Source organism: Methylophaga muralis (genome assembly GCF_001720165.1).
GTDB classification, from domain to species: Bacteria; Pseudomonadota; Gammaproteobacteria; order Nitrosococcales; family Methylophagaceae; genus Methylophaga; species Methylophaga muralis.
Genome location: NZ_MCRI01000001.1, coordinates 173,015 through 230,685, shown reverse-complemented (window position 1 = coordinate 230,685; position 57,671 = coordinate 173,015). Strand labels below are relative to the sequence as shown.

54 protein-coding genes and 1 pseudogene (2 of these 55 running past the window's edge) are annotated in these 57,671 nt (G+C 45.3%); 41 read left to right on the top strand and 14 right to left on the bottom strand.

Features of this window, described 5'->3' with window-relative positions; genetic code table 11:
• A protein-coding gene (gene lgt / locus A9E74_RS01105; RefSeq protein WP_069294827.1) for a prolipoprotein diacylglyceryl transferase crosses the window boundary here: on the top strand, positions 1-123 show its 3' portion. 672 nt of this gene lie to the left of the window's left edge; only the last 123 of its 795 coding nucleotides appear in the window; its start codon lies off the left edge, out of view; it ends in the stop codon at positions 121-123.
• Here lgt and A9E74_RS01100 read toward each other — a convergent pair.
• On the bottom strand, positions 95-454 hold the full coding sequence (locus A9E74_RS01100; protein WP_069294826.1) for a diacylglycerol kinase: 360 nt from the start codon (positions 452-454) through the stop codon (positions 95-97). The genes lgt and A9E74_RS01100 overlap by 29 nt on opposite strands.
• Positions 455-608: 154 nt before the next feature.
• On the opposite strand from A9E74_RS01100, the gene mnmG reads away from it, so the two are divergent.
• From mnmG to A9E74_RS01010, 17 genes are all read left to right on the top strand, one after another.
• Positions 609-2,492, top strand: a complete 1,884-nt coding sequence (gene mnmG / locus A9E74_RS01095) for a tRNA uridine-5-carboxymethylaminomethyl(34) synthesis enzyme MnmG (RefSeq protein WP_069294825.1) — start codon at positions 609-611, stop codon at positions 2,490-2,492.
• Positions 2,492-3,118: a 16S rRNA (guanine(527)-N(7))-methyltransferase RsmG gene (gene rsmG / locus A9E74_RS01090; protein ID WP_069294824.1), complete on the top strand. Its 627-nt coding sequence runs from the start codon at positions 2,492-2,494 to the stop codon at positions 3,116-3,118. Before mnmG ends, rsmG begins: the two co-directional genes overlap by 1 nt.
• A 5-nt stretch (positions 3,119-3,123) precedes the next feature.
• Positions 3,124-3,906: a ParA family protein gene (locus tag A9E74_RS01085; RefSeq protein WP_069294823.1), complete on the top strand. Its 783-nt coding sequence runs from the start codon at positions 3,124-3,126 to the stop codon at positions 3,904-3,906.
• An 18-nt stretch (positions 3,907-3,924) separates the two neighbouring features.
• On the top strand, positions 3,925-4,788 hold the full coding sequence (locus tag A9E74_RS01080) for a ParB/RepB/Spo0J family partition protein (protein ID WP_069294822.1): 864 nt from the start codon (positions 3,925-3,927) through the stop codon (positions 4,786-4,788).
• Between the two features lie 245 nt (positions 4,789-5,033).
• Positions 5,034-6,887 (top strand): methyl-accepting chemotaxis protein, encoded by a 1,854-nt coding sequence (locus tag A9E74_RS14860; RefSeq protein ID WP_069294821.1) that lies wholly within the window; start codon positions 5,034-5,036, stop codon positions 6,885-6,887.
• Positions 6,888-7,148: 261 nt separating this feature from the next.
• On the top strand, positions 7,149-7,523 hold the full coding sequence (locus A9E74_RS01070; protein ID WP_069294820.1) for an ATP synthase subunit I: 375 nt from the start codon (positions 7,149-7,151) through the stop codon (positions 7,521-7,523).
• 8 nt (positions 7,524-7,531) lie between these two features.
• Positions 7,532-8,431, top strand: a complete 900-nt coding sequence (atpB, locus tag A9E74_RS01065) for a F0F1 ATP synthase subunit A (RefSeq protein ID WP_069294819.1) — start codon at positions 7,532-7,534, stop codon at positions 8,429-8,431.
• Positions 8,432-8,490: 59 nt separating this feature from the next.
• Entirely contained in the window at positions 8,491-8,724 is a 234-nt protein-coding gene (atpE, locus tag A9E74_RS01060; RefSeq protein ID WP_069294818.1) for a F0F1 ATP synthase subunit C, read from the top strand.
• Between the two features lie 52 nt (positions 8,725-8,776).
• Positions 8,777-9,247: a F0F1 ATP synthase subunit B gene (locus A9E74_RS01055; RefSeq protein ID WP_069294817.1), complete on the top strand. Its 471-nt coding sequence runs from the start codon at positions 8,777-8,779 to the stop codon at positions 9,245-9,247.
• Between the two features lie 12 nt (positions 9,248-9,259).
• Positions 9,260-9,790, top strand: a complete 531-nt coding sequence (locus tag A9E74_RS01050) for a F0F1 ATP synthase subunit delta (RefSeq protein WP_069294816.1) — start codon at positions 9,260-9,262, stop codon at positions 9,788-9,790.
• 24 nt (positions 9,791-9,814) lie between these two features.
• Complete coding sequence (gene atpA, locus A9E74_RS01045) at positions 9,815-11,356, top strand: F0F1 ATP synthase subunit alpha (protein WP_069294815.1); 1,542 nt, start codon at positions 9,815-9,817, stop codon at positions 11,354-11,356.
• A 14-nt stretch (positions 11,357-11,370) separates the two neighbouring features.
• The gene (gene atpG / locus A9E74_RS01040; protein ID WP_069294814.1) at positions 11,371-12,237 is read left to right on the top strand and encodes a F0F1 ATP synthase subunit gamma; all 867 of its coding nucleotides are present in this window, start codon (positions 11,371-11,373) and stop codon (positions 12,235-12,237) included.
• A 50-nt stretch (positions 12,238-12,287) separates the two neighbouring features.
• Complete coding sequence (atpD, locus tag A9E74_RS01035; RefSeq protein WP_069294813.1) at positions 12,288-13,664, top strand: F0F1 ATP synthase subunit beta; 1,377 nt, start codon at positions 12,288-12,290, stop codon at positions 13,662-13,664.
• An 18-nt stretch (positions 13,665-13,682) separates the two neighbouring features.
• Positions 13,683-14,105, top strand: a complete 423-nt coding sequence (locus A9E74_RS01030; protein WP_069294812.1) for a F0F1 ATP synthase subunit epsilon — start codon at positions 13,683-13,685, stop codon at positions 14,103-14,105.
• A gap of 95 nt (positions 14,106-14,200) precedes the next feature.
• The gene (gene glmU / locus A9E74_RS01025; protein WP_069294811.1) at positions 14,201-15,565 is read left to right on the top strand and encodes a bifunctional UDP-N-acetylglucosamine diphosphorylase/glucosamine-1-phosphate N-acetyltransferase GlmU; all 1,365 of its coding nucleotides are present in this window, start codon (positions 14,201-14,203) and stop codon (positions 15,563-15,565) included.
• An 18-nt stretch (positions 15,566-15,583) separates the two neighbouring features.
• Positions 15,584-16,288: an HNH endonuclease gene (locus A9E74_RS01020; RefSeq protein WP_069294810.1), complete on the top strand. Its 705-nt coding sequence runs from the start codon at positions 15,584-15,586 to the stop codon at positions 16,286-16,288.
• A gap of 1,231 nt (positions 16,289-17,519) precedes the next feature.
• Positions 17,520-17,996, top strand: coding sequence for a cupin domain-containing protein (locus tag A9E74_RS01010; protein WP_069294808.1), 477 nt, complete (start codon positions 17,520-17,522; stop codon positions 17,994-17,996).
• A 130-nt stretch (positions 17,997-18,126) separates the two neighbouring features.
• Here the strand turns inward: A9E74_RS01010 and bfr are convergent, their stop codons facing one another.
• On the bottom strand, positions 18,127-18,606 hold the full coding sequence (gene bfr / locus A9E74_RS01005; protein ID WP_069294807.1) for a bacterioferritin: 480 nt from the start codon (positions 18,604-18,606) through the stop codon (positions 18,127-18,129).
• Between the two features lie 320 nt (positions 18,607-18,926).
• On the opposite strand from bfr, the gene A9E74_RS01000 reads away from it, so the two are divergent.
• The 5 genes from A9E74_RS01000 to A9E74_RS00980 all read left to right on the top strand — a co-directional run bounded on the left by A9E74_RS01000 (position 18,927) and on the right by A9E74_RS00980 (position 24,072).
• A complete protein-coding gene (locus A9E74_RS01000) occupies positions 18,927-21,035 on the top strand; it encodes a TonB-dependent siderophore receptor (protein WP_069294806.1) in 2,109 nt (702 codons plus the stop codon).
• A 32-nt stretch (positions 21,036-21,067) separates the two neighbouring features.
• The gene (locus A9E74_RS00995; protein WP_069294805.1) at positions 21,068-21,361 is read left to right on the top strand and encodes a hypothetical protein; all 294 of its coding nucleotides are present in this window, start codon (positions 21,068-21,070) and stop codon (positions 21,359-21,361) included.
• 339 nt (positions 21,362-21,700) lie between these two features.
• The gene (locus A9E74_RS00990; RefSeq protein ID WP_069294804.1) at positions 21,701-22,861 is read left to right on the top strand and encodes a Na/Pi symporter; all 1,161 of its coding nucleotides are present in this window, start codon (positions 21,701-21,703) and stop codon (positions 22,859-22,861) included.
• A gap of 29 nt (positions 22,862-22,890) precedes the next feature.
• Positions 22,891-23,112 (top strand): hypothetical protein, encoded by a 222-nt coding sequence (locus A9E74_RS00985; RefSeq protein ID WP_069294803.1) that lies wholly within the window; start codon positions 22,891-22,893, stop codon positions 23,110-23,112.
• A gap of 24 nt (positions 23,113-23,136) precedes the next feature.
• Positions 23,137-24,072 (top strand): PstS family phosphate ABC transporter substrate-binding protein, encoded by a 936-nt coding sequence (locus tag A9E74_RS00980; RefSeq protein WP_136553848.1) that lies wholly within the window; start codon positions 23,137-23,139, stop codon positions 24,070-24,072.
• A 13-nt stretch (positions 24,073-24,085) separates the two neighbouring features.
• On the opposite strand, the gene A9E74_RS00975 is transcribed toward A9E74_RS00980, so the two are convergent.
• A complete protein-coding gene (locus A9E74_RS00975) occupies positions 24,086-24,661 on the bottom strand; it encodes a TetR/AcrR family transcriptional regulator (protein WP_069294802.1) in 576 nt (191 codons plus the stop codon).
• Positions 24,662-24,764: 103 nt separating this feature from the next.
• Here A9E74_RS00975 and A9E74_RS00970 point away from each other — a divergent pair, with 103 nt between their 5' ends.
• On the top strand, positions 24,765-25,241 hold the full coding sequence (locus A9E74_RS00970; RefSeq protein WP_069294801.1) for a nuclear transport factor 2 family protein: 477 nt from the start codon (positions 24,765-24,767) through the stop codon (positions 25,239-25,241).
• A 50-nt stretch (positions 25,242-25,291) separates the two neighbouring features.
• On the opposite strand, the gene A9E74_RS00965 is transcribed toward A9E74_RS00970, so the two are convergent.
• Together A9E74_RS00965 and A9E74_RS00960 are read right to left on the bottom strand one after the other, a co-directional pair.
• Complete coding sequence (locus A9E74_RS00965; RefSeq protein ID WP_069294800.1) at positions 25,292-26,680, bottom strand: DegQ family serine endoprotease; 1,389 nt, start codon at positions 26,678-26,680, stop codon at positions 25,292-25,294.
• A gap of 19 nt (positions 26,681-26,699) precedes the next feature.
• Positions 26,700-27,590, bottom strand: a complete 891-nt coding sequence (locus A9E74_RS00960) for a DnaJ C-terminal domain-containing protein (RefSeq protein WP_069294799.1) — start codon at positions 27,588-27,590, stop codon at positions 26,700-26,702.
• Positions 27,591-27,744: 154 nt separating this feature from the next.
• Here A9E74_RS00960 and A9E74_RS00955 point away from each other — a divergent pair, with 154 nt between their 5' ends.
• On the top strand, positions 27,745-29,805 hold the full coding sequence (locus tag A9E74_RS00955; RefSeq protein ID WP_069294798.1) for a TonB-dependent receptor: 2,061 nt from the start codon (positions 27,745-27,747) through the stop codon (positions 29,803-29,805).
• 77 nt (positions 29,806-29,882) lie between these two features.
• On the opposite strand, the gene A9E74_RS00950 is transcribed toward A9E74_RS00955, so the two are convergent.
• Entirely contained in the window at positions 29,883-31,367 is a 1,485-nt protein-coding gene (locus A9E74_RS00950; RefSeq protein WP_069294797.1) for a RimK family protein, read from the bottom strand.
• Between the two features lie 167 nt (positions 31,368-31,534).
• Here A9E74_RS00950 and A9E74_RS00945 point away from each other — a divergent pair, with 167 nt between their 5' ends.
• The 7 genes from A9E74_RS00945 (at position 31,535) to A9E74_RS00915 (ending at position 38,901) form a co-directional block, all read left to right on the top strand.
• A complete protein-coding gene (locus tag A9E74_RS00945; protein ID WP_069294796.1) occupies positions 31,535-32,605 on the top strand; it encodes a DUF2817 domain-containing protein in 1,071 nt (356 codons plus the stop codon).
• On the top strand, positions 32,589-33,719 hold the full coding sequence (locus A9E74_RS00940; protein WP_084002796.1) for a GNAT family N-acetyltransferase/peptidase C39 family protein: 1,131 nt from the start codon (positions 32,589-32,591) through the stop codon (positions 33,717-33,719). The genes A9E74_RS00945 and A9E74_RS00940 overlap by 17 nt, the downstream gene beginning before the upstream one ends.
• A gap of 51 nt (positions 33,720-33,770) precedes the next feature.
• Entirely contained in the window at positions 33,771-34,226 is a 456-nt protein-coding gene (locus tag A9E74_RS00935) for a tellurite resistance TerB family protein (RefSeq protein ID WP_069294795.1), read from the top strand.
• A gap of 188 nt (positions 34,227-34,414) precedes the next feature.
• Entirely contained in the window at positions 34,415-34,918 is a 504-nt protein-coding gene (locus tag A9E74_RS00930; RefSeq protein WP_245651991.1) for a sigma-70 family RNA polymerase sigma factor, read from the top strand.
• Positions 34,915-35,889 (top strand): FecR domain-containing protein, encoded by a 975-nt coding sequence (locus A9E74_RS00925; RefSeq protein ID WP_069294793.1) that lies wholly within the window; start codon positions 34,915-34,917, stop codon positions 35,887-35,889. The genes A9E74_RS00930 and A9E74_RS00925 overlap by 4 nt, the downstream gene beginning before the upstream one ends.
• A gap of 81 nt (positions 35,890-35,970) precedes the next feature.
• Positions 35,971-38,433 (top strand): TonB-dependent siderophore receptor, encoded by a 2,463-nt coding sequence (locus A9E74_RS00920; protein WP_069294792.1) that lies wholly within the window; start codon positions 35,971-35,973, stop codon positions 38,431-38,433.
• A 171-nt stretch (positions 38,434-38,604) separates the two neighbouring features.
• Complete coding sequence (locus A9E74_RS00915; protein ID WP_069294791.1) at positions 38,605-38,901, top strand: Rho termination factor N-terminal domain-containing protein; 297 nt, start codon at positions 38,605-38,607, stop codon at positions 38,899-38,901.
• A gap of 40 nt (positions 38,902-38,941) precedes the next feature.
• Here the strand turns inward: A9E74_RS00915 and A9E74_RS00910 are convergent, their stop codons facing one another.
• The 4 genes from A9E74_RS00910 to A9E74_RS00895 all read right to left on the bottom strand — a co-directional run bounded on the left by A9E74_RS00910 (position 38,942) and on the right by A9E74_RS00895 (position 46,829).
• Positions 38,942-40,117 (bottom strand): DUF748 domain-containing protein, encoded by a 1,176-nt coding sequence (locus A9E74_RS00910; protein WP_069294790.1) that lies wholly within the window; start codon positions 40,115-40,117, stop codon positions 38,942-38,944.
• Between the two features lie 112 nt (positions 40,118-40,229).
• Positions 40,230-42,302: a catalase gene (locus tag A9E74_RS00905; RefSeq protein ID WP_069294789.1), complete on the bottom strand. Its 2,073-nt coding sequence runs from the start codon at positions 42,300-42,302 to the stop codon at positions 40,230-40,232.
• Positions 42,303-42,580: 278 nt separating this feature from the next.
• Entirely contained in the window at positions 42,581-45,046 is a 2,466-nt protein-coding gene (locus A9E74_RS00900) for an acetamidase/formamidase family protein (protein WP_069294788.1), read from the bottom strand.
• 325 nt (positions 45,047-45,371) lie between these two features.
• Entirely contained in the window at positions 45,372-46,829 is a 1,458-nt protein-coding gene (locus A9E74_RS00895) for an acetamidase/formamidase family protein (protein ID WP_069294787.1), read from the bottom strand.
• 431 nt (positions 46,830-47,260) lie between these two features.
• Between A9E74_RS00895 and A9E74_RS00890 the strand changes: the two genes are divergently transcribed.
• From A9E74_RS00890 to A9E74_RS00875, 4 genes are read left to right on the top strand one after another with little or no spacing between them, the layout of a single operon-like run.
• A complete protein-coding gene (locus A9E74_RS00890) occupies positions 47,261-47,542 on the top strand; it encodes a DUF3649 domain-containing protein (protein WP_069294786.1) in 282 nt (93 codons plus the stop codon).
• On the top strand, positions 47,539-49,182 hold the full coding sequence (locus tag A9E74_RS00885; RefSeq protein WP_069294785.1) for a PepSY-associated TM helix domain-containing protein: 1,644 nt from the start codon (positions 47,539-47,541) through the stop codon (positions 49,180-49,182). Before A9E74_RS00890 ends, A9E74_RS00885 begins: the two co-directional genes overlap by 4 nt.
• Positions 49,182-49,532 (top strand): DUF3325 domain-containing protein, encoded by a 351-nt coding sequence (locus A9E74_RS00880; protein ID WP_069294784.1) that lies wholly within the window; start codon positions 49,182-49,184, stop codon positions 49,530-49,532. The genes A9E74_RS00885 and A9E74_RS00880 overlap by 1 nt, the downstream gene beginning before the upstream one ends.
• Before the next feature lie 27 nt (positions 49,533-49,559).
• Entirely contained in the window at positions 49,560-49,775 is a 216-nt protein-coding gene (locus A9E74_RS00875) for a hypothetical protein (protein WP_069294783.1), read from the top strand.
• On the opposite strand, the gene A9E74_RS14470 is transcribed toward A9E74_RS00875, so the two are convergent.
• The 3 genes and pseudogenes from A9E74_RS14470 to argH form a co-directional block, all read right to left on the bottom strand.
• Complete coding sequence (locus tag A9E74_RS14470) at positions 49,772-50,266, bottom strand: DUF2914 domain-containing protein (protein ID WP_245652002.1); 495 nt, start codon at positions 50,264-50,266, stop codon at positions 49,772-49,774. The two genes, A9E74_RS00875 and A9E74_RS14470, sit on opposite strands and share 4 nt — an antisense overlap.
• A gap of 114 nt (positions 50,267-50,380) precedes the next feature.
• Positions 50,381-51,096 (bottom strand): annotated as a pseudogene (locus A9E74_RS14465) (DUF5924 family protein); the annotation flags it as partial.
• 143 nt (positions 51,097-51,239) lie between these two features.
• Positions 51,240-52,622 carry an argininosuccinate lyase gene (gene argH, locus A9E74_RS00860; RefSeq protein ID WP_069294780.1) on the bottom strand — a complete coding sequence of 461 codons (1,383 nt, stop codon included), beginning with the start codon at positions 52,620-52,622 and terminating at the stop codon, positions 51,240-51,242.
• Between the two features lie 118 nt (positions 52,623-52,740).
• Between argH and hemC the strand changes: the two genes are divergently transcribed.
• From hemC to A9E74_RS14605, 5 genes are read left to right on the top strand one after another with little or no spacing between them, the layout of a single operon-like run.
• Positions 52,741-53,673, top strand: coding sequence for a hydroxymethylbilane synthase (gene hemC / locus A9E74_RS00855; RefSeq protein ID WP_069294779.1), 933 nt, complete (start codon positions 52,741-52,743; stop codon positions 53,671-53,673).
• Entirely contained in the window at positions 53,660-54,427 is a 768-nt protein-coding gene (locus A9E74_RS00850; protein ID WP_069294778.1) for a uroporphyrinogen-III synthase, read from the top strand. The genes hemC and A9E74_RS00850 overlap by 14 nt, the downstream gene beginning before the upstream one ends.
• Entirely contained in the window at positions 54,417-55,451 is a 1,035-nt protein-coding gene (locus A9E74_RS00845) for a uroporphyrinogen-III C-methyltransferase (protein ID WP_069294777.1), read from the top strand. The genes A9E74_RS00850 and A9E74_RS00845 overlap by 11 nt, the downstream gene beginning before the upstream one ends.
• On the top strand, positions 55,448-56,443 hold the full coding sequence (locus tag A9E74_RS00840; RefSeq protein WP_245651990.1) for a heme biosynthesis HemY N-terminal domain-containing protein: 996 nt from the start codon (positions 55,448-55,450) through the stop codon (positions 56,441-56,443). Before A9E74_RS00845 ends, A9E74_RS00840 begins: the two co-directional genes overlap by 4 nt.
• A 2-nt stretch (positions 56,444-56,445) precedes the next feature.
• On the top strand, positions 56,446-56,649 hold the full coding sequence (locus tag A9E74_RS14605; protein ID WP_245651989.1) for a hypothetical protein: 204 nt from the start codon (positions 56,446-56,448) through the stop codon (positions 56,647-56,649).
• Between the two features lie 57 nt (positions 56,650-56,706).
• Here A9E74_RS14605 and dnaN read toward each other — a convergent pair whose 3' ends face one another.
• Positions 56,707-57,671, bottom strand: partial view of a DNA polymerase III subunit beta gene (gene dnaN, locus A9E74_RS00835; RefSeq protein ID WP_069294776.1) — the 3' portion only. Its footprint extends 139 nt past the window's final position; the window shows 965 of its 1,104 coding nt (coding positions 140-1,104); its start codon lies beyond the right edge, outside the window — the gene reads right to left on this strand; the stop codon is at positions 56,707-56,709.

The following is a 57,671-nucleotide window of genomic DNA, read 5'->3' as shown; positions in this document are numbered from 1 at the left end:
TATCTGGCGTTTGATTGGTTCACAATGGGGCAGCTACTCTGCGTCCCGATGATTATTGCAGGTGCAGCTATGATCTTCTGGGCCTACCAAAGCGCTAATCCAACAAAATCATCAACCAGGTAGCGGCACTGAGTAATAAGGTTAATAACACCGCAAGCGATCCATAATCCTTGGCTCGGCCAGACAGTTTGTGAACATCGGTGCTCACTCTATCGACCACACACTCAATGGCCGAGTTAAGTGCTTCAACAATTAACACAGCGACCAGAGAGGCTATCATCAACAACCTTTCAGCTGGTGTGACATCAAGGAAAAAGCTGACTACGCCCAGTAATAACAGCAGAATAAATTCCTGGCGGAATGCTGATTCATAGCGAATTCCGGCATACAGTCCCTGTAATGAATAAACCAAAGCAAACATTAAGCGTTTGATGCCGGTGTTTTTTTCAATCATCGTTACACTGTCCAGTGAGTTTGTTAAAAATGCATAGCCAGATTGCACGGGTTTTTAGCGAAATCTGACCATAAATGATTGAAATATTAGGCAAAGATTATGACTGCCATGTTAAAATCCTCAGTCTTTTTATATGTTTTGTCGTGGGTGAGTTATGCAGTATCAGGATCAATATGACGTTATAGTCGTTGGCGGCGGCCATGCCGGTACCGAAGCTGCATTAGCAGCGGCTCGTCAGGGTGTAAAAACGCTATTGCTCACACAAAACATCGAAACCCTCGGTCAAATGAGCTGTAACCCGGCAATTGGTGGTATCGGTAAAGGCCATCTGGTTAAAGAGATTGATGCCCTTGGCGGCATCATGGCAAAAGCAGCCGATCGTGCCGGTATCCAATTCAGAATTCTTAATGCCAGCAAAGGCCCAGCGGTTAGAGCGACTCGTGCTCAGGCTGATCGTATTCGTTATAGAGCAGCTATCCGTGCCGTACTTGAATCCCAACCAAATCTTTATTTATTCCAACAAGCCGTAGACGATCTGATTGTTGAAAATAATCGTGTTGCCGGTGTGGTTACGCAATCAGGTTTACGATTTGGTGCCAAAACGGTTGTACTTACCGTCGGCACTTTCCTTGGCGGGGTAATTCATATTGGTTTACAGCGTCACCAAGGTGGTCGTGCTGGCGACCCTGCTTCTGTTGCCTTGGCAGAACGTCTTAGAGCATTACCGTTCCGTGTTGATCGATTAAAAACCGGCACCCCACCGCGTATTGCGACCAGCAGTATCGATTTTTCACAGTTGGCTGAACAACCAGGTGATACGCCCACGCCGGTATTTTCATTTCTCGGCAAGCGTGAACATCACCCGCAACAGATTTCCTGCTATATCACCCATACCAACGATAAAACCCATGAAGTGATCCGCAATAATCTGGATCGTTCACCGATGTACAGTGGCGAAATCGAAGGTATTGGTCCACGTTATTGCCCTTCCATTGAAGACAAAGTGGTGCGGTTTGCTGATCGTAATTCACATCAGATCTTTCTTGAGCCTGAAGGATTGGACTGTAACGAAGTCTATCCCAACGGTATTTCCACTAGCCTGCCGTTTGATGTGCAATATGAAATTGTTCGATCAATGAAAGGTCTGGAAAATGCCCATATCACTCGTCCGGGCTATGCCATTGAATATGACTTTTTTGATCCGCGTGATTTAACACCGTGGCTGGAAACCAAACATATGCCGGGCCTGTTTTTCGCCGGACAGATTAATGGTACTACTGGCTATGAAGAAGCCGCTGCCCAGGGTTTGATTGCTGGTCTGAATGCCGGATTGCAGGCACGTGAGCTGGAACCCTGGTATCCACGTCGTGATGAAGCCTATATCGGTGTATTAATTGATGACTTGATTACCTCCGGCACCAAAGAGCCATATCGCATGTTCACCAGCCGTGCGGAATATCGCTTGATGTTACGTGAAGATAATGCCGATTCACGTCTGACACCAATTGGTCGTCAGTTAGGCATTGTCGATGATGAGCGTTGGGCTATATTCAGTGCCAAGCTGGAAGCGATAGAGGCGGAAAATACCCGCTTGAATACCACACGAGTATCGGCAGATAAAATCGATCAGCAGCGCGCTATTTCAGTGCTGGGTGAACCTCTGGCAAAAAGCAGTACAGCAATCGAATTACTACGTCGACCCAGTGTGGATTATCAGGGCTTGATGAAATTGTTGGACGAAGAGCAATCAGTCGCCGATGACGTAGCCGAGCAGGTGATGATTCAAGTGAAATACGCTGGCTATATCAATCGCCAGCAAAATGAGGTGAATCGCCTGCAACGTAATGAAAGTACCACGCTACCGGCCGATTTGGATTATAAAAATGTACGTGGCTTATCCAACGAAGTTCGGGAAAAGCTGCAAAATGCCAAACCACAAAGTTTAGGACAAGCAGCGCGGATTTCGGGAGTAACCCCTGCTGCCGTTTCATTATTGTTAGTTCATCTGAAACGTTCAGGCTGGAGTGAAGCGAGCTGATGGGATTCGATTTAAAAGCACAGCTCGATGCGGGCTGTGCAGAACTGCAATTACAACTTTCTGACGAACAAAAAACCTTATTGCTGGATTATCTTGCACTGCTGCAAAAATGGAACAAGGTTTATAACCTGACCTCAGTACGTGATCCGCAAAGCATGCTGACACGGCATATCCTCGACAGCTTATCGCTCATTCCTTACCTGAACTGTAAAAGCTTGTTAGATGTTGGCAGTGGCGCTGGGCTTCCCGGTATTCCCATTGCCATCTGTTTTCCGCAAATGGCCGTGACCTTGCTAGACAGCAATATCAAAAAGACACGTTTTTTACAGCAAGTAAAAGCTGAATTGAAATTGAATAATGTCACGGTAGTACATGGGCGAGTCGAACAAATAAGCCTGCCCAAGGTAGAAGTTGTTACTGCCAGAGCATTTGCTACCATTGCCGAGATTATTGATTTAGCCGCAAGACACTGCGATGATGCGGGCAGCCTGATATTGATGAAAGGCGTATACCCTGAACAAGAACTGGCAGCGGTTCAAAACGGTTTCAAACTGCAAGATGTTGTAGCGCTGAGAGTACCGGGAGATCAGGCTGAGAGGCATCTGGTAAGACTGATTAAGGATTAGTATCAGTGGGAAATATATTTGCGGTTACCAATCAGAAAGGTGGTGTCGGTAAAACCACGACCACAGTAAATCTGGCGGCTTCACTTGCTGATTCGGGCAAAAAAGTGCTGATGATTGATTTGGATCCGCAAGGTAATGCAACCACCGGCTGCGGCATTGATAAAGATGCCATTGAAGTCAGCAGTTACGAAGTCATTATGGCGGAAGCCAAAGCCAGCGATGCCATCATTCGTCCCGAAGGTTTGGGGTTTGATGTGATGCCAACCAACACCGATCTTACGGCTGCCGAAGTCCAATTGCTGGACATCAAACTACGTGAACACCGTCTCAGATTAGCGCTGGAATCCAGCAAAGAAAAATACGACTTCATTCTGATCGACTGCCCGCCATCATTGAGCATGTTAACGGTCAATGCTCTGGTGGCCTCTAAAGGTGTGTTGATACCTATTCAATGTGAGTATTACGCGTTGGAAGGTTTGACCTCTTTGCTCCGTACTATTGAAAGAGTAAAACAACGTGCCAATCCCGCTTTAGAAGTCACCGGCATGGTGCGAACCATGTTTGATGCGCGTAATAACCTCGCCAATCAGGTTTCACGTCAGTTGATCAGTCATTTTCAAAACAAAGTCTTCCATTCGATAATTCCACGAAATGTTCGCTTAGCGGAAGCGCCCAGCCATGGCCTGCCTGTGTTAAATTATGACAGGACTTCGCGAGGCTCAATTGCTTACATGGCACTGGCCAGTGAATTGATGCGTCGTGATAAAAAAGCAACATCAGCAAGCTAACAGACAGGTATTCCTAGCATGGTAAGTAAAAAAAGAGGATTAGGCAGAGGACTTGATGCACTGTTAGGTGACGTCAATCAGGATGAAAACAGCCTGAACGATAGCTTGCAGCATTTCCCTCTGGACATGATCCAGCCCGGTAAATATCAGCCGCGGATGGATATGTCGCAGGAGTCCCTTGAAGAACTTGCCGACTCTATTCGATCTCAGGGGCTGGTCCAACCCATTGTGGTTAGACCGATTGATGGCGGACACTACGAAATCATTGCTGGAGAACGTCGCTGGCGAGCATCCAAGCTGGCTGGTTTAGAAAGTGTTCCGGTTTTAATCAAAGATGTTTCGGATCGTAATGCGATTGCGATGGCATTGATTGAGAATATTCAACGCGAAAATCTGAACCCTATGGAAGAGGCGAATGCCTTGTTCCGCCTGCGTGAAGAATTTGAATTGACTCATCAGCAAACCGCAGAGGCCGTCGGTAAATCTCGTGCCACCATCACCAATTTACTACGTTTGCGAAATCTGAATGATGATGTGAAAAAGTTGCTGGAAAACTGCGATCTGGAAATGGGTCATGCGCGAACTTTATTGGCTTTAGAAGGTGAAAGCCAGTCTGAAGCAGCATTGCAGATTGTTGAAAAAGGTCTGTCGGTTCGTGAAACAGAACAACTCGTTCGTCGTCTATTAAAACCTTCAGCTACAGATAAGCCCGAAGTGCCTCAACCTTCAGTCGAAGAAATCGAGCAAATCGAACAGCGTATTATGGAAAAGCTCGGCAATGGTTTCAGTATTAAACATCGCGCCAATGGTAAAGGTAAGCTGGTTTTTGATTATGCCAATGTTGATGAACTAAAACGGCTGATCAAACAAATTGGCGTTTAAAAGATAAGCTAATTTTTTCAGGTATTTTAATCTCTGAAACGCACAGAATTAGGGAAGCCCTGAGTCACTCTGGTGCAACTTAGTTTCATGATCTGCAATATCTAACAACTCTTGGTAAGGCACTAAGCATCAATTTGTGCTTGAAATCACATTTTTAAAGCCTTTTAATCCGTTCCACTCAATCAATCCTTTCGCTGGACTGACAATTGCATATTCCGACTTAATCAAAAGTTATGGAATCAGCAATGAAATTGTTGAACAGGATATTCAATTCATCAGAGCTCAGTGAAGCCAAGCTAAACAACGTGTTGGTGCCGGAGCTTCCTATCAGCCAGCATTTCTCTGAGGAAGAAAAACGTTTTTATCGTTCGATTCAACTGGTGAGCAGTCAGACAGCCCAACTTTCCAGACAGATTTTTCGCGCGCTGGAAGTTCAGCAAAACTTTTTATCGGAGATCGGTCAACGTACTGAGAAACTGGATACCGAATTAAAACAAGCCAATGATTATCTCAACAGTTCAAATTCCACTGTTGGTGCATTGCAAACGCAGATTGATGTTGAGGTAAATGATGTCAACACCGCAGTCGGCCTGGCAATGCAACAGATCACCGTGACACTGAATGAGAAATCGCACAACGTTACGGATGTACTTGATGGCATTCTGGAAATTGGTCGTGGGGTTAACATGCTGGCACTAAATGCTGCCATTGAAGCCGCGCGTGCCGGTGAGCATGGACGAGGCTTTGCAGTTGTTGCAGATGAAGTTCGACGACTGGCAGCGGTCACTATGGAAAGGGCAGAACAAGCCTCCAAACAACTCGACTTTACCCAAGTCAATGCTGAACTGGATAACATCAGCAAGACAAATGCTGAACGACTCAACAATTTTGTAGAGGTTATTCAATCTGCCACAGGCCAGTTAACCGAACTGTTTCACTCAATTAGTGAGCAGTTGACTGCGGTAATGGAAAACACCGCGGTGATCTTTGAAACGCTGGATCTAAGTAATGGCGTCATGCGGCGCATTCATAGTAAAAACACAATCATTAATGAAGTTGTTGAAGACACCTCAAAAGGCTTGGAAAAAATTGATATTCAAGCAGCAGATATCCATTCTGCCGTCAGATCCATGGATTCCACACTGAAAAAGCTCTATCTGGTGCCCGATGCAGCGCACGATCAGCTGGATGATATCTTGCTTCGTGGCAAACTTCGCGTTGCTATTGAGCCAAATTTTGTTGGTCTATCTTTCCGTGAAAAGTTGGGTGAACCACTTAAAGGAATGGATGTTGACTATGCCAAAGCCTTTGCCCGTTTTCTCGGTGTTGAATGTGAATTTATCGAAGCGCCATGGGATATGTGCACTGAATTACTTACGGCGGGTAAACGCTATGGTGAACCGCCGGCAGACATTGTAATCAGTGCGCTACCACCATCTGCCGAATACGATAATATTGCTTACTCTGAAGCATATACCTATCTGCACTGGGTTTTGGCTCGTCGAAAAGGTGACAACAATATTAATCGGCTTGAAGATTTGGATGGCAAGGTAGTTGGCATCATCAATGATCCTGCGGCATTTCAAGTGCTCGAAGATCGAGGACTTCGCTGGAGTAGTAATGAAAGCAAAGCCGGAGGACGAGTAAAACTGGATAATCTGATTGCCTATTCCGATCAATCACGAATTCATAACTGTCTGGCCGATGGGGTGGTGGATGCCTTTGGCGTCGACTTGCCGATTTATTACTGGGCCTGTGAAAATACCGGTAGTCCTTGGTATGGCAAAATTGAAATTGTTCCAGGTAATATTGCTCAGCAGCCTTACTACTACACCATGGCGGTCAATGCATGGGGGTCAAGTTATCGATTACTGGCAAAAGCCAATGAGTTTATTGCCTGGTTCAAGCAGCAGCCCGAACGCAAACAGATCGAGCAAAGATGGCAGGGAGCCGCGGTCAGTGGCAATATCAGCTACCGTGACGAACCAGGAAATTTGATGGGCGAAGCTGAACTTAAATCCCTATATGAAGCGCATTGTCTGAAATTTGATTTGCAGCCAAAATCGCTAGAATTACCAGTAAAGTACAAAACGGCATAGTAAATTCTCTAGTCCCTGTTAACTAAAGAACAGGGACTAGTAATAACTTGGTCGGGAAAATATCACAGACAATTTCTCTCAAAACCAGAATCCAAAAATGGAATCTTTCACAAATAAAAAATTGCGGGTGAGTTAATTCATAAATCTGCAATTTTCTTCTGCCTAGAATAAATTAACCGAGATAGTCGTTGACCATGCAAAGCATAGGTCTATATAATTCCCTGATTTGCTTAAGGCAAAACTAAGATCCAGCGGATAAAAATGGAGCAGTTAACCAGAGTTGAGCCCATAAATCGTTTGCTAAAAACTCAGTTTATAGCATTGATTATCATGGTGGCTTGTGTCTCCTGGTTACAAGGCAAGGATGTCGCCATAGCCCTAAGCTTTGGCGGAATGATCAGTTTGGCCAACACATTGCTGCTTCGGTGGCATTTACTGAAAACAGTCAAGAAGGCTGGTGCAAACCCAGAGCTTAACCTTGGGGGAGCATTCAGGTGTATTGCAGAGCGATGGTTTCTCACCATAGCTATGTTTGCAGTGGGATTTGCGGTGCTAGAACTTAGCCCATTACCTTTACTGCTCGGCTTCGCGGCAATGCAAATAATTTTATTTATTGGACATATGAGACAGGCTTGAGATAAATCATGGCAGAAGAGCTAACAGTATCATCACATATCAAGCACCATCTACAGAATCTGGCCTTTGGTCGGAAACATGAAGAGATTGAACCAGGTGTTTGGGTGCCAACTGGCGATTGGGGTTTTGCCTTATCATCTGGTGAAGCATCACAGATGGGGTTCTGGTCGATTCACGTAGACACCATGTTTATGTCCATCATGCTTGGCGTGCTGATGATGTGGTTCTTCCGCAGCGTTGCCAAAAAAGTTTCTGCCGGCGTTCCAACCCCGATGCAAAACTTCGCCGAATTAATTATTGAATTTATTGACACCACCGTTCGTGGATCATTCTCAGGTGGCAAAACCACCTTTGTCGCCCCACTCGCTTTGACCATTTTTGTCTGGGTCTTCTTAATGAATCTGATGGACCTTGTGCCGGTCGATGTTTTCCCTCAAATCGCTGCACACACTGGTTCTTTCCTCTTCGGCGTCGATCCTCACGACGTATATTTCAAAATCGTACCAACAACTGACATCAATGCCCCGCTAGGTATGGCGTTGACCGTGTTGTTACTGATCATCTTCTTTAGTATCAAGATTAAAGGCTTAGGTGGATTCTTCGGAGAGCTTGCTTTCCAGCCATTTGGCAAGAAAATGCTGCCGTTCAACTTTGTGCTGGAAGTCGTAACACTGCTGGCAAAACCCTTCTCATTAGCAATGCGTTTATTCGGTAACCTTTACGCCGGTGAAATGATCTTCATTTTGATTGCCACTATGTACAGTGCCGGTCTGGTTATTGGCTCACTGGGCGCACTGTTACAAGTTGGCTGGGCAATTTTCCATATCCTGATTATTACTTTGCAAGCATTCATCTTTATGGTGCTGACGGTTGTATATCTGGATATGGCACATCAGGAACATCACTAATTTTTTGAGTGGTTTTTAGTTTTACTTTTTATTTATCAAAGAAGTTTTAGGAGAAAGAAATGGAACTAGGTTTAATCTTAATTGCAGGTGCTTTAATGGCTGGTCTGGGCGCACTGGGTGCCGCTTTAGGTATCGGTTTGCTGGGTGGACGTTTTCTTGAAGCCGCTGCACGTCAACCAGAATTAGTACCAGTATTACGTACGCAATTCTTCTTGGTTGCAGGTCTGCTTGACGCGGTGCCAATGATTTCTGTTGGTTTGGCAATGTACGTGTTGTTCGCAGTAGCGGTTTAATAGTTTAAACATTAACTACTACAAACCATTGCGATAACAAAGAGGTACAGGCATGAATATCAATGCAACCTTGATAGGTCAAGCAATTGCGTTCCTGTTTTTTGTTGGCTTTTGCATGAAATATGTATGGCCACCGATTATGCAGGCGCTTGATGAGCGTAAAAAGAAAATTGCTGATGGCCTGGCTGCTGCAGAACGTGGCAGACATGAACAGGAACTGGCAGAGAAGCGTGCTCAACAAGTGATTCACGAAGCCAAAGATCAGGCAAGCGAAATCGTTTCCCAGGCACAACGTCGTGGAAATGAAATTGTCGACGAAGCTAAAGGTACTGCACGTATTGAAGGTGAGCGAATTGTGTCATCTGCTCGTGCGGAAATTGAGCAAGAAGCTAATCGTGCTCGTGATGAACTGAGAGTTCAAGTCGGTGCAGTTGCACTGGCCGGTGCTGGCAAAATCCTTAGTCGTGAGATTGATGATAAAGCCCACAGTGATCTGCTCGATGAGTTAGTCAGCCAAATCTAGAGGAATCATAGGATGGCAGAATCAATAACCATCGCTCGCCCCTACGCATCAGCCGTATTTGCGATAGCACAAGAAAAAGGTGACATGCAGACATGGTCTGAGCTGCTCGCAGTTTTGGCTCAATGTGCTGAAAGCAGTGAAATTCAGGCAATTCTGGATAACCCTGCCGTCAGTGATCAGCAAGCAGTTGATTTCCTGGCTGGTATTACAGGTGAGTTGAATGCGGATGCTCGTGGCTTTCTGCTGTTATTGGCAGAAAACAATCGACTGATGCTGTTGCCTGAAATTGCTGAGCTATATGAACAGTTACGCGCCGAAGCGGAACAAAAACTGTTTGCAGATGTGATCACTGCGCGTCCATTGACCGATGAGCAAAAAAGCAAGATTGCTGCAGCACTGAAAAAACGTTTAGGCAAAGAAATTACGCTCAGCGAGAGTGTGGATGAAAGTCTGCTGGGCGGCGCAATCATTCGGGCAGGCGATCTGGTAATCGATGGATCTGCCTTAGGTAAATTGAACAGACTGGCCAGCGCGATAAGCTAAGCGGCCCGTAAAGAGGAAACAGAGATGCAACTGAATTCAGCAGAAATCAGTGACCTGATTAAAAAGCGAATTGAAAGCTTTGACGGGGCTACTGAAGCACGAACAGAAGGCACCGTAGTCGGTGTAACCGATGGTATCGTGCGTATTCATGGTCTTGCCGATGTCATGTCCGGGGAAATGCTTGAGTTTCCAGGCAACACTTTCGGTATGGCCCTTAACTTGGAACGTGACTCAGTCGGTGCCGTTGTTTTAGGTGCTTACCAACACATTTCGGAAGGCGACAAAGTCAAATGTACTGGTCGTATTCTGGAAGTACCAGTAGGTGAAGGCCTGTTGGGACGTGTTGTTGACTCATTGGGTAAACCAATTGACGGTAAAGGCGATATCCAGGCCAGCGGTACTTCTCCAATTGAGAAAGTCGCACCCGGCGTTATCGCGCGTAAATCAGTCGACCAACCACTGCAAACTGGTCTGAAATCTATCGATGCGATGATTCCAGTAGGTCGTGGTCAGCGTGAGTTGATTATCGGTGACCGTCAAACAGGTAAAACCGCTATCGCAGTTGATGCCATCATCAACCAAAAAGGTACAGGCGTTAAATGTATCTATGTTGCAATTGGTCAAAAAGCTTCTTCTATCGCGAACGTTGTTCGTAAACTGGAAGAACACGATGCGTTGGGTCACACCATCATCGTTGCTGCCTCTGCTTCTGATTCAGCTGCATTGCAATTTATTGCTCCTTACGCGGGTTGCTCAATGGGCGAATACTTCCGTGATAAAGGTGAAGATGCACTGATTATCTATGATGACTTAACCAAACAAGCTTGGGCTTACCGCCAAGTCTCATTGTTGTTACGTCGTCCACCAGGTCGTGAAGCTTATCCTGGTGACGTTTTCTATCTTCACTCACGCTTGCTGGAACGTGCAGCTCGTGTAAACGAAGATTACGTAGAAAAATTCACCAACGGTGAAGTGAAAGGCAAAACTGGTTCTTTAACTGCGTTGCCTATCATCGAAACCCAAGCTGGTGACGTATCTGCATTCGTACCAACTAACGTAATTTCGATTACAGACGGTCAGATCTTCTTGGAAACTGACTTGTTTAACGCTGGTATCCGTCCTGCGATTAACGCCGGTCTGTCGGTATCACGTGTTGGTGGTGCTGCTCAAACTAAAATCATCAAGAAACTTGGTGGTGGTGTACGTCTTGATTTGGCTCAGTACCGTGAATTGGCAGCATTTGCTCAGTTTGCTTCTGACCTTGATGAAGCGACTCGTGCACAAATCAGCCGTGGTCAACGTGTCACAGAATTGATGAAGCAAAAGCAATATCAGCCATTATCAATTGCTGAAATGGCGATCTCATTGTTCTCAGCCAACGAAGGCTTCCTGGATGATGTTGACGTTAGCAAAGTCGGTTCATTTGAAGCGTCACTGTTGTCAACCATGCGTTCACAGCATGCTGACCTGATGAACACTATCAACACCACTGGTAATTTTGATGACAATATCGCTGGCCAAATGCGCAGCGCGATTGAAAAATTCAAAGCCAACGGCAGCTGGTAAGCGAGGCATAATTCATGGCTAGCGGTAAAGAGATACGCACACAGATAGCAAGCATTAAAAGCACGCAGAAGATCACCTCTGCGATGGAAATGGTGGCTGCCAGTAAAATGCGTAAAGCTCAAGAACGCATGGCGGCAACGCGTCCATATGCTGACAAGATCTTAAATGTCATCCAGCATTTGGCGCATGCCAACCCGGAATACAAACATGTGTATTTGCAGGACCGTCAGGAAACGCAACGCGTTGGTTACATAATCGTTTCTTCTGACCGTGGTTTGTGTGGTGGATTGAACAACAATTTGTTCAAAGAAGTACTGCATGAAATCAAAACAAAATCAGATGCCGGGCTGCAAGTAGATATTTGTGCAATTGGACAAAAAGCTTCTGCGTTTTTTAGCCGCTTGCCAGTAAATATGGTTGCACAAGTCACGCAATTGGGTGACGCACCTCGTGTACATGAGTTGATTGGTTCGATTAAGGTGATGTTGGATGCCTTTGAGTCTGGTCATATCGATAGTCTGTACCTTGTATATAACCAGTTTGTGAACACTATGACGCAGGAAGACAAATTTATTCGTTTGTTGCCTGTAAGCTCAGTTGAGCCAAGTCAGGATTTGCTTGCTCATTGGGATTACATTTATGAGCCGGATGCGAAAGAAGTTTTGGATGATTTGCTGGTCCGCTACATCGAATCAGTGGTTTATCAAGGTGTTGTTGAAAACATTGCATCTGAGCAAGCATCACGCATGATTGCGATGAAAAATGCGTCTGACAATGCCGGCGATCTTATTGATGACCTGCAACTGGTTTACAACAAAGCTCGCCAGGCTGCGATTACACAGGAAATCTCTGAGATTGTTGCGGGTGCCGCTGCGGTCTAACTGAATTAAAAGGGCTGAGCAGCCCGAACTTATTTGAAAGAGGAAGCAAGATGAGCTCTGGAAAGATTGTACAAATTATCGGTGCGGTCGTTGACGTGGAATTTCCCCGCGACAGTCTGCCAAAAGTCTACGATGCCTTGATGGTTGAAGAAGTCGGTTTAACACTTGAAGTTCAGCAGCAGCTGGGTGATGGTGTTGTTCGCACAATCGCCATGGGTACCACAGATGGTCTGAAACGCAGCCTGGCAGTGAGCAACACTGGCAAAGCGATTAGCGTTCCAGTCGGTCAGAAAACTCTGGGTCGTATCATGGACGTATTGGGTAACCCAATCGACGAGAAAGGCGACATCGGTGAAGAAGAGCGTTGGGGTATCCACCGTAAAGCACCTGCATTTGATGAACTGTCTGCCAGTAACGAATTACTGGAAACTGGTATCAAAGTTATCGACTTGGTTTGCCCGTTCGCTAAGGGTGGTAAAGTCGGTCTGTTCGGTGGTGCCGGTGTAGGTAAAACCGTCAACATGATGGAGCTTATCCGTAACATCGCTATCGAACACAGTGGTTTCTCGGTATTCGCTGGTGTAGGTGAGCGTACTCGTGAAGGTAACGACTTCTACCACGAAATGACAGACTCAAACGTAATCGATAAAGTATCGTTGGTTTACGGTCAGATGAATGAGCCACCAGGTAACCGTCTGCGTGTAGCGTTGACTGGTTTGACCATGGCGGAATTTTTCCGTGATGAAGGTCGTGACGTATTGTTCTTCGTTGATAACATTTACCGTTACACATTGGCCGGTACCGAAGTATCAGCCCTGTTAGGCCGTATGCCTTCAGCGGTAGGTTACCAGCCAACACTGGCCGAAGAAATGGGTGTTTTGCAAGAACGTATTACCTCAACCAAAACCGGTTCTATCACATCTATCCAAGCGGTATACGTACCTGCGGATGACTTGACTGACCCATCTCCTGCAACCACCTTCGCTCACTTAGACGCGACTGTTGTATTGTCACGTTCAATTGCTGAATTGGGTATTTACCCTGCGATTGACCCGTTAGATTCAACATCACGTCAGTTGGATCCGTTGGTTGTTGGTAACGATCATTATGATATTGCTCGCGGCGTTCAAAACACGCTGCAACGTTATAAAGAACTGAAAGATATTATTGCGATCCTGGGTATGGATGAATTGTCTGAAGAAGACAAACTGTCTGTATCACGTGCTCGTAAAATTCAGCGTTTCATGTCACAGCCATTCTTCGTTGCTGAAGTATTCACCGGTGCACCTGGTAAATACGTTTCACTGAAAGATACTCTGGCTGGTTTCCGTGGCATTCTGGATGGCGAATATGATTCACTGCCAGAACAAGCGTTCTACATGGTTGGCACCATTGACGAAGCGATTGAAAAAGCCAAAAAGTACTAATCTCTTGGGAGGTAGCTGATGGCTATGACAATTCATGTTGACATCGTAAGTGCTGAAGAATCCATTTATTCTGGATTAGCAGAAGTGGTAATTGCCTCGGCACAAGAGGGTGAGGTGGGTATTTACCCACGTCACGCTCCGTTACTAACGCGTTTAAAAGCGGGTGAAGTACGTTTGCTGAAAGATGGTAAGGAAGAGCAGTTTTATATCTCTGGTGGCATTTTAGAAGTTCAGCCACAAATCGTTACTATTTTGGCCGATACTGCTTTACGCGCAGCCGATGTAGATGAAGCAGCGGCATTAGAAGCAAAAGCCAGTGCAGAAAAGGCCTTGGCAGATAAATCCACAAAAATGGAATATGCTGAAGCCCAGGCACAATTGGCAGAAGCAATGGCACAGCTACGCGCCATTGAAAGAGCACGTAAAACACGTAAGCATTAATCACGAAAGTGATGACCCAGAAAAGGCTGTCTTCGGACGGCCTTTTTTGTTTGCAGGTCTTTGCTAAACTACAGAGCTGATACAAGGAATCTTTTATGTCTCTGGCTATTATTATTCTCGCTGCCGGTAAAGGCACCCGCATGAAATCCGCCAAGCCCAAGGTAATGCATACCCTGGGTGGCAAACCCCTGTTACAGCATGTTATTGATACCGCTAAACAGCTTTCTCCAAGCAAGTTAGCCGTGGTCTGTGGTAATGGCGCAGACGAAGTCGTGCCGTACCTGCAAAATCAGCAAATCGATGTTGTGATGCAGCATGAACAGAAAGGCACTGGTCACGCTGTAGAGCAGGCCAAAGCCAGTTTTGTTAACAGTGAACAGGTGTTGGTGTTATACGGTGATGTACCGTTAATCACAGCGGATACGCTGCAGGATTTGATTGAATCAGGCGACAACAACAGCCTGAAAGTACTGACAGCAATATTGGACGATCCCACTGGTTATGGCCGTATTGTTCGCGATTATGAAGACAATATGTTGTGCATCACCGAAGAAAAAGATGCCGACGAAGAAATCAAACTCATCAATGAAATCAATACCGGCATTATGTGTATTCCAGCCAAGTGGCTGACCGAAGCCTTATCACAGCTAGATAACAATAATGCCCAAGGCGAGTATTACCTGACTGATCTGATTGCCAAAGCGGTTGCTCAAGGTATCGAAATTAACTCTGTCACCTGTGAAGATGAAATGGAAGTGGCCGGTATCAATAATCGCGTGCAGCTGGCCGAGGTAGAAAGTTATTATCAGCAACTCAAAGCAACTGACTTAATGATGTCAGGTGTTACCTTCCGAGATCCGGCACGAGTGGATATACGCGGTGATATCAAAGCAGGGCAGGATATCACTATCGATATCAACGTCATTTTTGAAGGCATCAACAGCATAGCCGATAACGTCAGCATCGGTGCCAACTGCATCATCATCAATAGCGTCATCCATGAAGGGGCGGAAATACTGCCCAACAGCATTATTGAAAATGCCGAAGTGGGTACTAACTGTTCAGTAGGGCCTTTTGCCAGACTACGTCCAGGCAGCAAGCTTGCTGCCAAAGCCAGAGTCGGTAACTTCGTTGAAATCAAAAATGCCAACATCGGCCTGGGTTCCAAGATCAACCATCTTAGCTATATCGGCGATACCGATATGGGGGCTGATGTAAATATAGGTGCAGGCACTATTACCTGTAACTATGATGGGGCGAATAAACATCGTACGGTGATTGGCGATCGGGTGTTTGTTGGTTCAGATACGCAGTTGGTTGCACCTGTTACTGTTGAGGATGGGGCGACGATTGGGGCGGGATCTACTATTCGGAAGACTGCACCTGCTAATGCGTTGACGTTGACTAAGTCGGAGCAGAAGACGGTTAAGGGGTGGCAGCGGCCGGTTAAGAAAAAATAGAAAGTTTATAGGGCGTTTATGGCTACTGGTAATGAAATCATCTCTTACTTCGAGATGTGCGGTCGTGAAGGTACATCTTTACAGCGGGGAATGAACTTCAGGCTTCATGGTGGCCATTCTGTTTTGCTTATGTCAGTTCAACCGAATTCGCCTTATCAAGATGCGGTATTAGAAGATGGCGCCGTATTAATCTATGAAGGCCATGACAATGCCCGGATACCTGAAGTACCCAACCCAAAGTTAGTGGATCAACCAGAGTTTTTACCAAGTGGTAATCTGACTGAAAACGGGAAATTCCACAAAGCCGCACAAGATTTTAAGGCGGGACATAAGGCGCCAGATTTGGTTCGTGTTTATGAAAAACTTCGAAAAGGTATCTGGGGATATAACGGTCTATTTCATCTGGTAGATTCTTGGTGCGAAAGTGATGGCAAGCGAGAGGTTTTCAAATTTCGTCTTGAAGCAATTGAGGAGCTATCAGACAACTCATCACCAGTTGATTCTATGTTTAAAGCAACTAAACATCGGCGAATTATTCCCACTCACGTTAAGCTTGAAGTGTGGAAACGAGATGTAGGTAAATGTACTATTTGTGGCTCAAAAGATGAGCTTCACTTCGATCATATTTTGCCCTATTCAAAAGGAGGTACATCGCTTAAAGCGGAGAATGTTCAGCTACTTTGTGCAAGACACAATTTACAGAAGAGCGATAGGATCGAATAGCACGGTAGGTTGGGTTGAGGAACGAAACCCAACGTTAAATTCAATATCTCAACCCAAATACATTGGTAACAGATTAATTCAACTACAAAGGTTACACCCGGAGCGTCCAATAACTTGTAGTGTGACCCCCAACTTAGCAGTTTCGGACTAAAGCCCGAGTTCATTTCTTTTGTTTGCCCAAAAGAAACGAACCAAAGAAAAGGGCACCCGATATTGCCTTGATTCCCAAAATTAACCTTGTTTTATGGCGTGGCCGAAAACTCGCTGCGCTCAAACACTCGACCACTTCATCCATAAAACAAGGCCAATTTTTGGAGGCAATAGACGGGATTAGATACGGTCGGTAGGTTGGCGCTGAGCTTGTGAAGCCCAACTTAACATTCACGTAAAGCACGTTGGTTGGGTTGAGGTACGAAACCCAACAATCAGGAGAATCATCTCTGAATTCTATCGCTGCCGCTGGGCGTTCATTTATTTTGCTTGCCCAAAATAAACGAACCAAACAAAAGGGCAGCCCATGCTTGCCCTGCGGGTTCCCTGTGCTTCTCAATCTGGTCGGGCATGACGGAAATTGATTCGTGGCATCCTTGCCACTCACCCTCCGGGCGCCTCTTGCGTCCAAATTTGTTCCAGACAAATTTGTCGCTGCGCTCAAACACTCGTCATGTTTGATCCAAACTGATCTGCGATGCTCGGCTTCGCATAAGGGCGTTATCAGCACTTTTCGTAGGTTGGTGCTGAGCTTGCGAAGCCCAACGTTTGGAATTTCACACAAAAGATTGTTGGGCTTCATTTCATTCAGCCCAACCTGCATCCATTCCCTAACCCCCCCTTTTGTGTTGACGAGTAGCGGCTTTTTGTCAGGATTAGAGACTTACCTGTTTGAGCGCAGCGAGTTTGGTGAGTCTCCCTGACAAAAAACGCAACGCAGTGAAGCCGAAGGCCAACACAAGGGGTGCCTTTTCTTTTGGTTCGTTTTCTTTGGGCAAACAAAGAAAATGAACTCGCCCAATAGGGCGAAACCTTTAAGACATAACTTCTTGAGTTGTAGAGTTTCATTACATTCAACCCAACCTAAATTTTTAACCCAAATTCACAATTATCTTTTCAGGAAAATTCCTATATAAAATCGGATTAATACTGAGCAACTGTCTTTATCACAAAGCCTAATATTGGACGATTTCCAGAACAATGGATTTATCTCCATTTCGACTTTTAAAAGGACATTATTGTGAGAATTCTATTAATCATTTCAATGTTATTTAGTTTTACGGCAACGGCATTTGCAGAAGACCTGATTGAGCGGATGACGGCGGAGAAAATGCAGTCATTTCGTGCTGATGAGGTAAATTGGCAGCCGGAGGCGATTCTGCCAAAAGGAGCTGAAAGCGTTATTTTGCTCGGCGATCCGACCAAAGCGGGTGTGTTTATCGCCTGGTTGAAATTCCCACCAAATTATCCAATTCCAGCCCATACGCATCCATACACCGAAGTTATTACCGTGTTGAAAGGCCAATTAGGTAATGGCATGGGCGAGACGTTTGATAAGGAAAATGGTGAGGTGTTGAATGTAGGTGACAGCTTTGTGTTGCCAGCAGGGCATGCTCATTATGTATGGACTTCGGAAGAGGAAACCATTGTGGAATTGATCGCTACAGGACCGTGGGATATTACCTACATTAATCCAGAGGATGATCCTAGAAACTAAACTTACAGCTATCCCCGATCTATGGTTTTACGGTAGGTTGGGTTGAACCTGCGAAACCCAACATCATAATTATGATTGTTGGGTTTCATGGCATTCAGCTCAACCTACCATTCGGTCATTAATGAAATTTTTAGGCTTCAGCCAGTGTCATGGCTTGCTGGTAATTTCTTAAACCCATTTTATCAATCAAGCCCAGCTGTTGTTCCAACCAGTGGGTGTGATCTAACTCAGTATCTTCCAATTGTTTCAACAACATCTGGCGGGTTTCGTAATCGCCTTCTGCTTCACACAGGGCAATACCTTCTCTCAAGGCTTCAACCACAGCGTATTCCAGATTCAGGTCGTTTTGCAGCATTTCCGGTACGGTGTGCCCAACATGTAATGGTTCGCGATGTGTCAGATCTGGCATGCCTTCGAGAAATAAAATGCGTTTGATCATGAGATCAGCATGGTGGGTTTCATCCTGCATTTCATGCGAAATGCGGTTATATAGCCTTGTCAGGCCCCAATCTTCGTACATTCTGGAATGGATAAAATATTGATCCATTGCGGTCAGTTCACCGGCAAGTAGTTTATTGAGTAAATCAATGACTTTTTGGCTACCTTTCATAAGCGTTTCCTTTTGTTGCTCGTGTTTAGGTCAGAGCGTGTTTTAATGGCAACAAGCTTGCATCATCTGCCTGGTCTTGTCACGGTTTGCATTAATTTTTATATCAGTGCCGATTTGTGTAGGTTGGGTTGAGCTTACGAAACCCAACATCTCAAATTGATGCGTTTTATTTGGTTTCATTGCATTCAACTCAACCTACGATCCTCAATTAATTATCCCCAGATAAACACGATAAATTGACAGGCTTGTTACACTTCTTTACATTACGCAAATCTAAATCACTATCATTTAGCTTTAACTTAAATAATCTGGGAATTGTAATGTATCCACCTGTTCATAAAATCCGGCTGTTTTGTGCTCCGGCCATATTGGCTATGTTTGTATTTACACCTTATGCAATCGCTGAGGAGACCGAAGAAAAGTCTTTGGATTTGCCAACCGTTGAAGTTACTTCTACTACGAATGATGCGTTAGGTTATATCGAGCTGGAAAAAGAGCCGAATGTAGGCAAATTGAATGTGCCAATAATGGACCAACCATTCTCAATGTCCATCATCGATGATGATTTCATGAAAGATACTGGTGCAAAAAATATCCAGGATGCTCTGCAATATACTTCAGGTGTTTACTCTGGTGCATTTGGAGCAGATACCCGAATTGACAGTGCCAAGGTACGTGGTATTTCTCCTGGACTTTACCTGGATGGTTTAAGACAGGTTTATGGTTCTTATAACAGTGTTCGAACCAATGTTTATGCGTTGGAAAGCATAGAGGTGCTCAAAGGCCCCTCATCCATGCTATATGGACAAGGAGATCTTGGCGGCGTGATTAACTCTGTATCAAAATTACCAAAGGCTAAGCAGCAAGGTGAGATATGGGGACAATATGGTTCATATAACCGTAAGCAGATTGCATTTGATGTTACAGGACCCGCGACAGATGATGGCAAACTGCTCTATAGAGTTGTTGGTTTGCAACGTGATGCTGATACTCAGGTAGATCATGTCAAAGATGATGGATATGTAATCGCCCCTTCACTTACTTGGCAACCAACTGAAGATACAACGTTTTCATTCTTGTTAAACCGTCAGGAAAATAGGGGCCAGGTTTCTGCTCAATTTTTGCCACAATCCGGAACCCTAGATCGTGGGCCTTTAGGATATGTTGGTTCTGAAACCTTTGTGGGTGAGCCCGATTGGGATCGATATGATGGAGAGAAAACGGAATTTACCTTCTTTTTCGATCATAAATTCAATGATAATTGGTCATTTTCCACTACTGCTCGATATACAGAATCGAGTACTAAAACCAGAGAACATTGGGCTCGGGTGGGGGCAGTTGTTTCGCCCGAAGGTAATATTGCACGAACTATTCATACGGCCGATCGGCAGACTCGAATATTTAATCTTGATACGCGTCTTTCTGGGGTATTTGATCTTGGTATAACTCGCCATAACGTCATTATCGGCTGGGATAGACAAGAAGCATTGTGGGAGGAAGAAAATTATATCTCTAATTCGACTGGTGGCGGAATAATCAATTTATACGATCCGCAATACGGAAACTTAAATACTGCAGCATTAGCTAATCCGGTGGATCGCGATGATAATGAAATACAACAGGTGGGTTTCTATCTGGCAGATCATATTGAAATTGGAAAAGTAGTTTTATCTGCCGGTTTACGACGTGATTTCGCCAAAAACCGCAAACTTGCTGTAACTGGACCCAATACCACCAGCGATGAACAGGAAACCACCGGACGTATTGGTCTGATGTACAGGTTTGATAATGGACTATCGCCATATATTAGTTATTCTGAAGCATTTAGTATGAATCTTGGCACCGACGGTACTTCAGCAGCCAATACCTTAAAGCCAACAACGGGTGAACAGGAAGAAATTGGTATTAAATACCTCTCTCCCGATAAATCATTGGCAGTGACATTAGCCTATTTCGATATTACCGAAACCAATCGCATCGTTCAGGGACAAACCCCCGGTGGTGTTGAACAGGTGGGCTCCGTGATTGATGGCTGGGAATTGCAAGTCAATAAACGCTGGCAGAGCTTTGAAACTCAATTTGCTTATACTGATTTAAATGCCAAAAATGATAGTACTGGTGACCGCCTGTCCTCTTTGGCTGAGAAAACAGGTTCTTGGTGGAATAAGCTCTACTTGGGTAATCATTGGCGTGTCGGTGCTGGAGTCCGATATATTGGTGATGTCGTAGGTGGTAGTGGCGCTCCTGAGATTCCATCCGAAATGCTATATGACGCCATGATTGGCTATGCGATAGGAGATTGGGACTTTACAGTAGATGCAAAAAACCTGACCGATGAAGAATTTATTTCCTGGTGTCGTTATGAGGGAGGAGATTGTGGTTATGGCGAACGCCGATCTGTTGCTGCCAATGTGCGTTATAGCTTCTAACTCAATAAGAAAGCCCCGAAAGGGGCTTTTTTATGTTGAGCAGAAAATGGCTTCTTTGTTGGGAGAGACTGCTGCTTATCGATAATAACGGTGGTTCCGATGTCCGTAATCACGATGGTGGCCTCGAGATTCATATCGATAATGGTCACGGTGTTTTCCATGTCCACGATAGGATTTTGGATGATGATGTTTGTGCTTTGAATAATATTTTTTTGGTTGATGATAATGGTGTCGGTTATAACTATAAACCGGTGCATGGTGATGCACGATATAACCATGGTGACGATGATCTATATAGCCGATGGGATAACCTAAACCAATATTAATTCTTACATCAGCCCTTGCCTGATTAATTGAGAAACCAACGATAAATAATGAAAACATGAGCAATAAAATTGTTTTTGTCATTTTTGAATTTTGCATTGTCATTACCTCTTTTTATAAGGCCTGTCACTGGAAATCAGACTAGGCCTTTTTTCTGTAAGTTTGGTTCAAGCTGTGTAAATCTTTGTAAGTCTTGAGAAATTAACAAGATCTTAAAACTTTTATGAATATCAATTCGCGAGGCTTAACAGATATACAAATTAATAAATGAGAATCATTCATCAAACTGTCATAGAAGATAATTAAATTGCTTGAGTGAATTTCTATAAGAGTGATCACTCATGTCTACCATTACCCAGCAAAACCCTTCATTAAACGCACAGGCATCACAATCGAATTGGCAGGCATGGTTGATGGTTGCAGCATTAATTTATCTATTGCTAGCCTCTGTCGGGGCCATTGGCAGTGGATTTAAAATGGCCACAGCCAGTAATGCCAAAGAATTATTCTCTTTTGCATCAAACCCGGTAATTGCTTTAATTATCGGTATCGTTGCTACAGCATTGATTCAAAGCTCAAGTACCGTGACATCGATTATTGTTGGTATGGTGGCTGGTGGCTTACCCTTAAGCATTGCTATCCCGATGGTGATGGGCGCGAATATCGGTACCTCATTAACCAGTACATTGGTCAGTTTGGGACATGTTCGTAACGGTGAAGAATTCCGCCGTGCCTTTGCTGCTGCCACAGTCCACGATAGCTTCAACATCCTTGCAGTGGCAATATTGCTTCCCCTCGAGCTTTTGTTTAAACCCTTGCAGAATACCGCTGAGTTTATGTCCGGATTTTTCATCTCAGATGCCAGCGTCAGCATGAGTAATATGAATTTCATGAAGACTCTGCTGGCACCTGCCGATGATGCATTGAAGTTTATAACAGGCTGGCTACCAGAAGTTTGGGCGGGCATTGCGTTGATTGTGATTGGTATAGCATTAATTCTGTTTGTAGTTTCAGCGATTGGTAAACTGCTGCGTAAGGTGATGGTCGGCAAAGCAAAAGACATTTTGCATAAGGCAGTGGGTCGTGGTCCGATTGCCGGCATGACTTCCGGTTCAATTATTACTGTTTTGGTCCAATCCTCTTCTACAACAACTGCCTTAATCGTTCCTCTGGCGGGTACCGGTGTGTTTTCGATTAAACAGATTTATCCGTTCACCTTAGGTGCAAATGTCGGTACTACCATCACGGCATTACTTGCTGCTACAGCAATATCGGGTCCAACGGCTGAACTCGCTTTACAGATAGCGCTGGTCCATCTGTTTTTTAATGTGATGGCGATATTGTTGATATATGTGCTGCCGGTATTTCGCCAATTGCCCATCAAGATGGCTGAGACACTGGCTATTTATGCCCAGAAAAACAAACTGTATGTTGTTGCCTATATAGGTGGCGTATTTTTTGTGATTCCATTGTTGATCATTGGCCTGAGTCAGATCTTCTAATTATTACAAATTATTTTGAGGTTTAAGCCATGTCCAATTTGACACCACAGGAAAGACAAGTACGTATTCGTGAACTCAAGCATGCGATTGAAGAGCTTGAAGCAGGCATGCCAAGTGAAATGGATGAACAGCAGCACGAAAAGATTGATGAGCTGGAACAATATTTTGATGCTGTTGAAACCAAATTCACCAGTTTGAAAATTTTCTGGGAAGATTTGAAGCAATCCTTGAAAGATTCCAAGCAAGACTAACTCGACGAGCCGGAGTAAATCTCAGTGAAACAACAATATGTGAGCGTGATTGCTGGTCTTGTTTTGGTTATGTTGGCTGGGTGTTCACAGCGAGATGATCTATCAGAAACCAGCATTACAGAAAATACCATTGTTATTAATGGTTCTAGTACGGTTTTCCCGATCTCTACTGAAGCTGCAAAACGTTTTATACGTCAGCAACCGGAAACCGAAATTTCGGTGAAGTTTTCAGGAACAAATGCTGGTTTTCGTTTGTTTTGTGAAGGGAAAAGCGATGTCAGTAATGCTTCCAGGCCTATCAATGCCGAAGAAGTTGCTTTATGTGCAAAAAATCAGATTGATTATGTCGAGCTCCCATTGGCTCAGGATGCCTTAGCGGTTGTTGTGCACTCGGCTAATGATTGGGTTGATTCTCTGACCATGAGTGAATTAAAGACCATCTGGTCGAAACAAAGTGATGGCGAAATCTTAAACTGGAATCAGGTTAGATCGGAGTGGCCAGATAAACTGTTGTCGTTGTATGGCAGAGGTCAGGATTCAGGTACCTTTGATTACTTCACCACTCATGTGACCGGGGTTACTCGGGAAAGTCGTTCTGATTATGTTGCCAGCGAAGATGAAGAATATTTAGCAGCACAGATAGCCAAAGATAAAAATGCATTGGGATTTTTTGGTATCGGCGGCTATCACCGTCATTGGGATACTTTAAAGCTGGTGCCGATTGATAATGGAAATGGTCCTGTTTATCCTTCGATTGAAACAGTTGCGAATGGTCAATACACACCGTTTTCAAGACCACTGTTTTTATATGTTAATAAACAGTCTTTAGAGGATAAAGCTAATCTTAAGGTGTTTTTAACACACTATTTTTCCAACATTGTGACGTGGCTACATTTCACCGGCTACATGCCGTTAACCCAAGAGCAATATGCTGAGAATATCCAACAATTGCTTAAATAATTAATTAGAACTTCTAGCTCAGATAAGCGGCTAACACAATCCAGGCCATATCTTTTGCTTTGTTTGCTGCAGTTAAATCTCCTTGTACGTGGGCCATTACGATGGCCCCTTCTTTTAATAGACTGATGGAATCAGTGACATGATGAGTCGCTGGTTCAAGTATTCCTAAAGCCCGGATCTGTCTTTCAATTAAGCTATTAATTTTCTTTTTATGATGCTGGCATTGTTGATATATCGGCTGTTGTGGATCATTAAATTCCGCACAGGTGTTAATAAAAAAGCAGCCATGGAAATCTGATAGTAAATCCACACGATTATTGATCCAATCATCCACTGCATCAAACAATTCATTGAGTCCGTCGTAGCCCGGTTTTACCAGTTCCAGGCGTGATGCTAACCAGCTGTAAAATTTCTCATCACGATATTCCACCACTGCCGCAATCAATTCCTCTTTGCTGGCAAAGTGATGATAAAGCGTTTTTTTGGCAACTCCCGCTGTTTGCAGAATCTGATTGATACCCACAGCATGAATGCCATTTCGATAAAACAATTCAAAAGCGCTATGAATTAATTGCTGACGTTTATCCATGGTGGTTTCTCATAAAATTTCATGTCAGTTTGACAGAGGTATACCGATCTGTCTATTCTTCTGGTAGACAAATCTGTATACCTTGTTGCTGGAGAAGAAAATCATGTTACAAACCGAACAAAAACAACCATTTCCGCCGTTTACAATTGAGACAGCAAAACAGAAAGTCCGCATGGCCGAAGATGGCTGGAATAGTCGCGATCCGGAAAAAGTCTCCTTAGCGTATGCCACTGACAGTGAATGGCGTAATCGATCAGAGTTTCCGATTGGTCGAGAGCAAATAAAGACGTTTTTGCAGAAAAAATGGCAAAGCGAATTAGAGTACCGGTTGGTAAAAGAACTCTGGACATTTACGGATAATAAGATTGCCGTTAGATTTGCCTACGAATGGCACAACGAGAAAGGCCAATGGTTTCGATCATATGGCAATGAAAACTGGGAGTTTGATGACAACGGTTTAATGAAAAAACGTTATGCCAGTATTAATGATTTGGCGATTGAAGAAAGTGAACGGAAATTAACCTGGCCTTTAGGTAGACGACCAGATGATTATCCTGGTCTGAGCGAGTTGCGTTTATAGGCCGATATAGATGTTACAGGGCGCGGAGTTGAAACTCCGCGCCAGTTGATTTATCGCAGTAACAAGAACATCGCCTGATTTTCCCGAACGATATTTAATAATAGTTCAGGTTGATTAGTGACCATTTGTTTGAACTGTTCCAGATTATTAACTGGCTGGCGGTTTACTGAGGTCACGATGTCATAGCTACGTAAACCGGCATTCCAAGATGGGCTGCCACGTTGAACGGAGTAAAGCATAATACCTTCAACTTTGCCGTAAGCCGGTGAGCTTGGTTCAATATCACCAAACGTTGCTCCAGCTAGTTTGGGGTGCACTTCACCCGTTTGAGTTGCTGCGCTACGTTGAGCTTCTGTTACTTCAGCAGTTAAGGTTTGCGCTTTACCATCACGAATGATTTCCAACTGGATAGTTTGCCCAACCATTAACAGACCAATGGTATTACGTAGATTATCGGCATTAACCAGCGAAACGCCGTCAACAGCTGTCACTACATCACCCACTTTTAATCCAGCTTTTTCAGCAGCAGAGCCCGGGATCACATTGGTCACAACCGCACCACCACGATTTTTTTCAATACCAAAGGCTTGGGCAAGTTCGGGTGTAATATCCTGCATTTGCACACCTAAATAAGCGCGGCGTACTTCCCCATGTTCCAGTAGTTGATCGGTGATTTGTTTGACCAAATTGCTAGGAATAGCAAAACCAATTCCGATATTACCGGTTTGACCCGGTGAGAAAATGGCGGTGTTAATACCGACCAGTTCGCCGCGTAAATTCACCAATGCACCACCCGAATTACCTGGGTTGATTGATGCATCAGTTTGAATAAAGTTTTCATAGCCTTCGAGACCTAAACCACTACGACCCAACGCACTGACAATTCCCGAAGTCACAGTTTGTCCGAGTCCAAAGGGATTACCAATTGCTACAACGAAGTCACCTACACGCAGGCTATCTGAATCCGCCAAGGGTAGAGCAGTAAGGTTTTCAGGAGGAATACGAATTACAGCAACATCAGTGGCTGGATCGCTACCAACCACTTCAGCCTGGAAACTACGGCCATCATGCAGTGAAACAGTAATTTCATCAGCACGTTGAATCACATGATTGTTAGTTAATACCAAACCTTCTTTGGCATTTACGATAACACCACTTCCCAGGCTTTGCGCCTGACGGGTACGAGGCTGTTGTTGTTCAGGTAGGTTAAAAAAACGCCGGAAAAAAGGATCGTTTAATAACGGGTTATCCTGAATTCTCACTTCGCTACGTGTTGCAATATTTACAACAGCTGGTTTGGATTGATCCAGCATCGGTGCCAACGTTGGCATTTGGTTGTCATCACCGAGCCATGGGAAAGGCAGTGCAGCAACAGCAACCTGTGTTAAAAGTGTAATACCAGCTAACCAGACAACAGCAGATTTTAGCTTGTTCATCATCTTGTTTTCCTCAAATGCTTCAAATGTTCTCACGAGGGTTAAAGGGTAATTTTTCAGCCATTTCTTGGTAAAACTTTTTAGCTTCAGCAGTGGTTGCCGGAGGCGTTATGATTTGTAAAACGACAAACTGATCTCCAGCGGTTTTGCCGGGCAGGCCTCGTCCTTTCAAACGCATTTTTTGTCCACTTCTAGCACCTGCCGGGATATTCAGACTAATTTTTCCGGCTAAAGTTGGCGCAGTTATTTTGGCACCTAAAGCGGCTTCCCAAGGGGCAATAGGCAGGTCCAGATAAACATCCCTACCTTCGAGACGATAAAGCGAATGCGGGGCAATCTGGATTTCCAGATATAAATCTCCAGGTTTGCCGCTCATTCCGGCTTTACCTTGTCCGGTTAAGCGAATTTTTTTACCAGGTTCAATACCGGCAGGAATCTTCACATTAACGGTACCAGACTGAGAGGCTCCCGCAGGTCGACGAATGGACTTGTTAGCGCCATTAAACGCATCTTCTAATGAAATAGTGATTTTGGCGTTAACATCTTCACCTCTTGCAAAGAAATTATCACTCCGGCCGCCCCCCATTCCGCCCATGCCACCGAACATGTTTTCAAAAAAGCTGCTGAAGTTACCTTGTCCAAACCCGCCAACGTTTTCTTCCCAGCCTGGTGGAGGAGAAAACGATTGGCCATGGCGGAACTGACCACCAAATTGATCGTATTGAGCACGCTTTTCTTTATCTCGCAGCACCTCATAGGCTTCACCGACTTCTTTGAACTTCTCTTCGGCATTTTCTTCTTTACTGACATCGGGATGAAACTTACGCGCCAGGGTGCGATAGGCTTTTTTAATTTCCTCTGGTGTCGCGGTGCGGCTTACGCCGAGGATCTTGTAATAGTCTTTATATTCCATGGGCTCATTCGGATTTAAAATTGATCTGGGTCAATAGATGGGGATGATAGGACGTTTTTCAACGTTATTTAAGGATTTTTCTGATGTGTTGCAAAAACACAACATGAGAGAATGCGTCATCTTTTTACAACACATTGCTCAGGAATCATAGCTCATGCCGACTTTACGGAAGTTGCCACTCTTAATAGCGTTAGCCAGTTTGAATATTGCTTTGCCAGCTCAAGCTCAGGAAGATCAGGATTTATCTCTTGACGAGTTGGTTGTCACCGGAACTCGCTCTGGTACACCCATTCTAGAATTAGCAGGCAATACCGGCAAAATTTCAGAAGAAGAAATCGATCTGGTACGTCCTGATCACATCACCGAAGTGATTAATCGTATCAGTGGTGTGAATATTCAACGGGGTAATGGTCAGGAACATCTGACTTCTATTCGTTCACCCGTTTTAACCGGTGGCGCTGGTGCAGGTTCATTTCTGTTTTTGGAAGACGGCATCCCATTACGCGCGGCAGGTTTTGCCAATGTAAATGGTTTGTTTGAATCTAATTATGAACAGGCTGGCGGCATTGAAGTGGTGCGTGGCCCAGGCAGTGCGTTTTATGGTTCCAATGCGGTTCATGGTCTGGTGAATGTGTTAACTCGTGCACCATCATTAAACCTTGAACGACAAGTTGATCTGTCAGTTGGTCCGCATGATTTATACAAATTCAAAGGGACCGTAAGTGACACAGTTGGGCGTCATGGCTATCGTGTCAGCGTCAATGGAACAACAGATAATGGTTATGCCGAAGATGCTGGATATGATCAGCAAAAAATCACTTTGCGTCATGACTATTATGGCGATCAGGACAGTTTCAAAACTATTTTCAGCGCAACCAATCTCAATCAGAAAACAGCGGGATATGTTGAAGGCTTTGAAGCCTACAAAGATGGCAGTCTTTCCAGAGGTAATATTAATAAAGAACGTGGCATTGATGCCTATCGCAATGCCAAATCTTTCCGTTTATCTACTGAGTGGGAACGTCAACTGAATGAAACCACTTCATTTCGTTTAACGCCATATATGCGCCATACCGAAATGGATTTTTTGATGCATTTCCTGCGCGGACAACCTATTGAAAAAAACAAACACACCAGTGCTGGATTGCTGTCGGCATTAACCCATGAGCTGGAAGGTGGTCACACCATTATTGTGGGCACTGACGTTGAATATACCCAAGGTGATTTGTCCGAAGTGCAATCTAATCCGACATCAGGTCCATTTGTACAAGGTGTGCATTATGACTACGAAGTGGATGCCACCGTACTTGCACCTTATATTCATTCTGAATGGCAGGTATTGGATAAAACCCGCGTCACGGCAGGTGTTCGCTATGAATACACTAAATATGATTACACCAATAACACAGACTCACGTGAGTTAGGAACACGATACTTACGACCAGATAGTGGTAAAGACACCTTTAGTAACTTAAGTCCTAAATTAGGGTTAGTCCAGGAGTTAACCGAAAACACTGCCGCGTTTGTTAATTACGCAAGAGGTAATCGTGCCCCACAGACAACCGATCTATATCGTGCACAGATTAGACCTTCTTTAACTGGCAGTGCTGATTCAGAATCAATTGATAGCATTGAAGTCGGATTCCGAAAAGTTGGTGATGGTCTGCAATATGAAATTGCTGCTTATCAGATGAAGAAAAAAGATTATTTCTTTACCGATTCGAGCAGTGAAAATGTTCCAGATGGTAAGACAAAACATACCGGTATTGAATTGGGTGTGTTTTATCCATTCAACTCATTGTTTGATATCGGTGCCAATGTCACTTTTGCCAAACATGAATATGACTTTGACAAAGAGACTAGCAACATCGACAAAGGCAATTATTTGGTTACCGCTCCGAGACGTATGGGAAATGTCCGTTTAGGGTGGAATGTCACACCAAAAAGCCGTGCTGAACTCGAATGGGTACATATGAGTGAGTATTACGTTAATGATGCAAACTCAGAAAAGTACGAAGGACATGATGTATTTAACTTACGCGCTTCTCATGCTGTCACCGATAGTTTGACGCTATATGGTCGCGTACATAACTTGTTTGATACCGATTATGCAGAACGTGCGGATTATCAAATAACACCAAACAATCCTGAAGGTTACCGTTACTTTGTTGGCGAGCGCCGTGGCTTGCATGTTGGTGCCAGTTACTCGTTTTAATTAAACGAAAGGCTTCAAACAAAAAAACCGGTGGTTGAGTTATCAACCACCGGTTTTTTTATATTTAATCTGGTGCTTTATTGACGATGCGATTTTCTGGCTTCAAGTCTGCGCAAAAACTCTCGCATGATATCGTCATAAAGCGCTGGTCCCAGATAAGCATCTTCAACGCCGCTTTCAATGCTGGGATTATCGTTGATTTCAATTAATACCACGCGGCTTCCACTTTGCTTGATATCTATACCGTAAAGACCATCTCCAACCAATTTTGCTGTTTTTATGGCAATTTTCAGTACTTTTTCCGGAACTTCGGAAATAGGTACGGCAGCTGATTTACCTGAATCAGTGCCTTTTTTGGTGTTGTGGTTATAAATCTGCCAGTGGCCTTTGCTCATAAAATACTGACAGGCATAAATCGGTTTGTTATTGAACACACCTATGCGCCAGTCATAATCGGTAAACATAAATTCCTGTAACAAAATGATCGCTGATTGCTGGAAAAAATCGGCTGCATTGCTGCGCAGTTCATCGGCATTATTGACCTTGATAACACCTTTGGAAAACGCACCATCAGGGATTTTCATCACTAATGGGAAGGTCGCTTCGGCACAGATTTTTTCCAATCCAACTTTGTCATTTCGATATAAAAGATGCGATTCCGGCATCGGCAAATTATGCTTTTCCAGCAATTCTTTCAGATAAATCTTATTAGTACAGCGAATAATCGAGGTGGGATCATCAATAACCACCAGGCCTTCACTTTCTGCACGTCGGGCAAATTTATAAGTGTGGTTATGAATCGCTGTGGTTTCGCGAATAAACAGGGCGTCATATTCAGCGATACGGATATAGTCTCTTGGGGTTATAAGTTCAACATCAATGCCAATACGTTTGCCGCTGGAGATAAAGCGTTTTAAAGCCGTGGCATCACTGGGCGGCATTTTTTCATCGGGGTTATGCAAAATCGCCATGTCATAACGATATTGACGGCGTTTAGAAGGCTTACGCCACAATTTATGACTGAAGGCATCCAATGCATTGGCAAAGTTATCCTGTTCGCTATCACTAAGCTGATTAAGCGGGGCTGCTTTGATGGCAGAAATTAACCAATGGCCCTTATGACTGAATTCGATTTCAATGATCGGGCAGGGATACTGTTCGAAAATCTGTCTTGCCAGTTTTTGCAGGCCTTTAAATTCACACTGGCCAAAGAATACTTTCAGATTAAAGCTGGTTTCAGATTGCTTATCACTGGCAGCAATGACTTTATCAAGCTGTGTTCCAAAATCTGACAAGTCATAGGCATAGAGACTTTTTCGAGACAGATCATTGATGGTTCGCAGACTCGGCATTACCCGATGCCCGCGCGCTTCGGCCACCATTGAACAGTAGTAGCCTGGACTTAAGTATTCCAGACCGTGACAAAGGTTAATAATTTGCGCACGACCGCTCGCGATATGAGAAGGGGTTTGCAGATAATCATCCACTGCGATGACTTGTGCACTGGGAAAATAAGGCGCCCAGTCTTCGATATTTTCCAGAATTATCAAGTGGTTAGTCATATGACTTTAACGGTGCTCCGATTCAGGTTAGCCAGACGATTTGTGCATCATAAAGTGATTGTGTCATGGTTGTGATAAATATTTTTGCCACTGCGCCGATTATCTGGTCAAAATCATAAAAGTCGCCTATTCTTCGCCGAAAATTTAAGTACAGGAGAGTTGTTGTCATGTATGCAGAAGCCGTTCTGAGTGTGTTTTCTCAACGCTATGCTGGTGCACGAGACAAGTTCATATCAGCAGTGGAAACAAGCTCCATTGTCGAACGGGTCAACAATATTGTCCACCCCGTTCGTGGACCTAAAAACGAACGTTTGTTCTGCGATATTGCCTGGGCCGGCAGTCCCAAGGCAAAAAATGTTTTAGTGTTGGTGTCCGGCATCCATGGTGTAGAAGGCGGCGTCGGCTCTGCCATTCAATCTGATTTTGTTGGTCGTCATCGACGCTTACCTGCCGATGTTTGTGTGGTGATGGTGCATGCCTTAAACCCTTGGGGATTCGCCTGCGCCAGCCGAAATGACCATGAAGGCATTGATATCAACCGTAACTTCGTCGATTTTAATGCCAAGTTGCCTGACTCAACTGAAGCCGTGGCAGTTTGGGATAAGCTGAGCAAAAAGACCGATTCTATTGAACTGATTGGTGAGCAACGTGAACAGTTCGATAAACTTAGCCAGGGTCAATACAGCAAGGCCGATGCACTTTATTATGGCGGTGAAAAAGCCAGCTGGTCACGACAAACGATTGAGGATCTGGTCGCTCAACTGAAACCAGACAAACGCGATAATGTCATTGTTATTGATATTCACAGTGGACTCGGACCATATGGCTACGGTGAATTAATCTGCGATCATCCCCCTGAAACGGCTGGACAGAAAAAAGCACGAGAATTATTTGGCGCGACAGTAACCGAACCTGCTCTGGGCACATCAACTTCAGGTGTTAAACACGGTCTGCATGATTATTACTGGCACCAGCAAGGCGACAATGTGTGTTTTCTGACATTGGAATTCGGCACTTTTGGTAATCAGCAAATGCTGAACGTGCTTTTTGCCGATCAGCAATTGCAACATTCTGGCAAGATTGACTGGTCTGATCAGAAAACATTGGATATCAAACATGCGATGCAGGATTTTTTCTGTCCTGCTGAAACGCAGTGGCAGGAGCTGGTATTGTTTCGTGGACGCCAAGTCATCGAAATGGCTTTGGAGGGTTTGACCACTAATGCAAATGGCAGTTAAACAGCAGACAGATTCGATAACATTTCGTGCGGCCACTTTAGCGGATGTAGATGCCCTGCTGGCGATTGAAAATATCTGTTTTGACAGCGATCAGCTATCTCGTCGCAGTTTTAAATGGATGATCAATAAGGCCAACGCCTTGTTACTGGTCGCCGAACAACAACAAAACATAATGGGATATGTATTGTTGCTTTACGCCAGAGGCACCTCGTTGGGGCGCATATACTCGCTGGCGGTTTTACCCGAATATCGCAATCAGAAAATTGCTCGTGCTTTAATGCGTGAAGCCGAGCAGGCAGCATTGACGGCCGGTCGTAGTTTTATTCGTCTGGAAGTACGCCCAGATAATGTTGGTGCGATAAAGCTTTATGAAAGCCTTGGCTATCACCAGTTTGAAATTGTCAGTGACTACTACGAAGATCATGCCAACGCATTACGCATGATGAAAGTGTTGCAGCCGCAACCCGAAGAACTGCATCAGCAGGTATTTCATTACACACAAAGCACCGATTTTACCTGTGGCCCGGCCAGTCTGATGATGGCGATGAAAACCCTGCAACCGGTAATGCATCTGGACCGTGGTCTGGAATTACAGCTTTGGCGGGAAGCCACGACCATATTTATGACCTCCGGGCATGGTGGTTGTAGTGCTCAGGGGCTGGCCTTGGCAGCTTGGCGACGTTATTTCAAAACCACATTGATAACCAATAGCGCCGAGGTACCGTTTGTAAATGGCGTGCGTAGTGAAGATAAAAAAGCGGTAATGGAATGTGTGCATCAAGACTTTATGCAGCAACTGGAAACATCGGAAGTCGAGCAGCAGATGCGGCAAATCGATGTGAATTTACTGCGTGACTATCTGAACCAGGGAGCACTGGCAGTAGTGTTGATCAGCTCTTACCGGCTCAATCAGAACAAATCACCGCATTGGGTGGTTTTGGTATCCATTTCAGATACCTTTGTGTATTTTCATGATCCGGATATTGATTGGGATGATGACAAAACCCTGACTGACAGCTTCTATGTGCCAGTGACTCATAAAGAATTCAATCGCATGTTGGGCTACGGCAAGCCGCGCTATCAGGCGGCGGTGATTTTGCACTCGACAAAATAATCTGTACGAACTGCTATGTAATTAATCTGTCATTTGAGTACAGGAGAACCTATGCTCGATAAGCTCAAACAACTGTTACAACGCGAATTACTCGATGATGAGGATACCGGTGATGCCGCGCATCTCTCTGTTAGACTTGCCGCTGCCTCACTGATGGTGGAAGTAATTGCTGCAGATTATCATTTCAAAGATGAAGAGCGGGACATGCTGTTAGCCATTTTTCAGAAACGTTTTTCACTTGATAAAACTGCAGCTGAAAGCCTGCTGGCTGAAGCTGAAAAGGCACACAAATCTGCAACAGATTATTTTGCCTTTACCTCGGAGATCAACCGTCGTTACAGCCAGAAAAAGAAAATTGAACTGATCCATATCCTTTGGCAACTTGCCAACGCCGATCACGAAATCCATCAAATCGAACAGCATGTCATCCGTCGCATCAGCAACCTGTTACATGTTGAACACAGTGATTATATTGCCGCAAAACTGGCGGCTACCGGCCATAGTTAACCCAATAATATATAAATATTGAAATTCACGGGATGAATTTTTGATATGAAGGGGACAATTAAAAAGTAACAGTTCATGTTATTGCTCAACACAATTTATTATCATAGAATGCAACTGCGAATCATTATCATTAACGGTTGTGAATAATTTCTATGAATGCCCCTTTGTCGCCCCCCCCTACAGAAAGCTTGGAAAAACTCTATCAAAACAATTTCAGCTGGTTGCAAAACTGGTTACGTGAGCGTTTGAATTGTTCTCATCAGGCGGCTGATCTGGCGCAGGATACTTTTGTCAGATTACTTACTGCACCTGATTTTGAGGGTAAAGTTGAGTCCATACGCGAACCGCGCAGTTATCTGGTAACAGTTGCCAAGCGGGTGATGATCGACCATTTTCGGCGGCGCACAATTGAGCAATCTTATCTACAAGCATTAATGCAGCAACCAGAGCAGGAAGGTATTTCGTCTGAACAGAGCATGATTTTGCTGGAAACCTTATATCGCATTGATGCAATGCTGGATGGCTTGGGTGCAAAGGTGAAAAAAGCCTTTTTAATGTCTCAACTCAAGGGCATGACTTACCGTGAAATCGCGGATGAGATGGGAATGTCTGAAAGCTCGGTGAAAAAATATATGGCAAAGGCCACCCAGCATTGCCTGTTATTTTCATTATATGAGCAGCTCGATGCATGAAAGCGGCTTTAGCGAGATTAACACCGCAGCAACAGAAGGCGCTGGCGGATGCTGCCCAATGGCATGTGGAACTCACGGCAAATACCAATATCGACAAAACGCAGCAAGCCTGGCAAAGCTGGTTATCGAAACAACCTGAAAATCACTGGGCCTGGCAGCAACTGGAAAAACTGCAACAACAACTCAAGCAACTTCCCGGAGATGTTGCATTTAATTCTCTTACACCAGATTCAGAAGAGCATCCTTCAAATACTCGAAGGAACGTGCTCAAAAGCATCGCCGGTATTGTGGGTATTTCTTCATCAAGCTGGCTTGCCTGGCAATATTCACCTGCTGGTTTGATGCTGGCAGATCATTCCACGCACACCGGAGAAATCCGGGAAGTGCAGCTGACGGATGGCTCAACCATCATGTTGAACAGTGCGTCGGCTATCAATGTTCATTTTTCTGAAGTCGAACGACGGATCAACTTGCAACAAGGCGAGATCATGATCTCCACCAGTTCGAATAGTGATATCCGGCCTTTTTATGTGCAAACCCACCAAGGTTTATTAAAACCATTTGGGACGCGGTTTTCTGTTCAGCAACAAAAAGATTACACGATTCTGTCGGTGTTTGAGCATCAGGTAAAAGTCAGTTTGCCTAATAAGCAGCAGACCATTTGCAGGGCGGGTAACAAGTTGATTTTTAGCCAAACAAATTTTGAACCTGTTACAGCACTTGTGGAGGGTGAGGATGCCTGGTTGCAGAAAAAGCTGATTATCAATGATATGTCGTTGGATATTTTTTTAAATGAGCTGGCCCGGTATCGTCCTGGTGTAATTCGTGTTGAACCTGAGCTGTCGAAATTTCATATCAGTGGCACATTTGATGTGGGCAATACCGACCAAGCGTTAATGGCGGTAACGTGGTTATTTCCAGTAGCTGTAACATTTCGCAGCCGTTACTGGGTGACGGTTCATTCGGCGTAATTCAATAACTTACACCTTTTCAAATGCTGACTCGTCTTTGTGGGTAACCCATTAACTTGCGTTATTCATACACGAGGACTTATGCAAACCACTCTATCGATACCTAAAAGAACGCCTATTGTTCGTGCCATTCAACGGATAACTGGCTCCAGCAGACATTTATTGTTATGCAGTGCGTTATTAATGCCGGTCACGGCATATTCGACCAACACTTATGCAGAGACAGTCACACAGAGTTACGCCATTCAGGCCGGTGAACTGGGCAGTGTGTTAAATCTTTTTGCCAGTCAGGCAGGTGTGAACATTTATTTTGATGCTGCGTTAACGCGAGGCCTTCAAAGCTCAGGCCTCACTGGTGAACATTCAATCGATTCGGCTTTGCAACAATTACTGCAAGGCACCCATCTGCAAGTGGTGAAAACTTCGGGCGATAGTTATCAGCTACAAGTCAGTTCAACTGGTACGTCATCAGAGGTGGACAGTGTGACTTTGTCACCGGTTCAAGTCAGCGCAACCGGTATTGGTAATACTACAGAGGGCACCAATTCCTATACTAGCGGCTCAATGAATACCGCTACGCGATTGGGGTTATCTATTCGTGAAACACCGCAATCGGTATCCGTAATTACCCGTCAGATGATTGACGATATGCAACTGGAATCGCTGACCGATGTGGTTAATACGGTGACCGGTGTTACTTCATCGAATCTAGATAGCTCACGAAACAGTTTCTCAGCTCGTGGGTTTGGTATTGATAACTATCAGATTGATGGTGTGCCAACCACCTGGGAAGCCGGATGGGCTGCTGGTGAATCACAAATGGATACAGTTATCTATGATCGTATTGAAGTAGTACGTGGTGCCAGTGGATTGATTTCAGGGGAGGGTAATCCTTCAGCGGCTATTAATCTGGTTCGAAAAAAGGCGGACAGCAAAGAATTTACCGGGTATGCCTCTATCAGCGCCGGCAGTTGGGATCGTTATCAAGGTACGGTCGATATTTCGACACCGTTAAACGAATCCGGAACAGTTCGTGGACGATTGGTTGGCAGCTATCTGGATGAGCGATCATTTATCGATGTGCTGGAAAATGAAAAATCGGTGTTTTATGGCACGCTAGCGGCTGATCTTACTGATAACACGTTAATGAATGTTGGTATTAGCCAGCAACAAAATAAACCTACTGGTTCAACCTGGGGTGGCTTGCCCATCTGGTTCAGTGATGGTGGCAGGACAGATTGGTCACGTTCGAAAACCAATGCTGCTGACTGGACTGAATGGAGTTCAACCCACACCAATTACTTTGCCAATGTTGAACATGTATTTGATTCCGGGTTAAAGCTTTATGCCGGATATTCCAAAAATATTAATGATGCTGATTTACGTTTGATATTTCTCAGCGGATACCCGGATCGTACCACTGGATTGGGTATGACAACTTCTGGACCGACGTGGTATGACGTGGAAAGGGAGCAGGACAATATTGATATTTATGGTTCCTTACCTTTCGATTTTGCTGGTCAAAGTCATGAGTTAACCGTGGGTTTTTTACATAGCAAACAGGATCTGATTACCGAGAGACGTCCTCGACTGAATCCTGCACCGGTAGGAAGTTTTTATGACTGGGATGGCTCATACCCAGAACCTGAGTGGGGTGAAAAAACCACCTATACCACCCAAAAAACCAAACAAGTAGGCGGTTATGCAGTAGCTCGGCTAACGCTTGCCGATCCTTTGAAATTAATCCTGGGTAGTCGACTTACCAATTGGGAAATTGAAGGCATGAAATGGAACGGTGATCGCTATAACTTTGATCATCATCAGGTTGTAACACCTTATGCTGGTTTGATTTATGAGATTAATGACATCTACTCGACTTATGTTAGCTATACGGATATTTTTAATCCTCAAGACGCCCAGGATCGCAATGGTAATTATCTGGATCCATTGGAGGGTGAAAACTACGAAGCAGGGATTAAAGCAGAGTATTTACAAGGCCGGGTCAATGCTACATTCTCGGTATTTCGTATAGAGCAGGATAACCTGGCACAGGCCGACACGGGATTTTTGGTACCAGGTACTACCAGTCAGGCCTCAGTTGCGGCGGAAGGTACCACCAGTAAAGGTTTTGAAGTAGAAGTTTCCGGTGCCATCACCGAGAACTGGAATCTGCTGGTGGGCTGGTCACAGTTTCAGACTGAAGATGCAGATGGCACAGCCGTTAATACCAATTATCCTCGTCGTACCGCAACGTTGTTCACTACTTATCGAATGAACCAATTGACATTAGGTGGTGGTGTGAACTGGGAAAGCTCTAACTACACAATGGCAACTAATCCGTTAGGTCAGGCCGAAAAGTTAAAACAGGATAGTTACGCGCTGGTTCGCTTGATGGCCAAATACCAGATGACTCCAGCATTGAGTGCTCAGCTGAATATCAATAATGTATTTGATGAAAAGTATTACACCAATATCGGTTTTTACAGTCAGTTAGCCTATGGCGCACCACGTAACGCTAATCTGACATTGAAATATGATTTCTAAATAAAGTAGAAAGAAGTTAGATCATCAAGGCTCTGTCGGATTTCCGGCAGGGCCTTTTTGTTAACTGTGTCATTAAGTTAAGCAATTTTAACCGAGGATATAGGCATGGTGCTGATGGCCTTGGTAATGTGGATGATGCTGGTTTAATACGATGAACAGGAGGAACACATTATGGTTGCCGAATGGACAGATAAAGACGAACGTCAATATGAGCATATAAAAGAACAACAGCAGAAAAGTGGTAAAAAGACGGATAAAGCTGAAGAAATCGCGGCTCGAACAGTGAATAAACAACGCCGTGAAGAAGGCCGCACACCCAGAAAAACAACTCAGGGAACAGGCAATCCTAATTCCTCATTGGAGTCACGGACACTTCAGGAGCTGTATAACCGGGCCAGTCAGTTGAATATCAAAGGGCGTAGCAAAATGAGCAAGTCGGAACTGGTGACCGCTATTCGAAATAACTGACGAATAGCGGCTTATTATCAAAGCGACGACACGTTATTAATTAATCGCATTGTTCCCACATAGGTCTGAGACTGCAATCCACTGAATCGGTATCAGCATCAGATTCGGGTTCCGACTGGGAGCGTGTTTCAGATTCATCGGATTTGTTGTTTTGTGATGGTGAAGATTCTGGATCGGTTTCCCGACCAAAGTCACTTTCAAATGCGTTGACAAAAGCATTTTGCAGGATAGCCAGAAACGCTTGCCAGGCACTGACATCAGGGTCATCCAAATCGCCGCGGATTTCAATCTGAGTGGCAATGCGGTCTCTGGGTTCGTTGCGGAATATCCGACCAAATGCACCGACGATAGCGTGCCATGCAGCATTAAAAACACCTTCTTCGAGATCTTTTTCCAAATCAAAAATTTCGACATTATCCAAGATGGGTTTAGCGTAGCCGTTTAACTGAGCATCTTCAGCTTGCAACTCCATCACAAAATCGCCCTTGCCGGATTTGAAATTAAAATTGCCATAGGCTTCGGAGACTTCATTGAGCCTGGTCAGCTCAATTCCGGTGATTTTTAGATTTAGCGCAAAATTATGAAAATCCCCTAAAGGATCTAATTCTCCGTTCAGATTGGCATTTGCGTCATCAAATAACAGACCCTGCAGATCAAAATCGGCATATTCCAGCCCATCACTGCGATCGGCATTACTCAAGTTGGTGATTTCACCATTGAGTTGATGAAACACCAGATGTACTGGAGGATCAGATTTGAAGTTATGAAAATGAATTTCACCATTGTCTATATTAAATCGATCAATCTTTAACGGGATAATCTCCTGCACCGTCTGCCGCCAGGTGGATTCTTCTAAAGGTTTGTCATCTGCTTTGTCATCGACCAGGTGGATTTCGGCATTAATCAAGTCAACATCGGCTACGATTTTGCCTCTTAATAAAGCGGTCCAGCTGACCGAGGTATCTATGGTTTCTGCTTTAAAAAATACTACCGAAGGCTGGTCTTTTTTGGTGATTTCCAGTTGATCAACAGAGTAGGCGCCTCGCCACAGATGAATGTCGACATCAGCGATTTCACCTTGATAATTTCCCATGTCGGCCATTTTGTCGTTCAAATAATCCTTAACCAATGACGGCAATTGCATACGCAGAATGATTAAAGCGACAACGAGTAACACAAGAATTATCAGCGTATAGGAATAGCGTCTGGCGATCATGGTGATCTCCTTATAAGACGTTTTAGTTGAACTAAAAGATAACGAAAAATCACCCGTTTAAACATTCAAACGGGTGACCTGATTCAACTTGTTATTTCATCATAAAAACCAACTAGCCGGCACGTTGCCAAAAACGAATATCACGACAGTTTTGGGTAAATTCGTCCGTGGTTTTAGTATTGGTCAATTGTAGGCAGCCTTCATCTAACATCTCACTGATACCGGCTTTTTTCAAAAGCGGCATCGCATCATCAGCATAACCGATAAATTTCTTGTGATTAAATGCATCACTGACAAAGGTTAATGCCGGGGGCATTTCTGCCAGCATTTTCACACCGTCGCTACCGGGCAAAATAACAATGGCATCAAATAATACGGAAGGTCCGCCATCAACTTTTTCATCGACTTTTACCATATCGCCAGTACTGCTTTTAATTTCCCCACTATGAGGGGCAACAACTTCAAACATTGCTCCTTCTGCTTTAAGTGATTTCTCAAGCGATTTGAAAATATCTGCATCAAATCCATCGGTCATCAAGACACCAACTTTACGGCCTTTAAAGCTATCAGGGCCATTCTTGAGAATACTTAACTTATCCGAAACCGGGAGATCATCCCGTGTTGGCATCGCTGCATCAGCCGGTTTAGGCAACGGATTGATGCCCAATTTCTCAGCGACTTTTTCAGCCAATTGTTTATCAACATTCAGCAAGTGACTGACCATTCGTTCGCGAATTACAGGTGTTTTGACTTTACTAAGCTCAAATGCAAACGCATTAATAATATGTTGCTGCTCGGTGTCAGTCTGGCTTATATAAAACTGCCTGGCCTGGCTGTAGTGATCAGCAAAGGTCTCGGAACGTTCACGGACTTTTGGTCCTGATACATCTTCAGGATAACTTTCAAAGCCCCTGGCCGGATCTTCACGAGGACCACCTTCTTCTTCACCCCAGCTGTTGGGCTCATAGTTGGCCCGACCTGTCGGGTTACTCATTGCCATATGACCATCTTGCTGGAAATGATGCATCGGGCATTTCGGCGCGTTAATTGGGATCTGGGTGAAATTGGGTCCACCTAAACGTTTTAACTGTGTATCAAGATAGGAAAAGTTTCTACCCTGCAGCAACGGATCATTGGAATGATCGATGCCTTTGACGATATTCTGGGTACAAAAAGCCACCTGTTCGGTTTCAGCAAAGAAGTTACTGACCACTCGATCCAATACTAAACGACCGACAATGCGAATCGGCACCTGTTCTTCGGGAATAAGCTTGGTGGCATCCAACACATCAAACTCAAATTTCTCAGCAAACTCATCATCGAAAATCTGCAGTCCCAATTCCCACTCAGGGTAATCTCCCTGATTGATGGCATTCCATAAATCACGACGATGGAAATCCGGATCGGCCCCGTTGATTTTTAACGCTTCGTCCCATAAAACTGACTGCATGCCTTGTTTCGGCTTCCAATGGAATTTTACAAACTGGCTTTTGCCATCTTTATCAACTAATCGAAAGCTATGAACGCCAAAGCCTTCCATAAACCGAAATGAGCGTGGAATCGTGCGATCTGACATTTGCCACATCAGCATATGCATGCTTTCCGGCATCAAAGTCGCAAAATCCCAGAAGTTATCATGGGCAGACTGAGCCTGCGGAAATCCGCGATCAGGTTCTTCTTTGACGGAGTGAACCAAATCAGGAAATTTAATCGCATCCTGAATAAAAAATACTGGGATGTTGTTACCCACGATGTCCCAGTTACCTTCTTTGGTATACAGCTTGACGGCAAAGCCACGAACATCACGCGCCAGATCAGCTGAGCCTTTACTGCCGGCAACGGTTGAGAAACGCACAAAGGCAGGTGTTCTTTCGCCTTTACGCTGGAAAATATCAGCAGAGGTAACGTCTTCTAATGATTCGGTGGTTTCAAAATAACCGTGAGCACCAAAGCCACGGGCATGCACCACTCGTTCTGGAATACGTTCATGATCAAAATGAAACAGTTTTTCGCGAAGAATATGATCTTCGATTAAACCTGGACCACGAGCTCCAGCTTTTAATGAATTCTGATCGTCGGCAATCGGGCCGCCTTGTTGAGTGGTGAGAGTGGAGGTTTTGCCGGTGGCCTGCTGATGAGTTTCACCACCATTACCTGGATTTGTTTTCGGATCGGTTTTGTCCATGACTTCTCCTTGATTATTTTTTGGGTGTACAGGGGACGTGTCGCGAGAGATTTCGCGATTGGTAAAGGCCTGTTAATCTTTGATCGCAACGCTTGGTTGCAAGTAAAGCCTCAACCCATTCTGCGCCGGCCCCAACTAATCACATTAACCTGAGTAAAGTGAACTGCGTCACAAAACGCACAAGCAGCGGCAGTCAGCGGATCGCCGCTAAAAATAATTTTTAAAAGTGTCTTGCAGGGAGTTTTGAGAGGTTTATTGGTGAAATAGCAAACTGAAAGCTAACTATGTGCTTTTGGAAGATGATCGGGGTCATAGTCTGGAAAAATGGCTTTGCGGATAATTGCATGCACACCCAGATTGCCATCCACTACCTGGGTAATGCCAAAATCAACCGCTACTGAAATCAGTGAGATAGCTTCATCTTCACTAAGCTGATGTTCTTTCATTAAGTAGTGACGGGCTTTTCTGAAGGCGTCACGCATCGCCGCTTCCATAGAGGAATTTTTGTATACCTGTGTTTGGGCGTTCGGGCCAAGTTCAGCCTGATAGTCGGAGAAACTCATGCCCTGCAATACCCATTCATCCGGTGTTTCCAAAAAAGGATGATTGAGGCCATCCATATAACTGCCTTTTAAATCACGTTGTTTGTGCAACACCAATTGAAATACACCGGTTAAAGAACATTCAATGGCGGTGCCGCATAATTCCGAATCCCCTTGAGAAGCATGGGGATCACCGACCGAGAAGAGGGCTCCCTGGGTGGCAACAGGCAGAAATAATTTAGTACCTTTGCCAGCACGCCAGTTATCCATATTGCCGCCAAAATAGCTAGGCGGAATGGAATCAACCATACCGGTTTCACGCGGGGCGACGGCCATCACGCCAAAATGTGGTCTGACCGGAATAACGGCTTTGTCGAGAATGCCGAACTGTTTGTCTATAGTGGAATGGTCAACCGGTATGCCGGGGTAATCAATGGTTGGGTGCACAATGCCGTAGGGATCGGTTTGCGGAGTCCAACGAAAGTTATAAATCGCCTTGGCATGCGGTGGATGGGTGTGTTGATGTACTTCATATACCGTGACCACCTCACGTTTTTTGGGCTCAGTGAGCAAGTCATCATATTGAAAACCCCACCAGGTGGCGGCATTGCTGCCAAAGTGTTTACCTTGATGCTCCGGGCTGCAACTGAGGCGCGGTTGAATATCGAGTATGCGTATTTCCAACACATCGCCAGGTTCAGCATCGGTGACATAGACTGGCCCGGTACAAATATGCACCCCAAAACCTTCTCCGGCACCGCGACCAAATATCGTGGCATCCATCGGCCCGGCCCCCCGCCGGTCAACATTCTTTGTTGTACCAGTCCAATGAAAAACGCTTTGTGCTCCGGCATCGCCGTCGATCATGCGTTCGCAGTCATCTGAGGCATGCTGGGATAAGGTTTCAATGGTCACAATATCGCCGGATCGGATGGTTAATACCGGTTTGATCGCATTGCTGAAATAGCCCCAGTGAACGGTTTTATCGGACACCGGCAGGTAATATTGTCGTGGAGACTGAGCGACGGTTTGAGCGGGCGCAGTGTTATCTATGTCGGAAACCCGTTTAGGGGCGAGTCGCAATGAAAGCGCATATTTAGCATGATCATCCAATACTTCCTGAAATGGCCTGCGACGTTTTTGAATGTCATCATCTTGCAAAAAGGATTGCGGATCGGTGACAGGAGAACGAGCTGACGGTTTGGTTTGCGGACAACCACGGCGAAGTTGTTCATGCAGATCCTGTGGCGGTGAGGCGCGATAGCTTTTCGGAGACATGCCCATAAACTGCGAAAAGGTACGGCTGAAGTTGGCCGCATCATTAAACCCCCAGCGATAGCACAGCTGGGCAATGCTGAACTGTGCGAGGGCAGGGTTAGCCAGATCAATACAACAATGCTGTATCCGCCGGCTTTTCAAATATTCACTGAACGTTGTGCCACTGTTTTTGAACAGTTTCTGTAAGTACCTGGCGGATAAACCTTCCTGCGCAGCGATTTTTTCAATATTCAGATCCGGGTCGTCCAGCCGTGAATCCACGGTTCTGCACACCCTACGTAAATGGGCCAATTGCACATCAGTAGCTTCTTCATTGGCAGCAGATTGCTTATGGGAAAGACAAGCCACCAATAACTCAGCCAGCGTTACCTCTAATGCAGGCAGCTCATTGTTATCCACATGAGGCAACTGTTCGGTCAGCGATTGCAGCATGTTCAGACATAACGCGCCGATACCTTGTTGTGTGCTGATGCGATTTGCTTCCTGTCGTCCACTTCGCACCAACCTGAGCAGGAAACTGGATGACTCTAATTTGATCAACATGATGCGAAAACGGGTTTGCAAAGCCAGTCGCCAGGATTGGCTAGGATCCAGCAACATGATGTCGCCGGAACGTAATTTGACGGTTTGATCGGCATCCAGCACCTGCGCGGTGCCATCCAGCAAAGCGAGCACCAATACAGTGCCTTGTAAGGGTTGGGTGGCTTTGGCTACGATCGGTGAAAGAATCTGTGGCGTTGCGGTGAGTTGTACAAATACAGAGTCGCGTGCCGAGACCGACAATGCCATATGGCCACTGTCGTCATTACGAATGGAGCTTGCAGCATCACTCGCCAGCCCGAGCCTGGAAAGGATTTCATTCCAGGCCGGCTGGCGTAGCTCTGCGGGTATAGCACTGGCAGAAAAGCGTTTCAGGTCAGTCACAGTAAAGTGTTATTCCTTGAATACTGAAGCATCCTTTCGCAAGTGTTATGCCATAACCATAGGGCTTGTTGATCTTTCATATCCACCACTGCTGGAGGCTATTTTTGTGTCCGACAAGGCGGAAAGCACGCATTGTAGCCATCCTACATAAGTGATTTACAACGAAGGCGGCCGCAAAAATAGTCCCAGCCCTTCGGGTTGTGACTGAAAAAGCGCCACTCTGCGTTGCTCGTCGCTTATTTAGAACAACTAAAAGGCGCTCCTCGTGCCTTGATTGACGCTTTTTCAGCTCACAACAGAGGCGGAGATGATAGATCAGCAAGCCCTAACCGCGGGCCGGGAACATGGATTTTTTCAGAATCGCATGCACGCCCCAGTTGCCATCTACTACTTGGGTGATACCAAAGTCGACTGCCACCGTCATCAGTGATATCGCTTCGTCTTCATCCAGATGCTGAGTGGTCATTAAAAAGTGTCGCATCTTGCGATAGGCATCACGTAATGCTTTATCAACCGAAGATTTGCTGTAGATATCATCCTGAGCATTGGGGCCCAGTTCAGCCAGATAGTTGGCATAACTGAAGCCATGTAACACCCAGTCATCCTGGGTTTCCAGCAAGGGATAATTGAGTTCAGCCAATGAGGTGCCGGGCAAGTCAGCTTTTTTGTGCAATATAAACTGGAAAGTCCCCGTTAAAGAGCACTCAATGGCGGTACCGCACAACTCAGAGTCACCCTGTGATGCATGTGGATCACCAACTGAGAACATGCCGCCATCCACTGCGACCGGGAAATAAATCTTCGCACCCTTGCCAATTCGCCAGTTGTCGATATTGCCGCCGGTGTAGTTGGGCGGAATCGAGTTCACCATATCGGCTTCTGCAGGAGCGAGGCCAATGGTGCCAAAGTGAGGCCGGATCGGAATACGGATATCACGCAGAATATTTTCTTTTTTGGTGATGGTGCTGTGATCAACCGGCACCCCCGGATAATCGATAGTCGGATGGACCACACCGAATGGATCGGTTTGTGGTGTCCAGCGATAGTTGTAGACGGCTTTGGCCCAGTTGCGCTCACCCGTTGCATCGACTTCGTAGATGGTAATGACTTCCCGTTGTTTCGGTTCGGTAAGCATATCGCCATAATGAAAGCCCCACCAGGCAGCGGCATTACTACCAAAGGTCTTACCTTTATAATCAGGGTTGCCACTCGGTCTGGGGGTAACATCAACTATGCGCACCTCAAGAATATCGCCCGGTTGAGCGCCTTTGATGCGTACTGGTCCGGTACAGATATGCACGCCGGCTCCACCACCTGCTCCAATCTTGGCATCCATCGGTCCGGCACCACGCCGATCGACACCTTTGCGTTGGGCATCCCAATGAAAAATGCTTTCTGCGCCGGGGTCACCTTTTACCATCCGTTCTGCATCATCGTTGGCATGATGGGTGAGTGTTTCCATGGTGACAAAATCACCGGACTCGATTTCAACGGTAGGCTTGGCATTCTTGCTGAAATAACCCCAGAGAACCGTTTCTGGGGTGGCAGGGATGTAATAATGCATCTGGCCGGGTGCATCAGCATTAATTGGTGTATTGGTGCCTGCGGCAAAACTCATTGGTGACATGGACATGCCCATGGCACCCAGAGAGGCGGCGCCACCGCCAACAAAAGCGTTACGGATAAATGAACGTCTTGCCGTATCAAATTCTTCGACTACGTCTTTTTTATTTTCTTCGGTGATGCCGTGTGTACAACCTGGAGTGCAAATATGCTCTGTCATAATAAATCCCCTCGGATAACTGCTTGATGTCGGAGGTGCCCCGGCAGTGCGGCACGTGCAGCTATTATGTTACTCAGGGTGTGATTTCTTCTTGTCAGCTGGCGCACTAATTCTTGTCGAACAGCATTAACGCAGTGAGCAGGATGGGTGTTACGGCGCTAAATAACGCTTAGAAAAAACATTTCTGAAAGTCTTCCCAATCCAAATTTTTCCCGTTAAACATTTATGGATAGAAAACGCGAGACTTGTTAATTACGAATGCAAACGATAATCTATCGCATTAACTGTATTGAGAAACACAATAAAAATGGCCTTTTTCTAAGGGTCATTCGACTTGTTATTAACTGAAAAAATCTGAGTCGGCAGCGAAGCCATTATCTAATCGAAAAAGGCTTTGCTCGCTTAAAACCGTTTGTATGGAAAATCCTTATATGACTTTGTCTTATCCAGGCCGAATTTTTTCGCTGCTGCTGGCCGCTACATTTGGTGGCTATTTGCTAACTTCGGCAGTGGTGATTCTGGTCGCCGCTATTTTGCCGTTATCGCGTGCTGATGCGGTTATTACTAGCTCATTACTGAGTTTTGCTGTGTATACCGCAGTCATTATCTGGGTGTTTGCAGTTAAAGATGCCAAACGTGCCTGGATAGGCATGTTATCGGCGACAGTGATTATTGGCGGAACAGGTCTGCTACTGACGGAGTTGTTGCGATGAAACAAACAATAGCAGTGAATAATGAACCAGGCCGCTTCCGTCAGGCTATGGCCTGGTTGCACACTTGGGGTGGTTTAGTCGCCAGCTGGGCATTATTTGCTATTTTTCTGACCGGTACTATTGGTGTGTTTGATGATGCTATTACACATTGGATGAACCCTGAAAGAGCAATGGTGGGTGAGTTTGATCCTCAGACCAACACTCAGCAGCAGCGTTTGGTTGCGGTAACAAAAGCTGAAGCCTATCTGCGAGATATTGCTCCACAAAGCCATCTTTGGAGAATACGTTTACCCAGTGAAGCTGATCCGGCTATCGGTTTGTCATGGGAAGATGAAAACGAGGAGTTTCAGCAAGCTCGATTAGATCCGGTCAGCGGTAAATTACTCACCCAACAGCAGGAACGTGAAACTCAGGGCGGACATCATTTTGTGCATATGCATTTTGAGTTTCATGCCGGTACGGCTGGTATCTGGTTGGTAGGCTTTTTTACCATGATCATGCTGGTGGCGCTGGTCAGCGGCATTATTATTCACAAGCGTATATTCAAGGACTTCTTTACCTTTCGCCCCGGCAAAGGGCAACGCAGCTGGCTTGATGCTCATAATGCCTCATCGGTTTTATCCTTGCCGTTTCAATTGATGATTGCTTATACCGGCCTGATCGTCTTTGTCACGGTTTATATGCCTGTTGGCGTAATAGCTAATTACGACCACCCACGAACCTTTTTTGCCGAAGTATTCAACCAACCTGAACATCGACCTGAAACCGGTATTGAAGCCGAAGTCTATCCGGTAACGGAATTGTTCGAAAAAGCAGAAGCATTGATGGAAAAACCCGCTAGTTTCATCAGTGTGGAGCATCCCGGCGACAGCAGTGCGGTGGCCAAGGTGTTTGGCTTATTCGAAAAAGAAAAAAATACCGGACGCCTGTTATTTTTAAGTTCCGGCCAGGTGATTCTGGACGCTGTCACTGGTGAGTTGCTGCATATTGAAGCACCGGATGTATTTGATAAAAGTAATGCGTTTGCCGCCCAGCGCATTATGCGGACCTTACATTTTGCCAACTTTGGCGGTTATACCGTGCGCTGGATTTATTTTATTCTGGGCATGGCGGGCACCATCATGATGGCCACTGGCGCCATTCTGTTTATGGTGAAACGTCGTCAGAGATCGCTGAATGAATTTGGTGTACAGACACCCAAAGTTTACCGGGCCATTGAAGTGCTCAATATCAGCGCCATCAGTGGATTAATGGTGGCCTGTATAGCTTTTTTCTGGGTGAATCGCCTGTTGCCTCTGGAAGTAGCCGATCGAGCCGGCTGGGAAATTAAGCTGTTCTTTTTTATCTGGCTGGGCAGTTTGCTGCATGCAGCATTACGACCTGCCTCACGTGCCTGGATAGAGCAATTAGCCGGTTTTGCTGCTTTATCTCTGTTACTGCCAATCGTTAATTGGCTTACCACCGGCCAGCACTTATTCCATTATTTTGCCCAGGGGGACTGGTCAAACGTGGGATTTGAGCTAACGGTACTGCTGTTCGGGGTGTTAGGAATATTCACGATAAAAATACTCAAACGCAAACAACAAAAAACCATAAAAGAAGTCTCCAGAGTCTATAAACCTAAATCGGAGTCAGCGTAATGCAGATGTTGCTGATGATGTTGCTCGGAACGGCATTGTGTTATGCCGGCATGGCCGGTTTGAGTTTGGCGATGCCACGGCATTATTCACAACTGAATTCGGCTAAATTATCGGCCGGATACAGTCATCTGTTGCGACTGGTTTCAATTGCATTGTTGGTATTTTCTCTGTGGCCGGTGATCAGCATGTGGGGCGTTGTGGTCGGCATTGTAGTCTGGTTGGGATTGCTTTCAGTGGCCGCAGTTTTGTGGGTCGGTTTATTGGCATATTGGCCGCGTTTTGCAGCGGCAAAGGCATTAATTTTAGCGTTTATCGGCTTAGCCAGTTGCATCATTTTGTGGTTAAGCTGAGCTCATTGTATGGCTACGGGGGATACGATGAAAAAATATAGACTAGATACAGTTTTAAGTGTCACAGCGATCATTGGATTGTCGATTAATATTGCCTTGAATCTGTATGCCTATCTGCATATTGATCCGGTTTCATCCTCGCCGTTGGAAGAAGGCTGGTGGTCGATCTGGCTGCCCAGTTATCTGGTGTGGATGTCATTTTTAACCATCGCCTCGTTTATCGGTGTTAACCGAAAAGATTAATCCTCAAGTTTGAGGATTTGCTGCTCTGGAGCATTTTCTTGCTCTTCGGCATTTTCCGGTTCTTCAACGTTTTCCAGTGCTTCAGAACTCTCAAGCTCTTGGGTATTATCAGAGCCTTCAACGTTCTCCTGACTTTCGGTCATCTCCTGAATAAACTGCGGCGCTAGCCGCTGATACAGGCTTTCTTGTTCTTCAGTGTTCTCCAGCTCCTGAGTATTGTCTGTTTCTTCCATGTCCTGCTGATCTTCAGTCGACTCCTGAAAGAAAGGTGGTTTAAGACGCTCAAGCAGGCTTCCCTGTTCATCAACGCTGGTTTCAACAGTAAAGCGTTTGATACCAATCAGCTGGCCTGAATCTGTCACCACTTTTACCTGCCATTTACCGACCGGATCTTTGGGGAAATTCAGTTTCTGTGTCCAGGCCCGATAGCCTTGTTCACTGCCACCTTCGATATTCAGTGTGATTCGATCTACCTGTTTGCCGTTATGCATCCAGATGTGATGGATTTTTTCCTGTAAGCCGCGAGGTGCACGGATAGCTGTCCAGGCATAGATGCCATCGCGCTTAAGTGATTCCACATCAATGCGATCAATGTGAATGCTGTGCGTCCGTTCTTCACGATCAACCTGTTGTACCAGATTGAATTCAGTTAATCGCAAAGAGGCTGGAGGAACCAATGTTGGCACCTGCCACAATCCGGCAGCTAGCAAGGCCAGCATTAATGCCATTAAAGGCCGCCGCCACCAACGGCCATTGGCGACAAATTTCACTAAACTAGGCAGGCTGAATAACAGAGAAATGATCAGGCGAACGCCATACTTTGGCCGGTGGTCAGCTGCAGTAATATAGGTAGAGCTACCAGTAAAACAGCAAATAATGCCAGGGCATGAAAGATAACAAACAGCGAGCGGCGCGGTGCAAGCTGTTTGTAATACAGCGGATCAATCACTGAAATCAACGCACATAAAATCAATAATCCGGTAAACCCAGCCTGGGTATGATTCCAGGTGGTGACGGCAATAAAAAACGGTAGCGCAAAAAACAGGCTTTCCTGATGCACCAATTGCGTCACATAATGCATCAATGCTGGCGGAATATTGAGGCCAAAGCGGTTTTTGAAGCTTTCGCGTAACCAGTTTTCCAGTACCAAAAATACCCAGCTAACCAGCATGACAATAGCAATCACCTGTGCCAGTGACTCTTTACGTTCCACCAGAAAATAACTGGCCACACCGGAAATAAAACCAATCGCCGCAATCAGCCAAGGCCAGCGTTTCGCCAGTTCAATTAGCGAAAATAGTAACGATTTTAATGTGGCCATTTGGGTTTAGACACCGATCAGTGATGATGATAAATGATGATATTCAACTTAATCATCGTATATCGCTTTCAGTCTGATTCTTATCAATGGTCATCTGACTGAAAGGCGAATACTGAACTAGTCCATCTGTTCAGGCAGTGGATTTACAGTTCGCTTCGGGCGATTTGAATAGCTTTTTTAACCTGTTCTGGCGCTGTTCCACCCAGATGATTGCGAGCTGCCACTGAGCCTTCAAGCGTTAATACAGAAAATACATCGTCGCCGATCTGATCGCTGAATTGCTGCAGCTCCTGCAGTGTTAACGCCGACAGATCTTTTTGCTGTTTGATGGCAAAGGCTACTGACAAGCCAACCACTTCATGTGCATCACGGAACGCAACGCCTTTCCGCACCAGATAGTCTGCCAGATCAGTGGCAGTCGCATAACCTTTCAGAGCCGCCAAGCGCATATTGTCTTTTTTGACGGTAATCACCGACAGCATATCGGCGTAGACACGTAACGAGCCGAGCAAGGTATCAATGGTGTCAAACAGCGGTTCCTTATCTTCTTGATTATCTTTGTTATAGGCCAAAGGCTGGTTTTTCATCAGCGTCAGAAGGTTAAACAGATTGCCGTAAACCCGGCTGGTTTTGCCGCGGACTAATTCGGGTACATCCGGGTTTTTCTTTTGCGGCATGATTGAAGAGCCGGTACAGAACGCATCACCCAGATCGACAAAATCAAACTGGGCGGATGACCAGATGATCAGTTCTTCTGAGAACCGAGATAAGTGCATCATCAGTAATGAGGCGAAACTGTTAAATTCAATGGCAAAATCGCGATCACTAACCGCATCCAGCGAGTTACGACAGATACGTTCAAAGCCCAGCAATTCAGCCGTGTATTCACGATCGATTGGAAAGGTTGTGCCAGCCAGTGCTGCTGCACCTAATGGCAAACTGTTGACACGTTTAGTGCAGTCATCCAAACGTTCCAGATCACGGCTGAGCATCTCAAACCAGGCCAGCATATGATGACCAAAGGTGACGGGCTGTGCAGTTTGCAGATGGGTAAAACCAGGCATGATAGTAGCGAATTCACGTTCGGCCACATCCAGCAATGTAGAGCGCAGTCGCTGTAATTCACTGCGAATAGGCACAATCATGTCACGCAGATATAAACGCACATCGGTTGCCACCTGATCATTTCGTGACCGGCCGGTATGCAGTTTTTTGCCGACTTCGCCAATCAGTTTGATCAGTCTGGACTCGATATTCATATGCACATCTTCCTGTGCAATTGACCATTCAAATTGATCATTATCGATTTCATTTTCTATCTGCTGCAAACCATTAATGATTTGATCACGTTCGCTTGCCGTTAGCACGTCAACTTTGCACAGCATGGTGGCATGAGCGATGGAACCCTGAATATCCTGCCGGTACATGCGTTTATCAAAAGTGACTGAGGCAGTAAATTCCTCAACAAACTTATTGGTGGGTTGCGTGAGACGAGCTGAAGATAGCTTTTTATCGGATGCGGTCATGGCACGGGCCTGTGATTGCTGGCAGAAAAAGACGGCATTATAACGCGGCTGTTCGTGGATCCGCAGGGGAAAATGTTAGAATCGAACACACTATCAATTATTAACTGGTGTTTGTTTCATGAGTCAACGTACCGTTCGTATTGCCACCCGTCGCAGCCCGCTTGCCATCTGGCAGGCCGAATTTGTTCGTGACAGTCTGTTGGCACTTGATCCGCATTTAAATATTGAACTGGTTCGTATCAAAACCCAAGGCGATATCATTCTCGATACCCCGCTGGCCAAAGTGGGTGGTAAAGGCCTGTTTGTTAAAGAACTGGAACAGAGCATGCTGGCAGGGGAAGCCGATATTGCGGTGCATTCGATGAAAGATGTACCGGTGGAGTTTCCGGAAGGTCTGCATTTGCCAGTCATTTGTGAACGCCATGATCCACATGATGCGTTTGTTTCCAATCACTTTAAAAATGTTGATGATTTACCGCTGGGTGCCACTGTTGGTACTTCCAGTCTGCGCCGGGAATGTCAGCTGCGCCACTATCGTCCAGATCTGAAAATCGTGCCGTTACGCGGTAATGTGAATACCCGGCTGGCCAAACTGGATGCTGGCAATTTTGATGCGATTATTCTGGCCAAAGCCGGTTTGGAAAGGCTGGGTTTTGATGAACGTATTCGCAGTGCCTTAACCCCGGAGCAAAGCCTGCCAGCTATTGGGCAGGGTGCATTGGGCATTGAAACACGTATTAATGATGATGCAATGAATGCATTAATTGCCCCGCTAAATTGCGAGCTGACATCTATTACAGTAAAAGCAGAACGTGCATTAAATCGTCGTTTAAAAGGCGGCTGTCAGGTGCCTATCGGTGGCTACGCCATGTTAACTGGTGATGATATCTGGCTGAGAGGATTGGTTGGTCGTCCAGATGGCAGTGAAATGTTGCAGCAGGAAATTCGCGGTAAGGCCAGTGAAGCCGAGCAACTTGGTTTAATGCTTGGAGATATGTTGTTAAAACAGGGCGCTGATAAAATTCTCGAGGAGGTTTATGGTGGCTCATGACCCACAACAAAAGCTAACCGGACAAAAAATTCTCGTGACTCGGCCTGCCGCACAAGCGGATGGCATGGCAACTTTGATTGAACAGCAGGGCGGAGAAGCGATATTGTTTCCGGTCATTGAGATTGTTGCTATTGATGTGATTGACTGGCAGGTTTGGCATCCGGAACAAACTGATTGGCTGGTATTTGTCAGCCGTAATGCGGTTGACTGTTTTATGGCGGGATTTCAAGGCCATTTGCCGGATAACATTAAGCTGGTCGCCGCTGGCGAAGGAACCGCTCAGGCACTCAACCACCAGGGATTAGCAGTCGAACTGGTACCCGAAATATCCAATGGCAGTGAAGGTTTGTTGCAATTACCACAATGGCAACAAATGCACGGTCAGCATGTCGTAATTGTTCGCGGTGATGGCGGGCGAGAATTGATGGCGGATACCTTAAGGGCCAGAGGTGCTAGTATTAGTTATCTCGAAGTTTATCGGCGACAATTACCTTCTGTATCAGTCAGTCTTGTACAACAGGCCTGTTTAGCAGATTCATTAATAGCGACCAGCGCGGGTAGTGTTCACAACTTGTTGCGTTTATTATCGACTGAATGCCCACAAATACTGCAAAAGCCGCTATGTGTTGTCAGTGAACGAATCAGGGATTTTGCTGTTGAACAAGGGTTCAAGCAGGTATATGTCAGTCTCGATGCCAGTGATGAGGCAATCATTCAACGATTAATTGAAATGGGATCAGATCATGGAGCCTAGCAGTAAACCTCAACCGGAAAAAAAACCGGCCCCAAAGATTGAACAAAATAAATCAGAAAAAACAAACAAAGCTTTTCCAGTGAAATTAGTGCTGCTGGTGATCGTTGCCATATTGATCACTCTACCCGGCGCTGGTGCGCTTTGGCTTATATCGCAGCAGGAAGAGAAATTGCTGGAAGTAGAAAGCCGGCTTGATGAAATCGCAGATCTTAAAACCGATATTTCCCAACTTAGCAACGCACAAAGTCAGTTAAAAGATCAGTTGTCGACCTTTAATCAAACACAGCTGGAGCAAGGCGATGCACTGACCAAGCTGCAAAATCAGTCGCCGTTAAGCAGTGATGAGATCGAGTTGGAATGGGCCTTGGCTGAAATCAAATACTTGTTGAATCTAGCCAACCAACGCGCTTTATTGGCAAGCGATGTCAGTGGTGCGCAATTAGCCTTATCGCTGGCGGATCAACAGATCCGTGAAATTGGTGATTACCGTATGCAGCCGTTACGGGAGTTAATTGCAGAAGAAGAATTAGCACTCAAAGCCGCTGGAGATACCGATGTCGCTGGTATTGCTGCGGATATGCTCGGCTTGATCAAAGCTATTGATAATCTGCGAGTGGTCAGCGGACCGAAACAGACATTTAACAGTCAAACTGATGCCCAGGAAATGGATCAGTCAGCCTGGCGTGAAGCCGTTTCCGAAATTTGGACACAATTGCGTTCTTTAGTAGTAATTCGTCAGCAGCAAGATGCACCGGCTGCGGTATTAATGCCTGAACAGCGATACTTCCTCTATCAAAATCTACGCCTGCAAATGGAAACTGCACGGTTTGCCGCTTTATCCGGTAACCAGAAAATGTTTGAGCAAAGTCTGCAATCTGCTATCAGCTGGCTGGAACAATATTTTGTCGGTGATCATCGTGATGCCATGCTGGAGAGTTTGCAAAATATGCAAAGTCAGGCCATCAGCATCGAGACGCCGGATATTTCCGGTTCACTGCGCTGGTTGAAAGGATTTGAACCATGAGATGGTTGATCATCATTGGGCTGGCTCTGGCCTTAGGTGGCATTTTTGTCTGGTTGGCTGATTTTGAGCCGGGCTTTGTGTTGGTTCAGTATGCTCAATGGACATTAGAAACGTCATTGATCGTGTTTGTCGTTGCTATGCTGTTGTTATTAGCGTTGATGTATTTCACTTTACGCAGCTTTGCCGTGTTAAAAAATACCCCGAACCGTATATCGCATTGGCAGGAGAATCAACGCCATAAACGTGCGACCAAAGCCTTAACCAAAGGTTTGATTACCCTTGAAGAAGGGCGATGGGCGGAAGCTGAACGACTTTTGGTTCGTCATGCCGGTAACAGTGAAACACCATTACTGCATTATCTGGCTGCGGCCCGTGCGGCACAAAAACAGCAGGCACCAGAGCGTCGCGATTCCTATTTGAAACTGGCGCATGAAACGACTCCCAGTGCAGATATTGCAGTGGGTGTAGTCCAGGCGGAATTACAGCTCTCGGCGGGGCAGAAAGAGCAGGCATTAGCAACGTTGCAGCATTTACGCGAAGTCGCTCCCAAACATCCGTATGTTTTACAACTGTTGCAACAACTGTATCAGGACACTGATCAATGGCAGGAAGTGCAGTCAGTGTTACCGGATTTACGTAAACGTCATGTTTTGGATACCAGTTCCGCCAATGCGTTATCGGCAGAAGCGACGGTGGGACAGCTACAAAATGCGTTAATTAGGCAAGAATGGCAGCGAATGGAGCAGATATGGTTGCAATCTCCGGCGAAAATCAGACAATCCGAACAGGTGCTTAAAACGTATATAAATGGCTTGTTGTTACAAGGTGAACAGCAACAGGCGATGGAAATGATTGAAGAGTATTTACGTAAAAACTGGAGTGATGCGCTGATTTATCAGTATGGCAAAATCCTTCAAGGTGATTTGCTAAAACGTCTGGCGACGGCGGAAAAATGGTTCAAACAACGTGAAGAAACCCATGGTTATTGTTGACCTTGGGAAGACTCGCTCAGGCGAATAAGTTGTGGGCTAAAGCGGAAGCCTATTTGCGTGCCAGTATTGAACACGGGCCGCGAGGTGAAACCTATCAGGCGCTTGCCGAAGTATTAATGGCACAGGACAAACGTGATGCGGCTGCAAATACTTACAAACAAGGCCTGGATGTGATGTTGCAGAACAATCCGAATAAAGTGATTTAAAGATTACCTGCAATAAAAAACGGCGCTTTAAGCGCCGTTTTTTTATGAACTGAATGATTAGAGCCGCATCGGCATAACTACATACTGCCGGGTGAACTTGGGGTCATTTGGCGTAATCAACGCGCTACTATTTTCATCGGTAAACAGTAGTTTTACTTTGTTATCCGGAATCGCATTAAGCAAGTCCAGCAGATAAGCGTTATTAAAGGCAATTTCCAGATCCGGTCCACTGTATTCCACTGCCAGTTCTTCCTCGGCAGATTCCTGTTCCTGATTGGTTACAGTCGCTTTGAGCAGATTGTTGCTCAGGTTCAGTTTGACGCTGCGATGTTTGTCATTAGCCAGGATAGAGGCACGGGATAAGGCTTGTTTAAGCTCATCACGCTCAGCAATCACTTCTTTGTCGCCACCAACCGGTAATACCCGTTCGTAGTTAGGGAATTGGCCGTCAATCAACTTGGAAGTGAAATGCATATCCGGCAGTTCGACTTTCAACTGTTGTGGACTAATCGCCAAGGTCACTTCATCAGCGACATCACCCAACAAACGCCCCAGCTCCAGAATCGCTTTACGTGGCACAATAACACTGTGTTTTTCATTGGTTTTTTCAGCAGTTTCGATGCTGCCCAATGCCAGTCGATGACCATCTGTTGCCACGGCACGTAATGTATTGCCTTCGCGCTCTAGCAACAGACCATTCAGGTAATAGCGTACATCCTGACTGGCCATGGCAAAGCTGGTTTCATCGAGTAAATCTTTTAATGCCGCTTGGGGCACCGTTAATTGATCCAGATAATTTGCGCCTTCACTATCCGGAAAATCTGCAGCCGGTAGGGTAGCCAGTGAGAAGCGACTTTTACCAGCACGAACCAAAGATTTATTGTCTTCAGCCTGAAAGCTGATGGTGGCATTAGCTGGTAAGGCGCGCACGATATCCAACAGCTTGCGAGCAGAGACAGTGGTTTCACCTTCTTGTTCGACCGCAACCGGTAAAGTTGCAATCATTTCCAGTTCCATATCGG

Bases quoted from the DNA above. Each gene is read 5' to 3' on its own strand.
- A9E74_RS01100 (WP_069294826.1), bottom strand. From the start codon at position 454: ATGATTGAAAAAAACACCGGCATCAAACGCTTAATGTTTGCTTTGGTT.
- mnmG (WP_069294825.1), top strand. From the start codon at position 609: ATGCAGTATCAGGATCAATATGACGTTATAGTCGTTGGCGGCGGCCAT.
- rsmG (WP_069294824.1), top strand. From the start codon at position 2,492: ATGGGATTCGATTTAAAAGCACAGCTCGATGCGGGCTGTGCAGAACTG.
- A9E74_RS01080 (WP_069294822.1), top strand. From the start codon at position 3,925: ATGGTAAGTAAAAAAAGAGGATTAGGCAGAGGACTTGATGCACTGTTA.
- A9E74_RS14860 (WP_069294821.1), top strand. From the start codon at position 5,034: ATGAAATTGTTGAACAGGATATTCAATTCATCAGAGCTCAGTGAAGCC.
- A9E74_RS01070 (WP_069294820.1), top strand. From the start codon at position 7,149: ATGGAGCAGTTAACCAGAGTTGAGCCCATAAATCGTTTGCTAAAAACT.
- atpB (WP_069294819.1), top strand. From the start codon at position 7,532: ATGGCAGAAGAGCTAACAGTATCATCACATATCAAGCACCATCTACAG.
- atpE (WP_069294818.1), top strand. From the start codon at position 8,491: ATGGAACTAGGTTTAATCTTAATTGCAGGTGCTTTAATGGCTGGTCTG.
- A9E74_RS01055 (WP_069294817.1), top strand. From the start codon at position 8,777: ATGAATATCAATGCAACCTTGATAGGTCAAGCAATTGCGTTCCTGTTT.
- A9E74_RS01050 (WP_069294816.1), top strand. From the start codon at position 9,260: ATGGCAGAATCAATAACCATCGCTCGCCCCTACGCATCAGCCGTATTT.
- atpA (WP_069294815.1), top strand. From the start codon at position 9,815: ATGCAACTGAATTCAGCAGAAATCAGTGACCTGATTAAAAAGCGAATT.
- atpG (WP_069294814.1), top strand. From the start codon at position 11,371: ATGGCTAGCGGTAAAGAGATACGCACACAGATAGCAAGCATTAAAAGC.
- atpD (WP_069294813.1), top strand. From the start codon at position 12,288: ATGAGCTCTGGAAAGATTGTACAAATTATCGGTGCGGTCGTTGACGTG.
- A9E74_RS01030 (WP_069294812.1), top strand. From the start codon at position 13,683: ATGGCTATGACAATTCATGTTGACATCGTAAGTGCTGAAGAATCCATT.
- glmU (WP_069294811.1), top strand. From the start codon at position 14,201: ATGTCTCTGGCTATTATTATTCTCGCTGCCGGTAAAGGCACCCGCATG.
- A9E74_RS01020 (WP_069294810.1), top strand. From the start codon at position 15,584: ATGGCTACTGGTAATGAAATCATCTCTTACTTCGAGATGTGCGGTCGT.
- bfr (WP_069294807.1), bottom strand. From the start codon at position 18,606: ATGAAAGGTAGCCAAAAAGTCATTGATTTACTCAATAAACTACTTGCC.
- A9E74_RS01000 (WP_069294806.1), top strand. From the start codon at position 18,927: ATGTATCCACCTGTTCATAAAATCCGGCTGTTTTGTGCTCCGGCCATA.
- A9E74_RS00995 (WP_069294805.1), top strand. From the start codon at position 21,068: ATGTTGAGCAGAAAATGGCTTCTTTGTTGGGAGAGACTGCTGCTTATC.
- A9E74_RS00990 (WP_069294804.1), top strand. From the start codon at position 21,701: ATGTCTACCATTACCCAGCAAAACCCTTCATTAAACGCACAGGCATCA.
- A9E74_RS00985 (WP_069294803.1), top strand. From the start codon at position 22,891: ATGTCCAATTTGACACCACAGGAAAGACAAGTACGTATTCGTGAACTC.
- A9E74_RS00975 (WP_069294802.1), bottom strand. From the start codon at position 24,661: ATGGATAAACGTCAGCAATTAATTCATAGCGCTTTTGAATTGTTTTAT.
- A9E74_RS00970 (WP_069294801.1), top strand. From the start codon at position 24,765: ATGTTACAAACCGAACAAAAACAACCATTTCCGCCGTTTACAATTGAG.
- A9E74_RS00965 (WP_069294800.1), bottom strand. From the start codon at position 26,680: ATGATGAACAAGCTAAAATCTGCTGTTGTCTGGTTAGCTGGTATTACA.
- A9E74_RS00960 (WP_069294799.1), bottom strand. From the start codon at position 27,590: ATGGAATATAAAGACTATTACAAGATCCTCGGCGTAAGCCGCACCGCG.
- A9E74_RS00955 (WP_069294798.1), top strand. From the start codon at position 27,745: ATGCCGACTTTACGGAAGTTGCCACTCTTAATAGCGTTAGCCAGTTTG.
- A9E74_RS00950 (WP_069294797.1), bottom strand. From the start codon at position 31,367: ATGACTAACCACTTGATAATTCTGGAAAATATCGAAGACTGGGCGCCT.
- A9E74_RS00945 (WP_069294796.1), top strand. From the start codon at position 31,535: ATGTATGCAGAAGCCGTTCTGAGTGTGTTTTCTCAACGCTATGCTGGT.
- A9E74_RS00940 (WP_084002796.1), top strand. From the start codon at position 32,589: ATGCAAATGGCAGTTAAACAGCAGACAGATTCGATAACATTTCGTGCG.
- A9E74_RS00935 (WP_069294795.1), top strand. From the start codon at position 33,771: ATGCTCGATAAGCTCAAACAACTGTTACAACGCGAATTACTCGATGAT.
- A9E74_RS00925 (WP_069294793.1), top strand. From the start codon at position 34,915: ATGAAAGCGGCTTTAGCGAGATTAACACCGCAGCAACAGAAGGCGCTG.
- A9E74_RS00920 (WP_069294792.1), top strand. From the start codon at position 35,971: ATGCAAACCACTCTATCGATACCTAAAAGAACGCCTATTGTTCGTGCC.
- A9E74_RS00915 (WP_069294791.1), top strand. From the start codon at position 38,605: ATGGTTGCCGAATGGACAGATAAAGACGAACGTCAATATGAGCATATA.
- A9E74_RS00910 (WP_069294790.1), bottom strand. From the start codon at position 40,117: ATGATCGCCAGACGCTATTCCTATACGCTGATAATTCTTGTGTTACTC.
- A9E74_RS00905 (WP_069294789.1), bottom strand. From the start codon at position 42,302: ATGGACAAAACCGATCCGAAAACAAATCCAGGTAATGGTGGTGAAACT.
- A9E74_RS00895 (WP_069294787.1), bottom strand. From the start codon at position 46,829: ATGACAGAGCATATTTGCACTCCAGGTTGTACACACGGCATCACCGAA.
- A9E74_RS00890 (WP_069294786.1), top strand. From the start codon at position 47,261: ATGACTTTGTCTTATCCAGGCCGAATTTTTTCGCTGCTGCTGGCCGCT.
- A9E74_RS00885 (WP_069294785.1), top strand. From the start codon at position 47,539: ATGAAACAAACAATAGCAGTGAATAATGAACCAGGCCGCTTCCGTCAG.
- A9E74_RS00880 (WP_069294784.1), top strand. From the start codon at position 49,182: ATGCAGATGTTGCTGATGATGTTGCTCGGAACGGCATTGTGTTATGCC.
- A9E74_RS00875 (WP_069294783.1), top strand. From the start codon at position 49,560: ATGAAAAAATATAGACTAGATACAGTTTTAAGTGTCACAGCGATCATT.
- A9E74_RS14470 (WP_245652002.1), bottom strand. From the start codon at position 50,266: ATGCATAACGGCAAACAGGTAGATCGAATCACACTGAATATCGAAGGT.
- argH (WP_069294780.1), bottom strand. From the start codon at position 52,622: ATGACCGCATCCGATAAAAAGCTATCTTCAGCTCGTCTCACGCAACCC.
- hemC (WP_069294779.1), top strand. From the start codon at position 52,741: ATGAGTCAACGTACCGTTCGTATTGCCACCCGTCGCAGCCCGCTTGCC.
- A9E74_RS00850 (WP_069294778.1), top strand. From the start codon at position 53,660: ATGGTGGCTCATGACCCACAACAAAAGCTAACCGGACAAAAAATTCTC.
- A9E74_RS00845 (WP_069294777.1), top strand. From the start codon at position 54,417: ATGGAGCCTAGCAGTAAACCTCAACCGGAAAAAAAACCGGCCCCAAAG.
- A9E74_RS00840 (WP_245651990.1), top strand. From the start codon at position 55,448: ATGAGATGGTTGATCATCATTGGGCTGGCTCTGGCCTTAGGTGGCATT.